Raw genomic sequence first — 57,671 nt, forward strand, 5'->3', positions numbered from 1 at the left:
GAGCCCGGACAGCGCGACGCCGCCAGTCGCCTGCTGCGCGGCCTCAACTTCCAGACGATGGCGTTCCGTGACCTGCTCCTCGTCGGGCCGGACGGCAGCATCGTCGCCGCCGCCAAGTCGAGCGGAGCGCGCCATGTGCTGCCGCTGGATGTCGCCATGGTCGGGCAGGCTCCGACGAACCTGATCGGCCCGCTGCGCAATGCCGTCACCGGAGACTGGTCGCTTTATATGGCGCGCCGCATTCCGGCCTGGCACGGGATCACACCCGTCGCCGAAGTGCCGCTGCACACGCTGATGAAGCTGCTGGCCGAGGCCGGCGTCAGCCCCGGCACGCAGATTTCGCTGGAACGCGCCAATGGCCAGGTCGTCGCGACGCTGCCGCATGACGAATTGCTGATCGGCAAGATTCGTGCGTCCGCGCTGCCGGAGAGGGTGGACGGCAAAGCTTTCCTGGTCGGGGACAGGGGCAGCGAGACCGGCACGCTGAATGTGGCCAGGAACACGCTCTATGGCGATATCCGCGTCATCCTGAGCGTGAGCAGCCGGGATGTCCTCGCAGATTGGCGCCAGGACCGCGACCGGACGGTGAGCGGCGCCATCATCGCGGTGCTGCTGCTATCGGCCTTCGCCGGGGCGATCTTGCTCGCCATCAACCAGCGCGAGCGGGCGGATGCCGAGCGGGCGCGGGCCTCCGCCGTCCTCGACAATGCGATCGAGGCCATGTCCGACGGCTTCGTGATGTGGGACGAGAACGACCGGCTGGTGACCTGCAACCAGCGCTACCGCGATCTCTATGCGCTGAGCGCTCCGTTCATGGTCGCCGGGGCGCATTTCGAGGACATCGTCCGCGGCGGCGCGCGGCTCGGCCAATATCCCCAGGCGACCGGGGATATCGAGGATTTCGTCCAGGAGATGTCTTCCTGGCACCGTCAGGCCCGCGGCTCGATCGAGCGCCTGCTGCCGGATGGCCGCTGGCTCCTGATCACGGAGCGGCGGATGCGGGATGGCGGAACCGTCGGCATCCGCACCGACATCACGGCGCTCAAAGCGGCGCTGACGGACCTCGCGGCTGCCAATATGCGGGCGAACGAGGCCGCCGAGGAGGCGCGCCAGCAGAACGTGGCCCTCATCGAGCAGGAGAGCCGCATCCGCTTCCTGGCGCATCACGATGATCTGACGAGCCTGCAAAATCGCTTCGCCTTCCGCAGCCAGATCGCGAAATCGCTGCGGCGGCCGGGGGACGAGACAGGAGCGGTCGCTCTGCTGTTCCTCGACCTCGACCGCTTCAAGGACGTCAACGACACGCTCGGGCACCCCGTCGGCGATCTGCTGCTGCTGTCGGTTGCCGAGCGCCTGGCGACCTGCGTGCGCGACACCGACTGCGTCGCGCGGCTCGGCGGCGACGAGTTCGCAGTGCTCAGCGTCGACCGGAACCAGCCGGAGCAGGCGGAAGCGCTCGGAGCGCGCATCATCGAGGTCCTCAGCCGGCCCTACCTGATCAAGGAACGCACCATCTCGATCTCCGCGAGCATCGGCATCGCGGTGGCCGAGGGGCCGGATTTCGACGCGGATCTCCTGCTCAAGCAGGCCGATCTCGCGCTCTACCAGGCCAAGGCGCGCGGGCGCGGCGTCTATTGCGTGTTCACGGCCGAAATGGACGATCAACTGCGCGCGCGCATCGCGCTGGAGGCCGATCTGCGCAAGGCGATCGACGAACGGCAGTTCGAATTGTCCTACCAGCCGATCTTCGACCTGAAATCCAGCAAGCTCCGCGGCTTCGAGGCCCTGCTGCGCTGGCACCATCCGGAGCGCGGCCTCGTGGCGCCGGCGGAGTTCGTGCCGCTGGCCGAGGAGACGCGATTGATCGTCGAGCTCGGCGAATGGGTCCTCCGTCAGGCCTGCACGGATGCGGTTCAATTGCCGAGCGACCTGCGGATCGCCGTCAATCTGTCGCCGGTGCAGTTGATCTTCGGCGATGCGGTCGCGACCGTGCGCGATATCCTCGCCGAGACCGGGCTCGACCCGGCGCGGCTGGAGCTCGAGATCACCGAAACCGCGCTGCTCGCCAACGACAACCGCAATCTCGGGACGCTGAAGAGCCTGAAGGCGCTGGGCGTCCGCATCGTGCTCGACGATTTCGGCACGGGTTATTCGAGCCTCAGCCATCTCAGGCTCTTCCCGCTGGACAAGGTCAAGATCGACCGCTCCTTCGTGCGGGACATGACCGCCCATTCCGACAGCGCGGCGATCGTCACCGCGATCGCCGCGCTTGCCGCTGAGCTCGGCATGACGACGACGGCGGAAGGCATCGAAACGGCCGACCAGCTCGACGCGGTCGACCGGGCGGGCTGCACGGAAGCGCAAGGCTATCTACTGGGAAAGCCGAAGCCGATCCTGCAGGCGATCCACACGACGCTGTTCCGCCGCTCGCCGCGCCGCAACGGACAGCGGGGAGGCCGCTCGCGCGACTCGTCCGATACGCTCTGATCCGTTCGAATTATCCCTCGCGGGGCACGCTTGCGAATACAGGGGCCTCCCGCCGGCTTAGCCGGGGCGACGCCGCGAGAGCGACTTCCGGAATGCGAGAAGACAGGGGAGATGGAGCGGGTACCGGGAATCGAACCCGGGTATTCAGCTTGGAAGGCTGCTGCTCTACCATTGAGCTACACCCGCATCGGGCGCCAAATTCCCTATCGGACCCGTCGGTGTCAAGGGGCGCGGCGCGGTTGCCGGCCTAACGCGTGCGGCAGCTCATCGCAGCGGGCCCGTTGGCGGTCTCAGAAGCCGACATTGAAGCCGGCCTTGACGATGTCCCCGGCCGTGCGGGCGCGCATGGTCGCGTATTGCGTGGGGGCGAGCCCGGTATAGTCCTGCAAGGTCAGCTTCTGGTTGCCGAGATCGTAATGCGTGTAGTCGAGCCGGAGCGTCATGCCCGGCAGGATCGCGTATTCGACGCCGCCGCCGAGCGCCCAGCCGCTGGCGATGCCGGAGCGCGAGGCCGTGGCGCCGGAGGTCGTCGCCGGGTTATCGGGCGTGATCGAGCCCTTCTGGTCGACGAGGCCGTAGGCGTAGCCGCCGCTGCCATAGATCAGAAAATCGCCGAGCACGAAGCCGGCGCGGGCGCGGACCGTTCCCAGCATCGAAACCTCGTTCTCGGCCTTGGTCGTAAAGCGGGTTCCGCCCGGATTGGCCGCAGTCGTCTGGTTGCCGCCGAGCCGCGTCGCCGAGATGTCGGTTTCGGCACCGATGACGACCGCACCGATCTGGTAGTTGAAGCCGAACTGCGCGCCGCCGACCGCGCCGCCGCCGTCAGGCGAGAGACTGCGGGGTACGGCCAGCGGATTGATCGCGCTGGCGGCGAGGATCGGAGACCCCGCAACGGTCGTCGTCGTCGTCGTCACGGTGGTGGTCGTCGCGAAGGTCAAACCGCCGGTCGTCGTGGTTGTGGTCGCGGTCGTCGTCGTCGGGGGCGGCGTGAAGGTCGGGCTGCCGAAAGGACCGGCAACGGTCGTGTTGCCGGTCTGCCGGCCGCCGCCGAGCGAGCCGCCGGCATAGAAGCCGGTCCAGCGCGGACGCTCAGGCAGAAAATTCGGCAGAGCGGGAGCCAGGGCTTGCGGCGACACGCCCTGGGGCGTCGTGGGCGGAGCCTGGCGCGGCGCGCCGGCATGCGCCGGGGAGACGCCGCGCGGCGTATAGTCGGCGCGGCGCGTGCGGGGCTGCTGGACGGCCGGGCAGACCGGGCAGGTCTGGGCGACCTGCACGCGGTTGCGGCTGGGCGCCGTCGCCGCCAGCCTCAAGGCTGCGGCGGTATGATCGGAGACCGGGTAGAGCCGCGCATAGAGCTTGAAGGATTCGGCATCGCCGGCGAGCACGGCCTCGGCCCAGGCGCGCTCGTCGGTGCGCTGCGCGAGGATGCGGTTCAGGCGCAGCGCGTTCTGGTCTTCCGGGTTGATGGCCAGCACATTGCCGTAGATGTCGCTGCGGTCCCAGGCGATCGCGGTGCGTGCGGCATCGGCCGCCGACAGCCCGCGCAGCGAGGCCAATGTCGGGCGCGCCGTCAGCGGGACGTTGCCGGCGGTTGCAGGCTGCGCTGCGGGCGCGCCGGCAGGGCGCTGGAAGAAGCTGAACTCGGTGATCAGCGAGGAGGTGTCCCAAGGAATCTGGGTGCCGTTGGTGGAATCGTAGACGGCAAGGCGGATGCGGCGGAAAATCTGCTCGACGGCCAGGCCCGGCTCGCGCGCCTCGCGCAGGAAGGCGGTGGTGAAGGGGCTGTTGGCGCCGCTGCCGTCCGCCGCGGTGGAGCCGGGCGAGGTGGCGAAGGCGACGAAGGTGCCGCTGTTGGAGTCGATGCGGGCGAGGCCGGCTTCGCTGCTGACACCTTCATTGGCGCCGTCGACGATCTGGAGCGCGAGGCCGCGGGCGGCCTGGCGTTCCGCAAAGGGGTTGTTGCGGCAGGCGTCGAGGATCGCGATCTTGGACTTGGCGCCGGCGCCGTCGAGGCGCCGCAGGATATCGCTGAGGGACAGCGACTGCTCCGCGATATTGGAGCCGGCCTGCGGCCGGATATCGGTGGGCAGAATGTAGTTGGCACCGTCGAGCTGCACGGCATGGCCGGCGTAATAGACGAGCGCCGTCGCGTCGGGGCCGCCCCGGCGCACCTTGTCGACGAAGACGTCGAGCGCGCTGCGCAGGCCGGAGAGCGAGAGATCGAGCGCAGGCGTGATGTCGAAGCCCGCCTCCTGCAGCATCGCGCGCGTGGCATTGGCGTCGTTCAGTGCGTTCGGCAGCTTGGTGACATTGGCATAGCCGCCATTACCGACGACGAAGGCGAAGCGCTTCTGCGCGAGGGCCGGCGTCGCGCCGAGGCTCAGCGCCGCGAAGGCCGCCATCCATGCGGCGACGATATACGCGTAGGCCCGGGCATGTAACCGCATGCTGCTTCCCCTGCGCGAGAAGGACGACTCACTGGAGTACCGGACTGAACATCGTATTCAGTCCGATCCTCCAGTCCTTGGTTTTGCACCGGCTTTTCCGAAAACCGCGCTCTACTTTTCGGGCCGATGCTCCAGACCCTGTCTGACGCCCGCGATTCGAAGAGGCGTCCGCCATATGATGGAGGTTCCCAGAAACGGGGCGGGCGTCGCAACACCAAACCGACACGGAAGAGCCCTGGTCGGGAGGGGCGGCCCAAAGCTTCATTCCTCAGCATCCGCCACGTGTTGGCAGCGTCAGCGGCAGCAATCCTTCAAGTATAATCCTCCGTGTGTGACTTAATTGTCGGCGTGTGGGCGGACGCGCATCATGCTTGCCGGAGGCCGGCGTGGGCGCGACGCTCCTTCAAATGAAGGAGGCGCCAGGGCGGTGCTTCGGCTCGAATGACGAAGACGGAGCCGGGTGTGAGCGGCCATGACGAACGATCCAGCCATCAACCCCTACGATGCGGTGGCCTATCCGGGCCACGCCTTCGCGCAGACCCACCCGTCGCGCCTGGCGACGATCGCCCATTTCCACGGGATGGACCCCGCGCCGCCGACGACCATGCGTGTGCTCGAATTGGGCTGCGGGCGCGGCGGCAACCTCATCCCGATGGCGGCGCAATATCCCGGCAGCCGCTTCCTCGGCATCGACCTGAGCGGGGATTCGATCCGGCAGGCGAACATCAATGCCGCGGAGCTGGGCCTGACCAATCTCGCCTTCGAACAGCGAGACATCCTCGCGGTCGGCGAGGAGATCGGCGCCTTCGACTACATCATCGTCCACGGCGTCTATTCCTGGGTGCCGGATGTGGTGCGCGAGCGGATCATCGCCCTGTTCGGGGCATTGCTGGCGCCGCAGGGCGTCGCCTATGTCAGCTACAACGCATTGCCCGGCTGCCGGCTGCGCGACCTTGCGCGCGACGTCATGCTGTTCGCGGTGCGCGATATCGACGATCCGCGCGAGCGCGTCAGGGTGGCGCGGGCCGCCCTGAAGGAGATCGCCGAGGCCAGCGATCCCGACAGTTTCCACGGCGCCGCCCTGCGGCAAAGGCTGAAGCAGATCGACGAGGTGCCGGACAACGTCCTCTATCACGACGATCTCAACCCCGGCGCGCGCGCCTTCGCGCTGCACGAGGTGCTGTCGGCCGCCGAACGGAATGGGCTGCAGTTCCTGGCCGAGGCCTCGTTCCCGAATCTTTACGGCGCCGCGAAGGGGCCGGCGCAGCAGATGCTCGACAAGGTGCCGCTGGAGCAGATGGCCGTGCGCGAGCAGACGCTCGACCTGCTGATCGGACGGGCCTTCCGCGAGACCCTGCTGTGCCGGGCCGATATTCCGCTGAAGCGCGGCGTGCGGCCGGGCTCGCTCAGGCCTTACCACCTCGCCGCCAATGCGCGGCTGGCGCCGGCCAAGGACGGCGACAAGCCCGGCGTCCAGCGCTTCAGCTTCGACGAAGGCGTGCAGCTCGCCGTCGACCTGCCGCTCTGCAAGGCCGCGCTCGGGATTCTCAGCGCGGTCTGGCCGGCGAGCATCGCCTGGGACGACCTCGTGGAACGCTCCTGCCGCGAGGTCGCGGGCGAGCTCGGGCCGGACCGGGCCCATGAGATTACAAGGCTCGACGAAGCCCTGATCGCGATCTTCAAGGCCGGCCTGCTCGATATCCGGCTGGAGCCGCCGCCGCTAACGACGGCCATCAGCGAGAAGCCGGCTGCCAGCGAGATCGTGCGCTGGCAGGTCTCGACCACGGCCGAGGTCACCGATCTGCGCCACCGGACCGTCCAGCTCGACGGCGTCGTGGTGCGGAAATTCGTCAGCCTGCTCGACGGCTCGCGCGACCAGCGCATGCTGCTCGAGGCGATGAACGCCTTCCTCGACGAGACGCGGCGCTCCGGCATCGCCGTGCCCGGCCTGCCGGAGCGGGCGACGGCAGACGAGGTGGCGATGCATCTGAAGGATGTCGCGCGCCTCGGGCTGCTGCGGGCGTGACGATTGTGAAGCGCCCCTCCGAGGGGTAACCTTGCGGCAGGGGGCGATGGAGCGCGGGCCAGCGGAATGAGCGAGCGCTTCCGGCAATTCCAGGCGCTGTTTCCGGAGGAGGATTGCCTCGCCGCGCTGATGCGCCTGCGACATGGCGGCACGAGCCTGACATGCTCCGCCTGTGGCCGGCCGGCACGGTTCGAGCCGCGCCCGAAGCTGCGCGGCTTCGCCTGCCAGCATTGCCACTACATGATTCATCCGGCGGCGGGGACGCCGCTGGAAAGCCGGCGTACGCCGCTGCAACTCTGGTTCTACGCGCTGAAGGTGGCATCCGAGAAGCCGGGAAAGGCTGCCGTCGGCGTGATCGCACGCGATACGAGCGTGCCGCAGATCACGGCGCAGCGGCTCGTCGACGACCTGACCACACTGGCCGGGCGCAGCGATGCCGGCTGGCTGGAGGCGCTGCGCAGCCTCGTGACGGGAAAGCCGGAGGCGGTGCCTGCGATGGCAGCTCCGCCGCCTCGGCCTCCAACGCCCGCTCCCAATCCGCCCGCTGCCGCGCCCATGCGACGGGAGGTGCCGGAAGCGCCACGAGCGATTCCGGCGCACCCGGCAGCCGCCATGCCGGTTCCGCCTCCCGCTTCACGGCCAGCGCCTGCGCCTCCGGCGACCGCGCCGCCTGGTCCGGCCAAGGCTGCGGATCTTGCCGCATCGAGCGATGTGCGACCAAAGAAGGCTTCATCTGGGCGCAAGGCGATCGCTGCGGTGGCGGCGGGCGTGGCCTGCGTCGTGGCGGCCGTGCTCGGCCTGGCCTATGCCCGGCTCCAGCAGCAGGAGAGGCCGGAACCCGAGCGCGGGATCGATATCGCGGCCGTCGAGGCTCCCGCCCTGAAGGATGCGCCGGCGCGACCCTCGCTGATCCTGTCCTCGGTCGAGCAGGATCTGGAGGGTGCGCGACAGGCGGCCCAGTTCGCGCTCGACAACGATCCGTCGCTGGCGGCGATCAAGCCGCAGGAGGAGGCGCCTACCCAGCAGGTGCCGGTGAACCAATTGCAATTGCCGTCGAACATCCTGCTCGTGCCGCCGAAGATGCAGGGCGGCCCGCCGCCGGGGCCGGTCTCGGCCACCGGTGCGCCGCAGCCGCCGCCCCAGATCTCCAGCGGCGATCCCGACCAGGTGCTGACGTTCGGGCCGATCAAGATCCGCCGGCATCTCGTCGACACCATCGTGCGGGCCAGCAAGGTCGTCGGCGCGGACCCGACCCTGCTGATGGCGGTGGCCGACAAGGAATCCTCGTTCTCGACGGCGGTGAAGGCGCAGACCTCCTCGGCGACCGGGCTCTACCAGTTCATCGAGCAGACCTGGCTCGGCGTGATCTATGAGTTCGGAGCCAAGCACGGGCTTGCTGCCGATGCGAAGCTGATCGGCAAGTCCGGCCGTCAATTCGTCGTGACCGATGGCTCGCAGCGCCAGCGCATCCTCGACATGCGGCGCGAGCCGTATATCTCGGCGCTGCTGGCGGCCGAGATGCTGAAGCGCGACACGCTCAGGCTGGAGCGGGCGCTCGGGCGCCATCTCACCGGCGGCGAGATCTACCTGATCCATTTCCTCGGCCCCGATGCGGCGCAGACCTTCATCGAGACGATGGAGGAGCAGCCCGGCGTCAAGGCGGCCGAGCTGTTGCCCAAGCCCGCCCAGGCCAACCGCCCGATCTTCTATGCCGATGCCGGCGGCGAGACGAAGACGCTCTCGGTCTCCGAGGTCCACAAGAAGTTCAACGACATGATCAAGATCCGGCTCGACCGCTACAGCGCGGTCAGGCCGGGCGGGGGCGGGGGGATCGCCCGGCCGCAACCGAAGAAATGACGTTCCGCCGCCGCCCGCGGCCATCCGCTCCCAGGGAGCACCGAAAGGAGAAAGCCCATGCCGGCCAACCGTTTCGAACAGGTCGACGAACCGCCGACCGATGCGATCACGCTCAAGCTGTCGCAGCGCGGCGGAGAGGCGTTCGGGCACGTGCTCTGCCCGGCCGACCTCGCCGGCGGGCATCTGGTCAATGATTTCGTCAGCGATGAACTGGCGGCCAAGGACGCCTTCCGCACGGCGATCCGCCTAGCCAACGAGATCCAGGCGCCGATCGTGGTCGAGGACAAGGCTGGCGTCTGGCAGGAGGAATGGGGCGTGCTGTACCGCGAGGATTGAGAGGCGGGGCCAGCCTCCGTCATGTGCCCTTTGTCATTCCGGGGCGTGCCGCAGGCGCGAACCCGGAACCCACGACGGGGCTGGACCTCCTGTAACGGTTTTTTATGGCTCACCCGGTCGTGGGGTCCGGGTTCTTCGCTGCGCGAAGCCCCGGAATGACAGCGGCGGAGCTCGAAGCCGCTTTGGCTCAGTGCCAGCGGTACCTATCGATCGCCTCACTCGATCCGGAAATACTTGATGCCCAGGCCGAGCTTGCCGCTCTGGCGGGCGAGGTCGAGCTTGAGATTGGCGAAGAACTCGCTCGCGGGTGACGGATTTGGCCCTGACAGTGCCGGCAGCGCCTCCTTCGTGACCAGTGCGAGCACGGTCTGCGGGCGCGCCGCGCCGCCGGTCGATTCGAGCTTGAGATTGAAGGTGACCTTGTTGCCCTCGCGCTTGGTGAAGCTCGCGAGATTGTAGACGAGCCCGTCGTCGCCGATCAGCACGACGTCGAGATTCTGGCCGCCGCCGGCCTCGACCGAGCCGTTGAGGATCTCACCGCTCTTCATGTTGAAGGCGCCGATCTGGATTCGCGGGCTGCGGTCGATGCCGACGCCGGGCCGGCGCAGGAAATCGACCATCGGACACTGTGCCTCGGTCATCGGCCGCAGATGGATCTGCGCCTCGAAGCCCTGCGCGGCCTTGAAGGCACCGTCGAAGGCGACGAAGGGGGCCGACGCGCTGCCGAAGCCTTCCAGCGTGGCCTTGCGGTCGCCGATCTCCAGTGGCCAGAGGAAGAAGCAGGAGCCGCCGTCATAGTCGCGGACATAGCGCTCGATCCGCTCGGCCGACGTGCGCGGCTCGGGCTCGGGCACCATGGCGGCGACCTGCGGCGGCGCGACGCTCTGGCCGGGCGGAGGCGTCGGAATGACGACAGCGACGGGCGGCGGCTCCGGCGGCTTCACCTCGACGGCCGGAGGAGGCTTGATCGGCTCGGCTGCGGGCGGACGCGTCGGACCCTGTTGCTGGGGCGGCTCGGCATTTACCGCGACTTGCGACGAGCCGGATGGGGGCCGTTGCGGTGGTCGTGAAGGCTGCTGCACGCCTTGGGATGGCGTGGCCGGAGGCGGCGAGGGCGGGTTCTGCGAAGCGGCAGGCCTCTCGGCGGCCGGAGGCGCAGCCGGCGCCGCGGGCAGGGATGGCTGTGCCGGCACTTGTGGCGGCGCAGCTGGCGCGCTCGTCGCCGGCGATTGCGTTGCAGGGGCCTCGGTCAGCGCGGGCGGCGCGCTGGTCGCGGGCTGTTCCGCAAGCGACGGCGGATCATTGGTCGCGATGCGCCCTGGTTCTTTGCCGCCGAGCGTCGTCCAGGCGTAGAAGCCGCCGCCGGCCAGCAAGGCAAGGACGGCGATGCCGGCGACCAGCGGCAGGGGCGAGCGCCCCGATTTTTCCGAAGGTGCCTTTCCGACTTGCGCCTTGGCGGCCGCCTTCTTGCCGCGAGCCGGCGCCTGCCAGTTGGCGACCTCGGCCATGTCAGCGGGGCGGTCCTTCGGATCGGGCGCGAGCATGCGCGCCAGCAGGGGGCGGATTCTGGCATCGACGCCGGAGAGATCGGGCAGGCGGCGGCGCTTGTCGATGATGTCGACCTGGGAGCCGCCCATGTCGATGGCGCGCCCGGTCAGGGCCTGCGCCAGCACCAGCGCGAAGGAATACATGTCCGAGCGGCCGGAAACCTCGCCGCCATAGAGGCCGAGCTGCTCGGGCGAGACATAGTTGTATTTCCCGGCGAAGCCGGAGCCGATCACCGTGCCCTCGCCGAGGATGCTGGAGCGGGCGATGCCGAAATCGATGATCTTGGCGCGGGAGGGATCGGCGTCCGGCAGGATGATGTTGTCGGGCGAGATGTCGCGATGGATGATGCCGAGCCGGTGCGCGGCATGCAGGCCGGGTCCCACGCGTTGTCGCAGGATATCGGCCTCCTCGACGCTGAGCGGCCCCTGCTGGATACGCTCCGAGAGCGGTTGTCCGTCGACGAATTCCATCGCGAGATAGGGCGTTTCGCTCACCGGATCGATGGCGAAGACGTAGTAGCGGACGATGGCCTCGTTATAGAGGTTATGCAGGGCCGCCGCCTCGCGCCGGAACAGGGCGAGAACGGACTCGTCGCGGGCCATGTCGGGGCGGATCATCTTGATCGCCACGGCGTCGCCGGTCTGGATGGCGCGGCCCTTGTAGACCTCGCCCATGCCGCCGACCGCGATCAGGCTCTCGATTTCGTAGATGCCGTTGAGCTTCGTGCCGATGCGGGCATTCGCACGCGGGGCGAAGACGGTGCGCTCGGAGTCGTCGCTCATGACGTGGGGCTCCCTGGCGTGGTGACACCGCGCATGGACCGGTTCGGCATCCACCGTGTCCTTTCGCTCGTGCCCTGTCGATAGCGCACGATGACGACGGTGACGTTGTCGCGCGCGCCGCGCTCCAGCGTCAGCGCCAGCAGGGCGTCGCAGGCTTCCTGCGCGCCGCCGGCCTCGACGGCGGCGAGGATCTCGGCGTCAGCGACATGCTCTGTCAGCCCGTCCGAGCAGAGCAGGAAGGTGTCGCCATCGGCGATCTCGCCGTTCTCGAGGTCGAGCTCGGGCGTCTCGTGCACGCCGATCGCATGGGTGATGATGTGCCGGCGCGGCGAGCGCTTCGCCTCCTCGGGCGTCAGCAGGCCGCGATCGACCATGTCCTGGACCTCGGTATGGTCGCGCGAGACCTGCGCGATCCGGCCGCCGCGGATCAGGTAGATGCGGCTGTCGCCGGACCAGAGGCAGGCGAAATGGCGCTGGTGGATCAGCAGGCAGACGAGCGTCGCGCCCATGGTCGCGCCGCGCCGGTCGATCTCCGAGCGCAGGTCTTCGTTGGCCTTGAGCACGCCGGCTTCCAGCATGGCGAGGAGGTCCGGGGCAGAGCCTGCGGCCCCGACCGCCTCCAGCGCCGCGACCACAGTTGCGCTGGCGAGCGCGCCGTTCTCGTGCCCGCCCATGCCGTCGGCGACGGCCCAGAGGCCGATTTCCGGCCGCAGGATGAAATTGTCCTCGTTGGCCGTGCGGACCTTGCCGGTATGGCTGATGCAGCCGGTCTCGAAATCCGGGTTCCGGCGCGGGGCGTCGTTCATGGCATCGCCCTCATGGCCCGGCGCGCTCGGGCGCGAGATGGCCGTCGAAGCGGCCGGTGAGCAGGCCGGCGAAGAGATAGGGATCGGGCAAGGCGTGGCCGGTCAGGGCCAGCGGCTCGAAATTCGGGCCGCCGACCGTCCAGAGATAGCATGAATGGGCATAGGCGCGGGCATGGTCCTCGACGCGCAGGGCCGCGAGACGCTCCGGGAAGCCGGAGGCGATCGCGGCGCTGACGATGGTGCCGTCGGCGAGCCGGACCATATCCTGCGGCGGCGCTGCAAGGTGATGGTCGTGCGGGACGGGGAGTGTGGCCAGCCGCTGCGCCACGGCCTCGTAGCTCGCCTGGGGCTCCAGCGCCTGCAGCAGGAAATCCTCGATGGCCTCGAACCATGTGTCCTGAGGGTCGAGCTCCGGCGGCGGGATCGCGACGCCTGGACCGGCGGCGGCGAAGACCGTCAGCGGGAAATAGCGGCCGACGCCGTCGACCGAGGGCATGAAGGCGCCCGCGACCGTCTGCCCGCCATGGGCGCCGCCCAGCCAGAAGCGCCAGATCGGGGCGTTGAGATAGGCCTCCTGCCAGCGATTGCCGAGTTCGAGCCGGCTCGCGGTAAGGCCGCCCTGCTGCCATTTCTCGTAAGGCCCGAGGAAGCCGGAGGGGGCGTTCAGCGCGATGAAGTCACGCTTGGCCGGAAGCTTGCCGAAAAGGCCGCAGCTCAAGGCTCAAATCCCGGATGGGCAGCGGATTTCCCGCAGCGCCGGCAGGATCAGGGGGTTCTTGAGCGAGCCGACGCCGAAGGAATAGCCGACCTGCCGGCCGCCGGCACTCAGGTTGAAGCCGACATTGTCGCCCTGTTTCAGCACTGAGCCGGCATCGAGCAGACGGAAGAAGGACCAGGTGCCGTCCTTCTCGAAGAGCTTGGCCTCGCCCTGCGCAGCGCTGCCGCTCTGTGAGCCCGAGGAGAAGAAGCCGCCGCTGAACATGCCGCCGGAATTGCTGCTGCCGCCGCCGAGCGTCAGCGTCACCGCCGTCTTGCCGACGCCGCCGCCCGGCCACATTACCGGGGCCGGCGTATTGACGCCCTGCTGGCTCGTCACGGTGAAGCCGTTGATCTCCAGCTTGGCGTTGGACGCATCGGCCGAGAGTGCGGTCGGCGTCACCACCATCTGGAAGGAGGGCAGGTTGCCGCCGGTCGGGAAGAAGGCCTCTTTGATCTCGCTGGCGCGCTGGAATTCGCGCAAGGTCGTCGGCGAGAGAGCGCGCGCGACGCGGCTGTCGACGCGCCAGCTCCATTGCGGCTTCGAGGTATCGACGAAGGGCTCCAAACGCTCCTTGTAGAACTTGTCCATGATCTGGCCGGGCGCGAAGAGCCTGGCGAAATCGGCGAGCGGCACGTCGCGGGCGCTCGCCTTGGTGAAGGGGTAGCGGTTGGTGACGATCTCGTTGCAGACGCCGGTGACCTGTTCCGCCAAGGCCTGTCGCAGCAGGGCGACGGTGGCGCCAGTGGCATCGCCCTCAAAATCGTTGACCGCTTGCACGATCATGCCGTCGAAGGGCGCGGGGTAGCGCGAGGAATTGGCTCGCAAGGTCGCGATCAGAGGCACGAGCGCTGCATTCGCGGCCGCCGACTGGGACGGATTGGTCGCGGCGATGGCGAGGTTCTGGCTGATCTCCGAGAAGGTCTGGAGGAGCTGGTCGACCGGCCGGCGGCCGAGATCGCCGTCGACGAGGACGTGGTAGGGCTTGAACTGCGCCTCGATATCGGCGCCGAGCGAGACGTCGTTGCTGCCGGCGAGCACGCGGTCGACGCCGGCCGAGGCCATCGGCAGGTTGGCGCCGAGACGGCCGAGCGCCTGGCTGGCGCGCTCGTCCAGCGTCTGCGCCGCGTTCTTCGCGGCGGTCTGCGCGACGGCCTTCTTCGCGTTGGGGCGCTCCTTGGTGAGCTGCGTCTCGTCGCGCAGGGATTCCAGCACCTGCTTGAAGGGCGATGTCGCGGCCGAGATGGCGCTGAGCGCGACATAGCGCGGTTTATCGGCATTGAGCGGCCGGAGCTTCAGCCGCCGCAGCGTCTTCTGCCAGGTCGCGACATAGTCGCGGCTGTAGAGTTTCATCAGGTCCTGGAACAACGTCGCGTATTGCGCGGTGATCGCCTGCTGGTCGACGTTTTCGCCCAGCACCCAGCGTTCTTTCTCGATGCGGTCGCCGATATCGCCGAGCCGGCCGATGAAGGCGCTCTGGAAGCCGTCATAGGTGTAGAAATACGGCACGCGGACCTGATCGAGATCCTCGCCGCCGGTGCCTTCGAAGACCAGGCGGACATCGGAGCCGCCGCGCTGCGAGACGACCCAGTCCTTGGCGCTGTCGCTGCGGGACTGGGTGCGTAGCAATTCATAGGCGCGCTCGGCGATGCTGAGGCGGCGGAGCGTACGCTGGCTCTGCTCGATCAGCGACTGGTTGAGCTTCACCATCGGCTCGCCCGTGCCCTCGTCGAGGTCGAGCATGGCGGTCAGGTGCTCCTCCAGCGCCTCGCGGCCCTTGGCGTTGGCCGGGCCTGGGAAGAGGTTCTCGGCCCAGTCCAGTCGCATCCAGGAGGTGACAAGATCGCGGTCGAGCTTCGCCTGGCCGCCGATCATCATGTAGACCTTGAGCGCCTCGTAGACGAAGCCGGGATTGTTGGCCTGCTGCTCGAGCTGCTCCTCCAGGCGGAAGATGATGCGGGGCCGCAGCATCCGCTCCAGACCCTGCTGGTAAGTGATCTCGCTCGCGTTCTGGAGGCGCTCGCGCTGGCTGAGCCCGAAGGTGGCCAGCGTCGGCGTTGGCTCGGCTTGCGTGGCGTAGCCCGCCGGCATGTTCCGGAGCTTGTGCAGTAGGGGCAGCACGCGGCTAAAATTGCGGTCGGAGATCGTGGTCTCCTGCAGCACGGGCGCGGCCGCGCTGCGATAGTCGGAAAGCCCGTAATTGGTCGCGGTGATCAGGTCGCTGTTGCGCGAAAAACTCGTCCACCACAGGCCGAGCGCGGCGAGCGACAGCAGCGTGACCGTCGCGAAGCCGGCGATGCGCAGCGCGGTGGTGCGGCGGGCGGCACCGAGATCGGTCGAGACCCAGCCGGATTCACCGATCACGACCTTCTGGATCAGCTCTGTCAGGAAATAGCTCTTGCCCTTGCCGGAGAAGGAGGCCGCGCCGGCATGGTCCGAGCCGAAATTGCGCGAGAGCGCGCCGATCAACTGGTCGATCGGGGTGCCTTCCTGCGTGCCCGAGGTGAAGTAGAAGCCGCGGAGCGTCGCGTTGGCGTGGTAGCGCGTCGGCTCGAAGACGCGGGTGAGGAAATCGACGATGGAACGCTTCAGCGTCGCCATCTGGCTGGGGAAGCCGAAGATCTGGGCGCGCGCGGTCGGGTTGTGCTCGTCCTGCAAACGATCGGGCAGGCGCTCGTTCAGGCGCTCGATCAGCGCGTCATATTCCGGCGGCACGTCGCCGATCATGTTGCGGGTCTTGTCGGCGGTCTGGAAGGTGTGGCCCCAGACCATGCGCCGCTGCGGCTCGGTCAACTGGCCGAAGAACTCGTTGAAGCCGGCGATCAGGTCCGCCTTGGTAAAGACGGCATAGACCGGGAAATCGACCTTCAGGCGCTCGTGCAGCTCAAGCAGGCGGGCGCGGATCGCGTCGGCATGGGCGGCGATCTCCTCCGGCGAGGAGGTCAGCAGGTCCTCGACGCTGATCGCGACGAGCACGCCGTTGATCGGCTGGCGCGGACGGTTGGTCTTGAGCAGGTCGAGGAAGGCAAACCAGCTCGATTTCTCGGCCTTGGTGTCGGTGTCCTGCGTGGTGTAGCGGCCGGCGGTATCGATCAGCACCGCATCCTCGGCGAACCACCAGTCGCAATAGCGCGTGCCGCCGGAGCCGGCGACGGCAGCTGGCGTCGCGCCGCGTGCCAGTGGGAATTTCAGGCCGGAATTGACCAGAGCGGTAGTCTTGCCGGCTCCCGGTGGGCCGATGATCACGTACCAGGGCAGATCGTAGAGATAGTCGCCGCCCTTGCCCCGCGCGCTCTTCAGGGTCGCCAGCGCATCCTTCATCGCGCTGGAGAGCGCTGCGCCGTCGCCGGTGGTCTCTTCCTTCTCCAACGCCTCGGTGAGGGCTGCCGTCGCCTTGCGGCGGCGGATGACGATGAGGGCGATCCAGGCGAATGCACCGAGCAGGAGCACGGCCGCAAGGGCTAAGCGGACCCAGAAAGACTCGAACGGTCGCACCTCGCCGAAAGCGACGAAGGGGCCGCCGAACCAGATCAGCGCGGCGAGCGCAAGCGCGCCGATCAGGATCGCGAGGATGCGCAGCCAGGTGGCGAGATTCATAGCTTCGCCCTCCTGTTTTTCACTGCCTCGACGCAACTCGCGCCGTCATTCCGGGCTTGACCCGGAATCCATCGTAGAGCGCGGAGCCTTCCGATGGATTCCGGATCGGCGCTGCTGCGCAGCTTGTCCGGAATGACGGTTGTGGTTCGAAAGCCCGACATCGTTCAGCCCTGACGCTGGATCAGGATTTCGACGCGCCTGTTCTGAGCGCGCCCATCTGCGGTGTTGTTCGGCGCGATCGGCGTATCCGCGCCCTTGCCCTCGAAGCTGATCCGGTCCGGCTTGCTGAGCTTGGCCTTCAGGCCGTCGCCGACCGCCTTGGCGCGCGCCTGCGACAGCTCGACATTGGAGGGGAAGCGGGCGGTGCGGATCGGGACGTTGTCGGTATGGCCGACGACCTTGATCGCGCCGCCCTCCTGCTCCAGCACGGCGGCGATGCGCTCGATCAATGGCTGGAACTCGGCGCGCACGGCGGCCTGGCCGGGCTCGAACAGGGTGATGCCGACGAGGCGGACGATGACGACATTGGGCGTCACCAGGCAGACGATCGGCGGCTGCACGGCCGCGCAGACCTTGGGCGGCTGCGGCGGAGGCGGGGGAGGCGGCGGCGGGGCCGAGAAGACCTTGCGCATGATGCCGATCTCGCCCTTGGGGTGGACCGAGAGCAGGGCGGTCGAGGCCGCCTCGGCATTGCCGGCAAGCAGCGCGCGGAAGACGAAATAGACGCCGAGCAGAGCAATGGCCGCGATCGCCGCCACCGACCAGACCGGGACCTTGAAGCCGGCGAGTGCCTGCGCGATCGCCTGTCCGCGCCAGCGTGGCGACAATTCGGGGTCGGGCTGTTTCACCCGGCGCAGCGTTTCGAACAGGTTGCGCTGGATCATCTGGAGATTGTTGGCGCCGCCCGCCGACGTCCGGTGGATGCCCTGGAAGCCGAGCGCGAGGCAGGCATGCATCAGTTCGAGCAGGTCATAATTGACCGACGGATCGGCCTTGGCCTTGTCGAGCATCTCAAAGAAGCGCACGCCGCCGATGCGCTCGCCGAAGAAGCGCGAGAGCATGCTGTACTGCGTCCAGACATGGCGGTCGTCGCCGGGGATATTCTGGACGATGTCGTCGGCGCTGGCCGCGATGACGTATTTCGCCGTCTGCGCGGTTTCGTGCGAGACGCCGGCAGCGCGGACCTCATGCTCGAAGGCCTCGATGGACTCGCCGACCTGGCCGAGAAGCTGGGCGAAGGGCGCGTTGGAGAGGTTGGCGCGCATCCGCCCGAGCAGGAGCAGGAGCGGACCCGCGGCGCGCAGCAGCGGGTTGGCGTTCGGCGTCAGGAGCTGGTCGCGGCGCGGCAGGGCCTGGCCGCCGCCGCCCGAAGGCGGCGGGGCCTGCTGCTGGCGTTGCGGGATCGGCGCCGGGTTCGACATCCACTCGTCGCCAGTGCCGGGCACGCCGGGCGAGGGCACTTGCGGTGGCTGATAAGGCTGTGGGGCCTGCGGCGCGGCCGGTGCCGGGGTAGCGGGAGCGGGCGGCAGGGGCGCGCGGCGCCCGCCAGGGTTCGGCCTGATGATCGTGCGCTCGGAGCGCCCGAACGGATCTGAGGGCGAACCCGGATCGCTCATCGCCTGCCCTCCAGAACGGCCCAGAGCTCGAGTTCGAGATCAGGCCAGTCACCGGAAAAATGCATGCCGATCGAACTCGCCGTGCTGAACTCGGGCCAGAGCGGCGAGGTGCGGTCGAGATAGAAATAGACATGATCCGTCAGCGCGCGGATCTGCGGCGGCGGCGTCGGCAGATGGACGAGATTGATGCCCGGCAGATGGGTATGGACGATCTCGTTCATCTTGGTGTTGGGGCCGACCTTGAAGAGCTGCGGGAACTGCGCCTGGATCTCGGTCAGCGGGCGGCGTGCGGCGACTTCCAGCACCAGTGTCGCGTTGCGCACGAGGCTGCGGTCGCGGATCGTCGACATGAAGGCGTTCTGCGCCCGCTCGACGATCTCCAGCCGGATCGCCCGGCGGCCGAGATTGGCCGAGAGGAAGTCCTGGATGTCGCGGACGACCGGGGCGAAGCAGTTCTCCAGGTCGTCGTGATCATAGGCCGGGTAGTCGCGGGTGCGGCGCTCGGCGGTGGTGAAGGTGGCAAGTTCGCCGGCGAGCGCCAGGAAGGCCGAGAACAGCCGCTCGGGATGGACGAAGCGCGAGCGGCGCATGTGCTTGAGCACGGGGATGCTGCGGTTGAGAAGCTGGAGCACGAAATAGTCGGCGCTCTGCAGGCCGCCGCCGGCCGTTGGATCGGCGGCGTAGCGGGCGAGCTCTTCCAGCTTGTTGTCGATCCAGCCGATGACGCGGTCGAGCCAGCCCTCGATCACCGGATAGGCCGAGCAGACCAGCACCGGCGGGGCGAATTTCTCGTCGAACAGGATGGCGCGATCGCGCACTTCGAGGATGCGGCCCAGCGCCAAGCCGACATAGCCGGCCTTGGAGGTCTTGCGCAGCTCCAGTGTCAGGCGCGGATGGGCGACGTCGATCTCTTCTTCCGTGCGCAGCGAGGCGGTGGAATCGATCAGCATCTCGTTGGCGGGGACATAGCGGCTGGCTGAGCCGTTCAGCGTGTCCTCGACCTCGCGCGTATTGGCGGCGGCGAGCGGCAGCGAAAGCCAGACGATCTGCCCGGCGGCGTTCTCCGGGACCTCGATCGCGGCCGGGAGCGGGCTGTTGTCGGGCAGCGCGAAGGGCGTGCCGTCCGGCATCACGCCGACGGCGCGGCGCAGGCCGATGCGGCTCTGTTGGGCGAGGTCGCGGTCGATCTCCAGCACCGAGAAGCCCCATGGATAGGGCGTGACGTTCCTGACGCGGCTTTCCAGCAGGTTTTCGAGATAGCGATCGCTCTGCTGGAAGTGATGCGGCCTGAGAAACAGTCCTTCCGACCAGACGACCTTGCTGTACCACGACATTCCGGTCTCGCTCACTCGAAGGCAGGCGGGCTGAGCTTATACGGGCCTTGCCCAAGCGTCACCAAACGAATGCTAGCGCGCCGTGCGACAGCCGCCATCATTGACTTGAAGGATGCGGGGGAGCGATTTTCGCGGCAGTCCTCGGAAGAGCGAATCCGTTCGAGCAGGGGAGGCCCGCATGCCCAAGGGACCGGCCGCACGCGTGATGGATCCGGTGCTGCACCCGCTCCCGGGCATGCTTCAGCCCGGGCCGGGCAGCCTGAACGTGATCATCGGCGGCATGCCGGCCTGGCGCGGTGTGCCAGCCGCAGCCGCCGCCGCGCTCCAGTCGGCCAAAGCCACGTCCGACACGACCCTTCAGGCGGCGCAGGCTGCGACATTGGCGGCTGCCGGAACGCCCGGCGCGCCCGCCGCCAAGGCGGCGGAAGAGGCGGCGAAGACGGCGGCGCTTTCCGCCATGAGCGCGGCGATCACCGGCGGAGCGGGGGGGGCGGACATCCATAACTGCCTGACGCTGATGCCGCCGCAGCCGCACGGGCCGGGCGTGGTAATCGACGGCTCGCAGACCGTGCTGATCAACAACCTGCCGGCCTGCCGGGTGGGCGACACGATCCTCGAGGCGCTGGGGCCACCCAACAAGATCATCATGGGGTTGCCGACCGTGATCATCGGCGGCTGATCGCAGATTGATTCAAGACAGCGGCGGAAGCCGTTGAGGCGGAATCGTTTTCTCGCTGGCGAGGTGCGATGGCGAAGAGCAGGCGGACGGTCCCGGACCGGGCCGAGGCGAAGCAGGAGCGCTTCCGCCACAAAATGGTGCAGCGCTTTTCGTCCGATCATCAGCGGGCGATCAACCATGGGCTCGCCCGCAACGGGCGCGTCGCCGAGACGCTCTGCTTCATGGCGCTGATCCGTGACCCAGCCCGGCGCCAGCGCCCGATGCTGCCGATGCCGCATGTGAGTTGCACGGCGGCAGTGCGCCAGTTCTTCAGCGCCGACGACGGCGAGCAGGCGGCGCATCTGCTGCCGGGGCAGCTCTCGATCGACGGCGCCTTTCCCTGGCTGTTCCTCGCGGGACCGGCGGCGCAGCAGCTCGAAAATCTCTTCGCCTATGTCGAACCGCTGCGCGCCGACTACAACAAGGCCGATTCCGCGGCCGAGGCTAACGGATTGACCGAGGCCTTCGCCGATGCCTGCCGGCGGGTTTTGACGGGCAAGGGCGAGGCTCCCGCCGATATCGCCGCAGCCTATCAGCAGGTCTGGATACCTGGCGCGCTCGCGGCCTTCGCGGCGGCCGAGGCCCAGAAGCGCAGCAAGCCGACCCCGCCGCCGATCGAGCGCGGCGTCGGCATGGAATACGGCATGATCCTGAATTTCGAGGAGCGGATGGCCGCCTTCGAGGACGACTCGATCTGGGCGACCTACGAGCAGCTCAGCATCCTCGGCTACTACAAGGTCGCGATGGACGACATGCCGCGCCAGCTCAAATTGCAGGCGATCCGCGAGATCCTGTCGCTGCCGCCGGCTTGACCAAGCCGGGTGGGCGGGCCAAGCGGGCGCTTTCCCTCCCGCGACAGGACTTGAAGCCCATGACCATCGAACGCATCGGACTGGCCGCCCGCTACTGCGACGCCGCCATCTTCAACGGCATCGTCTTCCTGGCCGGCCATGTCGCCGAGAAGACCGAGGGCGCCTCGCTGACCGAGCAGACGCAGGAGGTGCTGGCGTTGCTGGAGGATACGCTGGCCCAGGCCGGCAGCAGCAAGGAGCGCATCCTCTCCGTCCAGATCTTCCTGACCGATATCGGCAAGATCGGCGAGATGAACGCGGTCTGGGACAAGTGGGTCGCGAAGGGCCATTCCCCGGCCCGTGCGACGGTGGAAGCGAAGCTGGCCTCACCCGGCTACGCCATCGAGATCACGGCGGTGGCTGCGAAGGGCTGAAGGATATCCCTCGTCATTCCGGGACATTGCAAAGCAATAGGCCCGGAATCCAGAACCGATGAGCTTTGTCGTCAATATTACAGGACACCGCCCCTGCGATCAGCGGCATCGGTTCTAGGTTCCGGGCTCAGGCCTTTGGCCTGCCCCGGAATGACGGTGTTCCGGAGACACCCCGGTCAAACCCGAGCATGACGGCGGCGTCACTTCCCGCCGCGGTCGTAGCACTCGGCGAAATAGATCATGAAGGCGTCGACGAGGCCGTTCTCGTAAGGCGCGGTCTTGGCGTCCCAGCGGGCGACATAGGCCTCCCACATCTTCGCCTTGCGCGAGCCGATCAGCCCGCCGAGCCCACCGACATCCTGTGCGGTCGCCTCGCTGATGGCCTGCGGATCGAGATCCTCGACCAGCATCTTGAGCGCGTGCTGCATCGCCGAATAGGTCTTGATCTGGTGGGCCTTGAGATCGCGAAAACTCTCATCGAAGGCGCGCTTGGCGTCGAGATAGCCGCTGCGCGGTTGCCCGAAGATCAGTTGCAGGGCGTCGTCGACCGTCGGCGAGAATTTCAGCGGGTTGTTGTCCTGCGCCTGGATCATCGTCTGGCTGGTGCTGCGAGCGATTCGCTTGGTTTCGGCGCGGGCGGCGAGCAGGCCTTTCAATTCCTCCGCGATGAGCCGCATCAGGCCGCCGAGCTGCTCGGCGAAGGCGCCGGGGTCCTGCGTCGCCAATGCCTGCGGCGAGACGCCGGCACCCTTGGCGAAACGCTGCATGAATTCGCCCATCGAGATCGGCGCAGGTGAGCCGGCTTGCGGCGTGGCGGGCTCGGCCGTGAAGGGCGGCGGCGCGTAGGTCGGCATGGGCGCGGGAGCGGGTTCTGCGGCCGGCTCGGGCGGTATCGCATCCTCGGCGGGCTCGTCCCAGGGATTGGCCCCGGCCGGGCTGCTCGCCGGCGGACGACGCGGCGTCGGGATCGGCGCGACCGGTTCCTCGGGCGGAAGGGGTTGCGGCTGCAGCGGCGCCCAGGCGAACTCGTCGCTCCGCGCGGCGGAGGGCGACCAGCCCCGTGCCGGGGGCGGTTCGGCGCTTGGGGTGGGGATATCGGCCGCCCAGTCGATGAAGCCGGCATGGACGGGCTTGGCGTGGTTCGGCGGCATCAGGTCGCGGCGCGGGATCGGCGGCGCAGCTTCCTCGCTCGATGCCCAAAGCGCTTCCGGCTGGGCCGCATAGGGCGGCGGGGCAGGGGGCGCGCCGGGGGCCTGCCCGGCCTCGTCGTCGATGGCGACGGCGACGATGTAGTGGCCGATCTCCAGCCGGTCGCCGTTCTGGAGCCGGTAGGGCGACTGGACGCGATGCTCCCCGCCATTGACGAAGGTGCCGTTGGTCGAGATGTCGCGCAGCCACCAGGCGCCGTCGCGGAAGCGGATTTCGCAATGCCGGCCGGAGACGGCGCGCGAGGGATCGGGCAGCGCCCAGTCGAGATGCTGGTCGCGGCCGATATCGAGGCCGCGCCCGCCGCTGGTCGTCACGCTGAGCGGGCCGCCATCGGGCAGGGAGGTCTGGTTCTCGATCGTCAGTGTCAGCGCCATCGCGGACGTCCCGTTACGGCCTGGGCGGAAAAATCAGCGCTTGCCGGCATCATCTTCAGCCAAACGAATGCATGCTTCGATACAGCCACGCAACGCAGCCTCGCGCTCGCGGGCCGGCAGGCGGTTGATCGCGTTGAGCACCGCGATGCGGGCCATCTTGGCCGTCAGGTCCGGCGGCGTGGGAATGGGGTGGGCTTCCGACATGCTGCCGCCGGAATAGCCGGCCGCCCAGGCGACGAAGGTGCCCGGCCGCGCGCTGTCGCCGGCCTGCGCCTGCCGCAAGGCCTCGAAGCGGGTGCGGTCGCCGGGCTCGCGCACCCAGGCTTCCGCTGCGGCGAGGCCGGGGTCCTGTGTGCCGGGGGGCTGCATCGAGCGCACCGCCTGGAGCGCCCACCACACCGTCTCGCGCCGGGGCAGCAGGAAGGCGCAGAAGCTCGCCGCCTCCGTCGGCGCGGGCCCGCGGATGAGGCGGCCGAGGAAGGCCAGCGGCGGCTCGGTGGTCGGCGCCATCGTCACGGCCTGGCGGGCCGCGGGATAGGTCTCGAACACTTCGCGGGCGGTGCTGAAGCGCAGGCGTGACATGGAGGCTCCGGCCGTTCTGTCGCTGATGCTATCCGGCTCAGTTGATGTTCACCATCGGGGCGTTGATGACGAGCATGCCGTCGCTTCTCACCTCGGTCTTGGCCTGGCTGTGGATCGTGATGGTCGGCGATTTGATCTCGATGCTGCCGGGCGTCATCTTGATCGTGCTCTCGCCGACCTTGAGATTGATCTCGCGGAGCGCTTCGACATCGAGCTTGCCGTTCTGGATGTCGAGCTTGTCGTCGCCCTTCTTCAGCGTGGTCTCGCGTGAATAGCCGCCGTCCTGGTAGCGTTCGCCGATCTCGCGGGTCTCGATGTTGTTGACCGTGATCTTGTGGTCCTTCTCGGTCCTGATCTCCAGCACCTCGTGGTCCTTGCGGTCCTCGAACTTGATCTCGTTATAGGTGTCGGTGATGCCGGCGCCGTCGGTCGATTCCGACTTGAGGCCCGACTGGGTCTTGTTCGCCGGCAAGTCGTAGGGCGGCTTGTGCTGGTCGTTGACGACGGCGCCGACGACGAGCGGCAGGTCCGGATTGCCCTCGATATATTCGACGATCACCTCCTGGCCGATGCGGGGGATGACCTGCCCGCCCCAGCCCTTGCCGGCCCACATCTGCGCGACGCGGGTGCGGCAGGAGGTCGAGCCGTCCTCGCGGTCCCAGTGGAAGCGCAGCCAGATGCGGCCGTATTCGTCGACGTCGATATCGCCTTCCTCGCCCTTGTTCTTCTCGCCGACGACCTTGGCGGTGTGCGGCCCGTAGACGGTGGGGCGGGGCGTGACGATCGGCGCGCGGAAGCGCCTGTCGCTTTTCTGGAGCTCGTAGGAGCCGTGATAGAGCGCCTCGTCCCGGCGCCCCGAGGAGCGATAGCTCTGGATGCCGAAGGCATGGGTCGCGCGGACGACGATGTACTCCCCGTTCTCGGCGCCGGTCGGGTGCTCGGAGAGCTTCATCAGCGCGCCCGGATAGAGGCTCGCGGCATCGCCGCCGGCATAGCGGCGGTCGTCCTGCGCCTGCTCGGCCTGCGCCATCACGCGGGCGAAATGCTCGCCCTGGTCGCGCTTGGTATAGGCGGCCGGGTAGTCATAGGCCTCGTAGGATTTCGCCTTGGGGAAGCCTTCCTCGGCGCGGGCGGTGAGATCGGACTCGGACTTCTCGAAATCATAGTCCTTGAGCTCGAACTTGCCGGTGCGCAGGCGCCGGATCGTCGACCAGTGCGTCAGGTGCTCGACGGCGCTGCGCGCGAGACGGTTGCCCTGGCGGACGAAGGCGTAGGCGGATGAATCGCCCTGGAAGCTCGGCTCGGCCGCGGCCGTGACTTGGTCATGGGCGGAACGGGAATCGCAGAGCACCAGCTTGTGGTCGCCGTCGCTGTGCTTGAAATAGTAGTAGATGCCGTATTGCTCCATCAGCCGGAGCACGAAGTCGAGATCGGTCTCGCGATACTGGACGCAGTAGTCGATCGGCTGGAGCGTCTCGCTGGTGCGGTCGTCGACGCTCGCCGAGCCCTCCTTCTCGAAGATCTTCTTGATGATCTCGACCGCCGTCTTGTTCTTGAAGATCCGGCAGTCGGCCCGCTGCGAGAGCAGCCAGAGCCAGGGCTTCAGCGTGAAGCGGTAGATGAAGAGATCGTCCTGCTGGCCCAGCCACTGCGCGTCGACCAGCGTGCCGTTCAGGACGCGCTCGCTCTTGTTCTTGAGAGTGAACTTGATCGAGCATTTCTCGCTCATGATGCTCTGCAGATCAGCGTTCTCAGTTTTGCTGACTGCCTCGACGTTATAAGTAAATAATTCGCTCAAAGCTTCGTTGGCTTCGAACTTGATAAGTGTAAATTCGTCTTTCCCCGTTGGCGTCGAGAAAGATGCAATTCTTTGAGTTTGCCCAAGAGCGGATGGCATCAACTGAACCTTTCGATTCGGGCCTCTATTTTTATCTTGACGTAGGTGATTTCTGGAGTCATCCTTCCATCCCTAAGTCATCAACTGCCAGACGGCGAATTCCAGCGGGAGTGTTCCCATGCGCAAGCAGCCCGGCTTCACTGCCTTTGTCGCTCTGAGCGGCGCCTTGGTTCTCTCCATGGCGAACGCGGCGCGCGCGCAGACCTACAAGGCCGACGACATCGTCAAGCATTTCGAGCCGGCGGTCGTGCCCAAGGCCGGCGTCACGCGGGGCCTGTGCGTCGGCACGGAAGCCGAATGCGCCAGGGCCGGGCAGGTGGTCGAGCCGGCCAAGCCGGTCAGCGCCTTCGATCTCGTCGTGAAGTTCAAGTACAATTCCGACGAGCTGGAGCCCGAGGCCAAGCTCAATCTCGACGAGTTCGCCAAGGCGCTGAAGACCCCGCAGCTCTCGAAGCAGACCTTCATGGTCGAGGGGCATACCGACGCCGCCGGCAGCGCCTCCTACAACCTCAACCTGTCGCAGCGCCGCGCGCAGGCCGTGGTCCGCTATCTCGGCGGGCACGGCGTCAAGGCTTCCAACCTGGTCGCCAAGGGCTACGGCCAGAGCAAGCCGATCGCGGCCGATCCGCTCTCCGGCGACAACCGCCGGGTGGAGACCCGCCTGCGCACCGAGTGATGCCTGACAAGAAACGGCCGCGGCGACCCCGGCCGTGGCCGGACCGCCGCTTCTGCAAGCGGGGGAAGCGATGGCGGGCCTGAATTTCGCCGAACTGACGAAGCCGGTCTCGGCTGACGAGCCCTGCGGGCCGGATCTCGAAGACGATCTCGATTTCATGAACGCCACGGCGCGGCTCGAGGTCGCGTTGCCGGCGTCGTATTTCCGCCGCGACGACGACGGGCGGCAGGTCGCCTTCGACCGGACCAGCATCGAGTTCCCCCCCGCCTTTGCCGAGCTCGGCAAGCTGCTGGAGCGCTCGCGCGACTTCAGGCTGTTCGTGCTCGCCGCCAAGCTCACGATCCTCAACCGCGACGTGGCGGGTTTCACGGCTTGCCTCTCAACCATGGCCGATCTCCTCGGCGCCTATTGGGAGGAGGTGCATCCGCGGGCGCTGGACGGCGATTTCGTGATGCGCGAGGTCGCCCTGCAGGGGCTCGACGAACTGGCCACCGTGGTCCTGCCGCTGCAGCACGCGCCGCTCTTCGTCAGCCGGCGGATCGGGCCGTTCATGTTCCGCAGCCAGCTCGTCGCGACCGGCGAGACCAAGCTGGTCGAAGGCGAGCAGCATCCCGATGCGAGCGCCATCCAGGCGGCGCTGGGGGAGGTCGAAGTCGACGATCTCGTCGCGGTTCTCGGACAGATCAATGCGGCGCGCGACGCGCTCGCGCGCCTGCGGACGATCTGGCTGGAGAAGGTCGGTGTCGATCATCCCCTTGGCTTTCCGCGATTGGCGACGCTGCTGGACCAGATCGCCGCCTTCCTGGACGCGGCGGTCGCACGGCGAGTCCCGGGCCATCAGGCGGCGGGACCGGAGCTCGTGGCGACCGGTCCGCAGGGGTCGGCAGCAAACACCGCCAGCTTCGTTCCCGGCAGCCTGTCGAGCATCCTCCATGTGAAGGATACGCTCTCTGCCTGCCTCGGCTACTTTCGCAAAACCGAGCCTTCGAGCCCGGCCGTCCTGCTGATCGGGCAGGCGCAGCAGCTGATCGGAAAGTCGTTGATCGAGGTCATCCAGATCATGTTCCCCGAGCATGTCGACAAAGCGGTGATCGAGATCGGCGACCAGCGCCGGTTCCGTTTGCCGCTCGAGCGGCTGCCGGCGCCGGACGGCTACGAGGCGGAGAGCGAATACCAGGCCGAGAGCGAGGCCGACGAGGGCTATGGCGACAGCTCGGGCGAAGCCGAGGGCGGCTACAACAGCGATGCCGAGACGGGCGAAGAAACGTCCGATGAGAGCGATGGCGAGACGGCTGCCGAGGAGGTGGTCGCGGCTGCTGCTGCGCCGGTCGTGGCCGTGCCCTCCGCGATCGTGATCGGCAGCCGCGCGGATGCGGTCAGCGCCATGAGAGCGGTCGCCGCCTTCTACCGCCAGGTCGAGCCGTCGCACCCGACTCCGCTTCTGATGGACAAGGCCTGTGCTCTGGCGCAGCATGATTTCATGTCGCTTCTCGGCAACATCCTGCCAGATGTCGCACCGTTGCCGGAGGCCGACAGCTAGGGAAGTTTTTCGTCATTGCCTTGAACCTTCCGTCGCGGTCGCGAGACTATATCGATGACGGGTGAAACCGAATAGGATGTCACGTTACGTCGGCGTGGCACGAATGCAGAGGGGCACGTCACATGGCCGGAGATTCTGGACAGAAGTTCATCCGCCGCAACAGGCCGCCTCGGGTCCACATCACCTATGAGGATCCGTACAACGCGGAGCAGAAGATCGAGCTGCCCTTCGTCATGGGCGTGATGGCCGATCTCTCCGGCAATGCCTCGGCTGTCGACAAGCCCGATATCTCGCAGCGCAAGTTCCTCGATTTCGACATGGACAATTTCGATCAGCGCATGGCCGCGATCGAGCCGGCCGTGTCCTTCAACGTGCCCAACAAGCTGGGCGAGGACAGCAGCGAGAAGCTCTCGGTGGCGCTGAAATTCTCGAAATTCGAGGACTTCAACCCGGCCGCGATCGCCCGCCAGATTCCGGCGACGGCGAAGCTGCTGGAGGCGCGCGAGCAACTCGCCAATCTCCTGCGCTACATGGACGGCAAGATGGCTGCCAGCGACCAGATCAAGGCGCTGCTGGCCGATCCCCAGCTGATGTCGGCGCTGAAGGACAGGCTCGGCAAGGCAGAGCCTTCGGAAGACAAGACGGCGAACTGAGGGCAGGGCGCAGGCCCGCCCCGGAGCGCGCTGCGAGCGGTCGGGAGCCGACTTTCGCGGAAGCGGTGCTCCGGATCATCTGAAACGATCCCGTCCGCATGGACGGGGCAGGGCCTGCAATCGGTTAAGCGAGCGAGGCGGCAATGGCAGCGGAAGCACAAACCCAACAGCCCGGCGGGGCAGCAGTCGAGACGCGTGAGATCGACGATTTCTCGGCGATCCTGAAGCAGAGTTTCAAGCCCAAGACGGAACGCGCGGCGACCGAGGTCGAGAACGCGGTCGCGACCCTGGTCAACCAGGCGCTGGCGGACCAGACCCTGATCAAGGGCGACGTCATCGACACGATCGAAGAGATGATCGCAAGGCTCGACGCCAAGCTGACCGAGCAGATGAACGAGGTGCTGCACGCACCCGAATACCAGAAGATCGAAAGCGCCTGGCGCGGTCTCAACTACCTAGTCTTCAATTCGGAGACGGATGCGCAGTTGAAGATCAAGGTGATGAACGTCTCGAAGAACGAGCTCTATCGCAACCTCAAGACCTATCCCGGCGCGCGCTGGGACCAGAGCCCGCTGTTCAAGCAGGTCTACGAGCAGGAATTCGGGCAGCTCGGCGGCCAGCCCTTCGGCTGCCTGGTCGGCGACTACCATTTCAGCCATGTCCCGACCGACGTGCAGCTGCTGCGCGACCTGTCGAAGGTGGCGGCGGCGGCGCATGCGCCCTTCTTCGCCGGCGCCGATCCGACCCTGATGGGCATGGATGCCTGGACTGAGCTGTCGAACCCGCGCGATCTCGGCAAGGTCTTCGATACGCCGGATTATGCGGCCTGGAAGGGCCTGCGCGACGCGGCCGACTCCCGCTATGTCGGCCTGTGCCTGCCGCGCGTGCTTGCCCGGGTCCCCTATGGCGCCAAGTCCGAACCGGTCGAGGAGTTCGCCTTCGAGGAGGATACCGACGGCCACAAGGGCGACAAATACGCCTGGATGAACGCCGCCTATGCGATGGCGGTCAACATCAACCGCGCCTTCAAGGAATATGGCTGGTGCACGCGCATCCGCGGCGTCCAGTCGGGCGGCGAGGTGCTCAACCTGCCGACCCATACCTTCCCGACGGATGACGGCGGCGTCGACCTGAAATGCCCGACCGAGATCGCGATCAGCGACCGGCGCGAGGCGGAGCTGGCCAAGTCCGGCCTGATCCCGCTGATCCATCGCAAGAACACCGACAAGGCCGCCTTCATCGGTGCCCAGTCGCTCTACAAGCCCAAGGCCTTCTCGGGGCCGGACGGTGTGGCGGCCACCGCATCCGACAACCTGTCGTCGCGGCTGCCCTACATGTTCGCGGTCTCGCGTTTCGCGCACTACCTGAAGTGCATGGTCCGCGACAAGATCGGCTCCTACAAGGAAAAGGAGCCTCTGCGCCGCTGGTTGCAGGAGTGGATCACCGATTATGTCGACGGCGATCCGGTCAATTCCAGCGAAGAGACGAAGGCGCGGCGCCCGCTCTCCGATGCGCGCATCGACGTTTTCGAGGACGAGGAGAACCCTGGCTACTACTCGGCCAAGTTCTATCTGCGGCCGCACTTCCAGCTCGAAGGCATGGATATCGGCCTGAGCCTGGTCTCGCGACTGCCAGCTCCCAAGCAGTGACCGTCACCTGATCACCAGGTGACGGCAAGAACGAGGATCTTCAGCGCGCCGGCCGCTCAAGGGCGGCGCGACAGGAGAAGTGCGTCCACAGCGGGTCCGCATCCGCGCGCCCACATCAATCCCACCATTGGAGGTAGACATGGCTAGCGACTTCCTGCTCGAGATCGACGGCATCAAGGGCGAAAGCAAGGACAAGAAGCATCAGGATACGATCGAGGTCGCGTCCTTCTCCTGGGGCATCAGCAACCAGGGCTCGCATGCATCCAATGCCGGCGGCGGCGCCGGCAAGGCGAGCTTCCAGGACATCCACTTCACGAGCTCGGTCGGCAAGGCCTCGGCCAACCTGGCGCTCTCCTGCGCCAGCGGCAAGCACATCAAGAAGGCGGTGCTCTACGTCCGCAAGCAGGGCGAGACGCAGCAGGACTATTATGTCGTGACGCTGGAGGACCTGCTGGTGTCGAGCTACCAGTCCGGCGATCACGCCGGCGGCTCGAGCATCCCGACCGACCAGTTCTCGCTGAACTACGCCAAGATCAAATACGAGTACAAGCCGCAGAAGCAGGACGGTTCGCTCGACGCGCCCATCACCATGACCTGGGACGTCAAGGCCAACCACAAGTAAAACGAAGGAGATCGGCTCCGGCGCCCGCCGGAGCCGATGTCTAGAGGCTGCAAGTGGCCATGGTCGACCCGATCTCGAAGAAGCGGCTGCGGCCGCCCTTGATGTTCGCCTTCCGGGAGGCGCATCTGGAAAAGGATGCGAGGACCGCGCTCGACCTGAGGGACGAGGGCGGCGAACGCGTGATCGCGCCGCGCCGGGCCGCGCCCCGGGCCGCGATCACCGAGCAGAAGCTGCGCCGCGAGATCGCGATCGATCTCGACGCGCTGGTCAACACCATCAATCTCGGCTCCTGCCTCGACCTGTCCGGGCTGGAATATGTGCGCCGCTCAGTGCTCAACCACGGCTTTCCTGATATGACCCGGCTGTCGATCGACGAGCACCGCGTCGATGCGATCCGCGAGGACCTGGCCAATGTGCTGGTCGGCTACGAGCCGCGGCTCATCCGCAAGTCGGTCGCCGTCGAGCGCGACGGCAGCCTCGATCCCGCCGAGCTGAAGATCCGCTTCCTCGTCCGTGCCGACCTGAATTGCGAACCGCTGAATATTCCCGTCCAGTTCATTGCCGATCTCGAGCTCGATACCGGCAAGATCGCCATCAAGGGCCGATGACGATGAACCAGGAGTTTCTAGACCTCTACAACCAGGAACTCCGGCTCTTCATGGAGCACAGCAAGGAGTTCGCGGAGGAGTATCCGGGCATTGCCGAGCGGCTCGGCGGGCTTGCCGGCGAGCGCATGGACCCGATGGTCGGCGGCCTGCTGGAAGGCGCGGCCTTCCTCGCCGCCCGCGTCCAGCTCAAGCTGCGTCACGAGTTCCCCGAATTCACCAACAACCTGATCGAGCAACTCCTGCCGAATTATCTCGCGCCGACGCCCTCGGCGCTGCTGGCGGGGATCGTTCCGACTTATTCGGACCCGGCGCTCCGCGAAGGCATGCGGATCGCGCGCGGCTCCTATATCGACGCGACCTATCTCGAGCGCGAGCGCCGGGTCGCCTGCCGCTACCGGCTGGGCGGCGACGTGACGCTCTGGCCGTTCGAGATCACCGCCGCCGAATACATCCCGGCGCCGGGGCCGTTGCAGGCGCTCGGCTTGCGCACCGGGCCGCGGGCGCTGGCGGGCCTGCGCATCTCGCTGACCCACCGGATGATGGCCGACCGGGAGCAGGAGCCCTCCGCGGCGCAGGCGCTGAAGAATCCGGCGAGCTGGTTCGCCGGTTGCCGGACCCGCGAATTGCCGTTCCATCTGCTCGGCAGCGAGGGTGACGCGGTCGCGCTCTACGAGCAGCTCTTCGCGAACTGCATCGGCATCCATTTCCGCCATCTCGACGAATTCGGCGATCCCGTGGTGACGCCGGGCGATGGCTGCCGGCTCGAACAGGTCGGCTTCGAAGAGGACGAGGCGCTGCTGCCGGCCGATACCCGCGTCTTCCGCGGCTTCGACCTGCTGCGGGAGCTGTTCTGGTTCCCGCGCAAGTTCCTCGGCTTCCGGCTGGAAGGGCTCGGCGGCATCATGCCGAAGCTCAAGGCCAAGACGGTCGACATCATCTTCGTCTTCGACGAGGTCAATACGCGTTTGCCCGGTGCCGTGCGCAAGGAGATGTTCGCGCTCTACGCGGCGCCGGCGATCAACCTGTTCGAGAAGACGACGGACCGCATTCCGGTCAAGACGAACCAGCACGAATTCCATGTCGTGCCCGACCGCAGCCGCGTGCTCGATTACGAGCCGCACAGCATCCTTTCCGTCCACGCGCATTACGTCGGCGGACGGGAGAAGCAGCCGGTCCATCCGCTCTATTCCTCGCCGGAAGGCGCCTCTCCGACGCAGGGGCTGCATTACACGCAGCGCCGCCTGCCGCGGCGTCGCTCCTCGGCCGAGCGTCGGCAGGGCAAAGCTTCCGATTATACGGGAACGGAGATGTTCATCTCGCTGGTCGAGCCGGCGGGCGTTTCCGACACCGCTTCGGTGGCCGAGCTCAGCGTGCGGGCGCTCTGTTCCAACCGGCACCTGACCGAGCATCTGCCGACCGGGCAGGGCGGCGCCGATTTCCGCCTGATCGACAATGTCTCGCTCGATATCGCCTGCCTGGCAGGGCCGACGCCGCCGCGCGAGCCGGTCGTCTCTCAGCTCAAGCTGCGCTCGGAGACTGCGAGTACCGGCGTCGTGACCTGGCGATTGGTCAACCTGATCAGCCTGAACCATCTCGGCCTCGTCCAGCGCGGGGCCGGCGAGAACGGCGAGGCGCTGCGCGAACTGCTCTCGCTTTTCGCCGATCTCGCCGATAGCGCGACCGAACGGCGCATCCGCGGCATCAAGGGCGTGGATAGCCGCGCGGTCGTGCGCCGCTTTCCGCAGCGGGCGGGGACCGGGGCTGCGCGCGGGCTCGAAATCACCGTTCTGCTCGACGAGAAGGCCTTCGAGGGCTCCGGCGTCTTCCTGCTCGGGGCGGTGCTCGACCGCTTCTTCGCCGAATATGCGGCGATGAACCATTTCACCCAGACGGTGATCCGCACCGTCGAGCGCGGCGAGGTCATGCGCTTTCCGCCGCGGGCCGGCGCGAGGCGCATCCTGTGAGCGAGGACGCCGACACCCCGCTGGAGAAGGCCCCGAACTACCAGGTGCAGCTCGAGGCCGAGCCCTGGCGCTTCGACTTCTACGCCGTGATGCGCCGGCTGGAGCGCAGCTTTCCGGACCGGCCGCGCGTCGGCGACGTCGCTTCGCGCCGCGACGAATATGTCGCGCTGGGCGAACAGCCCTATCTTGATTTTCCGGCGTCGAGCCTCGCCGAAGCCGATCGCGACGGGCAGGGGCGGATGCGGCTCTTCGTCAAGTTCCTGGGCCTGCTCGGGCCGCAGGGGCCATTGCCGCTGGCGACGACCGAGGAAAGCTATCACTGGAAGATCGCGCGCGACGACGCGTTCCCGCGCTTCCTCGACATCTTCAACCACCGCTTCCTGCAATTGTTCTACCGGGCTTGGGCGGATTCCCGGCCGATCGCGCAGCATGACCGGCCCGACCTCGACCGTTTCGCCGCCTATATCGGCAGCATGATCGGGGTGGGCTCGAAGCCTTATCTCAAGCGCGACAGCGTTCCGGATGCCGAGAAGCTCGCACATGCCGGGCTGATCGGTGCGCAGGCGAAATCGGCCTCGCGCCTGCGGCGCTTCCTCGCCGGGTTGTTCAAGGCCGATATCGAGATCGAGCAGTTCGCCGGGATGTGGCTGGCCTTCGATCCGGGGGACCGCACGCGGATTGGGCAGGCGCATTGCGCGCTCGGCAGCGACGCCTTGCTGGGCGGCAGCGTCTACAGCGTCGAGGACAAGTTCCGCATCAAGATCGTCGCCCGCGACCTCGAACAGTTCGAGCGCTTCCTGCCGAACGGGGATCGCTGCGAGCCGCTGGCGGATGCGGTGTTCTTCCACCTCGGCGAGCAGTTCGAATGGGATGTCGAACTCGCCTTGCCGGTCGGCGCGGTGAAGCCGGTCCGGCTCGGCCAGTCCGGCCATCTCGGCTGGACGAGCTGGATGGCGCCGAACTGGGATGTCGAGGAAGGCGCGCTACGCCGCGACGCCCGCTTCCATCCCGCCGAAAGCCTGCGCCTGAAACGAAGCCGCACCGCCGCCACCGGACATTGAAGGGGACGACCATGGCCGATATCAGCCTCGAAGCCGTCACAGGCAAGCTCAACCGGGTCGGCTACGACACCTTCCTGCAGGCGCTGCGGCAGGCGAAGGGGGCGGGGAACCGCAATGTCGAGCTGGCGCATTGGCTGCTGCAGATCCTGCAGGGCACCAGCAACGACCTGACCCTGACGGCCGACCATTACAAGCTCGACCGCGCCAAGATGCTGATGGAGCTCGGCGGCGTGGTTGAGGGCTTCCGCCGCAACGAGACGGAGATGCCGGGCATCGCCAACCACATCGTCGATATCCTCGACCGTGGCTGGCACTACGCGACGCTGTTCTTCGGAGAGACGCAGATCAGGACCGGCCATCTCCTGGTCGCGGCGCTGAAATCGACCGAACTGCGCCGGGTGCTGAGCGGGCTCTCCAAGGAATTCTCCAAGATCCCGGTCGAGGAACTCGCCGCAGGTTACGGCAAGATCTGGGAAAGTTCGGAAGAAGAGAACCTCCGGCCGATGGACGGCTCGGGCTTGCGCGCGGCGGGCACGCCCGGCGCCGAGCAGGCGGAGGGGGCGAAGGGCACGACCGCGCTCGACCGTTTCTCGCAGGATCTCACCGTCAAGGCTCGCTCCGGCACGATGGACCCGATCCTCGGCCGCGACGACGAGATCCGGCAGGTCATCGACGTGCTGATGCGGCGGCGCCAGAACAACCCGATCCTCACCGGCGAGGCCGGCGTCGGCAAGACCGCGATTGCGGAAGGCTTCGCCCAGCGCGTCGCGTCCGGCGATGTGCCGCCACCGCTCCGGGGCGTGCGGGTCTGCGCGCTCGATATCGGCCTGATGCAGGCCGGCGCCTCGATGAAGGGCGAGTTCGAGCAGCGGCTGCGCTCGGTGATCGACGAGGTGCAATCCTCGCCGACACCGGTGATCCTGTTCATCGACGAGGCGCATACGCTGATCGGCGCCGGCGGGCAGGCCGGCACAGGCGACGCCGCCAACCTCCTGAAGCCGGCGCTGGCGCGCGGCACGCTCAGGACGATCGCCGCGACGACATGGTCGGAATACCGCCAGTATTTCGAGAAGGACCCGGCCCTGACCCGGCGCTTCCAGCCGGTGCAGGTCGACGAGCCGGACGTGGCGCGCTGCTGCACCATGCTGCGCGGGCTGATCGGGCCGATGGAGAAGCACCACAAGGTCCGCATATCGGATGCGGCGATCGTGGCGGCGGTCTCGCTCTCGCATCGCTACATCCCGGCGCGGCAGCTTCCCGACAAGGCGGTGAGCCTGCTCGACACGGCCTGCGCCCGCGTCGCCATCAGCCAGAGCGCGACCCCGGCCGCGATCGAGGATGCGCGTGTCGCGATTTCCTCGCTGGTGCAGGAGAAGGCGGCGCTGACGGCGGATGCCGATCTCGGCACCGATGCGACCAAGCGCCTCGGCGAGATCGAAGCCGAGATCTCTGAGCGGCAGGAGAAGCTCGCGGCGCTCGAAGGCGCCTGGGCGGGCGAGCTCGCCATCGTCGAGGAGATCAAGACGCTGCGCGCGAAGCTTGGGGAGAAGGCGCCTGGCGGGGAGGCGAAGACGGAAAACGGTAAGCCGGAGGCGAACGAGAACGTAGCCCCTGCGCCTGCTGAAGCGGAGGCCCCGGCCGCCGAACTCGCGGCTGATCCCGAGGATGCGCGCGCCGTGCTCAACGCCAAATTCGCGGCGCTGGGCGAGATCGATCCGGCCAACCGGATGATCTACGCCCATGTCGACGAGCAGTCGGTCGCCTCGGTCGTCTCGGACTGGACCGGCATCCCGGTCGGGCGGATGGTCAAGGACGAGATCGAGACCGTGCTCAACCTTGCCGAGACGCTGAACAAGCGCGTCGTCGGGCAGGGCCATGGCATCGGCATGATCGCCAAGCGCATCGAGACCAACCGCGCCCGGCTCGACAATCCCAACAAGCCGATCGGCGTGTTCATGCTCTGCGGCCCCTCCGGCGTCGGCAAGACGGAGACCGCGCTGGCGCTGGCGGAATCGCTCTATGGCGGCGAGCAGAACGTCATCACCATCAACATGAGCGAATTCCAGGAGGCGCATACCGTCTCGACGCTGAAGGGCGCGCCTCCCGGCTATGTCGGCTATGGCGAGGGTGGCCGGCTGACGGAAGCGGTGCGGCGCAAGCCCTATTCGGTGGTGCTGCTGGACGAGGTCGAGAAGGCGCATCCCGACGTGCACGAGCTGTTCTTCCAGGTCTTCGACAAGGGCCAGATGGAGGACGGGACCGGCCGGCGCATCGACTTCAAGAACACGCTGATCATCCTGACCTCGAATGTCGGCACCGACGAGATCATGAGCCTGTCCGCCAACGGCGCGGCCAAGCCCGATCCCGAGGTGATGGCGGTGAGCCTGCGGCCCGCGCTGCTCAAGGTCTTCCCGCCGGCGCTGATCGGGCGGCTCGTGACCATCCCCTATTATCCGCTGTCCTCTGACATGCTGGCGGGGATCGTCAGGCTCCAGCTCGGGCGCATCGGCAAGCGTCTGGCCGAAAATCACAAGGCGAGCTTCGTCTACGACGATGCCGTGGTCGAACACATCGTCGGGCAGTGCAACGACCCGGATTCGGGCGGGCGCATGATCGACAACATCATCACCAACTCGATGCTGCCGGCGCTATCCCGCGCGATCCTCAACCTGCAACTGGAGAAGAAGCCGCTGACCGAGGCGAAGGTCTCGGTCGAGGACGGCAGCTTCGCCTATCACGTGGCGTGAGCCGCCTTTCCGCAACATCCCAGCGAGGCGAGGGCCCATGGTACCGGATCCGAGCAACCCGACCGATATCGCCAATGGCTCGCCGTCGCCGGCGGACTGGGTCGACCGCTACTGGAACGTGCCGGCGGGCGACACCCTGGTCTCGATCAACAAATACATGATCGGCACCCATAATTCCGATGCGGGGGCGACCAAGCGCAGCCTCGTCCTGCAGGAGGCGGCGAAGCGAAAGCTCAGCGTCGACAAGAAAGCCTTCACCCGCGCTAGCATGGGCAAGGTCAGCCCGGGCGATTGCGAGCATATCCTCAATCTCGCCCTCGACACCGGCAAGGCGACCGAAGACACGATCCAGGCCTGGGCCGACCAGAGCCTCGGCGTCGACTGCACCGGCTTCGTCGTCGCCTATTACAACGAGATGAAGCGGATCAGCATCGACAAGTATTCGGGCGGCGCGGGCTGCCCGTTCCTCGTCGGGGCCGCCAAGGCGGGCAAGCCGCCGGGCCTTCCCAGCGCCCTGATCTGGGATTTCGACGAGATCCGGACCGGCGACATGGTGGTCTGGATGACCGACAAGATGCTGGAAACCCGCAAGCCCGGCCATATCGCGCTGGTGTCCTACACCAATGTCGTGCCGGACGCGCTGCTGATCGCGCATTCCAACGGCGCCAATGACGGCTCCGGCCATTTCGGCCCGAAGCACGGCAGGCTTGGCTGGGACGGGGTCAAGACTAGCAGCAACGGCAAGTACATCCAGGTCGACGGAACCGGCAAGGTGATCGTCGTCAGGCCGCCGGCCTGGATCCCTTGAACGCGCCTAGACCGACGCAGCGTCCTGCATGAAGTCGTCGAGCGCTTCGCTCTCCGCCTTCGACAACCGCAAGCCGAGCTTGCCGCGGCGCCAGAGCACGTCCTGCGCCCGGCGCGCCCATTCCGCCTTCATCAGGTAGCGCACCTCGCGCTCGTAGAGATCGGCGCCGAAATGGCGGCCGAGATCGGCCACGCTCTTCGCGTCGCCGAGGATGTCGCGGGCGCGGGTCCCGTAGGCGCGGACAAGCCGCGTCGCCGTGCGTCGTTCGAGCCAGGGATAGGCAGCAGCAATCTCACCGACCAGCTTGTCGAAGCCGCCGACGGGGAAATCGCCGCCGGGCAGCGCGCCTGCAACCGTCCATTCGGCGCGGGCGGCCCAGGGTGCGAGCGGCGCGAGCTTCGCGATCGCGGCCTCGGCGAGGCGGCGATAGGTGGTGATCTTGCCGCCGAAGACGGAGAGCAACGGCGCTTCGCCTTCGGGCGCATCGAGCGTCAGCACATAGTCGCGCGTCGCTTCCTGCGCCTTGGATGCGCCGTCGTCATAGAGCGGGCGCACGCCCGAATAGGTCCAGACCACCGATTCCGGCGTGACGGGCTGGCGAAAATATTCGCTCGCGGCAGCGCAGAGATAGGCGATCTCGTCCGGCGTCGCGACGACCTCGGCGGGGTCGCCGTGATAGTCGCGGTCGGTCGTGCCGATCAGCGTGAAATCCTGCTCGTAGGGGATCGCGAAAATGATGCGGCCGTCCGCGTTCTGGAAGATGTAGCAGCGGTCGTGCTCGTAGAGTCGGGGCACGACGATATGGCTGCCCTGGACCATGCGGACGCCAGCCTTGGCGTTGGTGTGGATCACGCCGTTCAGGACATCGCCGACCCAGGGGCCGGCGGCGTTGACGAGCGTGCGCGCCCAGATGATCTGCCGGCCTTCCGGGCCGTCGGTGTCGAGCTGCCAGAGCCCGTTCTCGCGCCGTGCCGCGGTGACGCGGGTGCGGGTATGGATCGCGGCGCCGCGGACGGCGGCATCCATCGCGTTCAGCACGACGAGGCGGGCGTCCTCGACCCAGCAATCGGAATATTCGAAGGCCTTGGCCCGGTCGTCCTTCAGCGGCCTGCCGGCGGCGTCATGGGCGAGGTCGAGCGTGCGCGTCGCCGGCAGCAATTTGCGGCCGCCGATATGGTCGTAGAGGAACAGGCCGAGGCGGAGCAGCCAGGCCGGGCGCAGGCCCTTGTGATGTGGCAGCACGAAGCGCAGCGGCCGGATGATATGCGGCGCGATGGCCCAGAGCCGCTCGCGCTCCATCAGCGCCTCGCGCACCAGCCTGAACTTGTAATGCTCGAGATAGCGCAGGCCGCCATGGATCAGCTTGGTCGAGCGCGAGGAGGTGGCGCTGGCGAGATCGTCCTTCTCGAACAGCACGACCGAGGCGCCGCGCCCGGCCGCGTCGCGGGCGATGCCGCAGCCATTGATGCCGCCGCCGATGACGGCGAGGTCGTAGGGCGTGGTGGGGTCGGTGCCAAAGCCGGCTAAGGGCGATGTCGTTTCGGAAGCCATGCGCGTCTTCTGGAAAGGCTGGAAAAGGCTTGAGCGATGGCGCCATCCAATCCCGGCCGAGACCGCGCCACAAGTCTGCTCCTGCGGCCAATTCGAGGATGATGTCAATTCCGGCGGCTTGACGGGGCGTGCCCGAGACCGGCAGACAACCGGACGGGGATGGCGGCGGGATGAGCCAGTCGGACGATCGAGAGCGCGGGAGCCGTTTCCCGGAGCGGGCGGAGGCTGCCCTTCGCATGGTGCTGGAATATTCCGGCGCTGCGATCCTCGCCGCCCTGTTTCTCGTGGTCATGGCGGCGGTTCTCCAGCGCTATCTGTTCGGCGGCGGCTTCGTCTGGTCCGACGAACTCGCGATCTGGCTGAATCTGGCGCTGATCGCGGTCGGCGCGCCCCTCGCCGTTACCGGGACGCTGGCGATGCGGCTCGATGTGCTGGTGCGCCTGTTGCCGGCGCTGCCGCGCCGGATCGCGGCCGTGTTCGCGGATGCGATCGCTTTCCAGGGAGCCATGGTGTTGGCGGCTGGCGGGGCAAGCGTCGCCGGGCATGTCGGAGGGCATTCCACCGTGCTCGGACTGCCGGAAGCCTTGCGCTTCGCCGTCTTCGCCTGCGGCGGCGGGCTGACCATTCTGGCGCTGTTCCTGCGGGCCGGGCAGGAGCGGGGCTGGGCGGGCGCCGTCGCGGCACTCGTTCTCGGCGCATGCCTCTACGCGCTGGCGCAGCTCGCCTTCGATCTGTTTCCGACGCCGAGCTTGGTTGCCGCGCTCGTCGCGGGGGCGGGGCTGCTGCTCGGCGCGCCGTTGCCCTTCGCCCTCTTGGCCGGAGTTTCGCTGACGGGCCCGTTCGGCGGGCTGATGCCGGAGCCGGCGATCGTGCAGACCATGGTCGGTGGCGTCGGCAAGTTCCTGCTGCTGGCGATTCCGTTCTTCCTGCTGGCCGGCGAATTGCTGACCGAAGGCGGGCTCGCCGAGCGCCTGATCCGCTTTGCCACGACGCTCGTCGGCCATTGGCGGGCGGGGCTGGCACAGACGGCGCTGGTCGCGAGCGTGCTGTTCTCCGGGGCCTCCGGCTCGTCTGTGGCCAACGCCGCCTTCGGGGCCAAGGTGATGGCGCCGACTTTGGTGGCGCGCGGCTATCCGCCAGCGAACGCGGCGGCGATCGTCGCCGGCGTCTCGATGCTCGACAACATCATCCCGCCGTCGATCGCCTTCCTGATCCTGGCGAGCGCGACCAATCTCTCGGTCGGCTCTCTGCTGGTCGGCGGTTTCGTCGCGGGCGGCGTGCTGGCGCTGGCGCTGGCCGTCGGCATCCATCTCAGTGCTCGCGGCGTCGTCGATGCGGCGCCGAAGGCGAGCATGGCCGAGCGGGGCAGGGCGCTGATCGGCGCCATTCCCGCGATCGGGCTCGGCATCGTCGTGGTGGTCGGCATCCGTTTCGGCGTGGTGACGGTGACGGAGGCCTCGGCGCTCGCCGTCGCTTATGCCGCGGTCACCTGTCTCGCGCTGCGCAGCCTGGACGGGCACGGCGTCCTGGCGGCCCTGCGGAAATCGGCTGCCGAGGCGGCAGCGATCGGCCTGCTGATCGGAGCCTCGGCGCCCTTCGCCTTCCTGCTCGCGGTCGATCGCGTCTCCGAGCAGATGGCCGGGCTCGTCACGGCGTTCGGCGCCGGGCCCTATGCAGTGATGCTGCTCGCCAATCTCGTGCTGCTGGTCGCCGGGGTCTTTCTCGATATCGGCGCGGCGATCCTGCTGCTGGCGCCGCTGCTGCTGCCGGTCGCGGTGGCTGCGGGGCTCGATCCGATCCAGTTCGGCGTGGTGCTGGTCGTCAACCTGATGATCCATGGGCTGACGCCGCCGCTCGGCATCCTCGTCTATGTCGTCAGCGGCATCACGCGCGTGCCGGCGGGCGCGGTTTTCCGGGCCGTCCTGCCGCTGCTCGGCGTATTGCTGGTCGCCCTCATGGTGCTGTCGCTGGGCATGGCTGCGTGGCCCGCGCTTGCGCCGGGGCTCAAGGCGCTGTTCTGATGCGCCTTCCTTCGCCCGGCGCCCGCGCCGTTCCACCGCCTACGCCGTGAGCCGGCCCGGACTTCGATATGATCTTCACCGACATCGCGACGCGGACCTACAACCACGGTTGGCGGCTCGACCCGATCATCCGCAGCCTGCTCGACACGGATTTCTACAAGCTCCTGATGCTGCAGATGATCCGGGCCTTCCATCCGGACGTGCAGGTCACCTTCTCGCTGATCAACCGCTCGAAGCATATCCGGCTGGCGGACATCGTCGACGAGGGCGAGCTCAGGGCGCAGCTCGACCATGCCCGCTCGCTGCGCTTCACCAAGAACGAACTGATCTGGCTCGCCGGCAACAGCTTTTACGGCAAGACGCAGATGTTCTCGCCGGATTTCATGGCCTGGCTCGCCGATTTCCAGTTGCCCGACTACGACCTGCGCAAGGTCGACGGCCAGTACGAGCTGCATTTCGAGGGACCCTGGACCCACAGCACGATGTGGGAGGTGCCGGCGCTGGCGATCGTCAACGAGCTGCGGGCAAGGCGCGTCATGCTCGGCCAGAAGCGCTTCTCGCTCGACGTGCTCTATGCTCGCGCCAAGGCCAAGATGTGGGACAAGGTCGAGCGGCTGCAGAAGCTGCCCAACCTCAAGCTCTCCGATTTCGGCACGCGGCGGCGCCATGGCCATCTCTGGCAGCGCTGGTGCGTCGAGGCGCTGAAGGAAGGGCTGGGCTCGGCCTTCACCGGCACTTCGAACGTGCTGCTCGCGATGGATGCCGATCTGGAAGCGATCGGCACCAATGCGCATGAACTGCCGATGGTGCTGGCGGCGCTTGCCGATTCGGACGAGGAATTGCTGCGCGCGCCCTATCGGGTGCTCGACGAGTGGCGCCAGGTCTATGGCGGCAACCTCTTGATCGCGCTGCCGGACGCCTTCGGTTCGCAGAGCTTCCTGCGCCATGCGCCGGACTGGGTCGCCGACTGGACGGGCTTCCGCCCCGACAGCGCGCCGCCGATCCCGGCCGGCGAGACGATCATGGCCTGGTGGCGCGAGCATGGGCGCGACCCGCGCGACAAGATGCTGGTCTTCTCCGACGGGCTCGATGTCGACGCGATCGAGCGCGTCTACCACCATTTCGACGGCAAGGTCCGCATGGCCTTCGGCTGGGGCACGGACCTGACAAACGACCTCGTCGGCTGCTCTCCGGACGGTTCGCGCGCGCTCGATCCGATCTCGCTGGTCTGCAAGGTCACCAAGGCGAATGGACGCCCGGCGGTGAAGCTCTCCGACAACCCAGAGAAGGTCTCGGGCGATCCGGAAGCGGTGAAGCGCTATCGGCGGGTGTTCGGGATCTGATCGGCATCCGACCGGACGGGCCGGTACTCCGGCTCGTCAGCGCTGAAGGCCCAGGAACGGAAACGGCTTCGCGGGCATGAAACGCTCGGTGGCATCGCCGGCATAGACATGGTCCTGGTCAGGGCCGAGATCGAGCTTGCGGGTGCCGGCCGCCGCAAACTCGATCTTCTTAAGGTCGACCCAGAAAGTGTTCGGCGTCAGCGCCGATTCGAAGAAATAGAGCTTGCGGGCGTGGTCGACGACGGTGCGCCAGCGCGTCGACGAGATATTGGGCTCTTCCGGCGTGTTCAGTCCGAACGGCACCGAGACGTTGCGGATCACGCTGAAGACGCTAGCGACGGCCCGGTTCGGGTCGTCGAATTTCGGGATAGCGTTCGCATAAAAGGAGGCGCGGGCGAAACGGTCTGCCGCCCGGTTCGTGCCGGGTAACATCACCGTGCCACCGATCTGTTTCCAGTAGGCGTCGAGGGCGAGCTGCTGGTCGAAGATCGGCGAGTTGGTCATCACCTGATATTGCCGGCCGTGGTGGATGACCTGCTTGCCGCCGATATATTCGACGATCGCGCTGTCGCCGGTCGCGTCCGATAGCGAGAGATGGAGCGTTGCCAGACGGGTCTCGCCGGGGACCGCGTCGGTGACGATTGTGAACGGCTCCTGGCGCAGCGCTTCCACGGCCTCGGCCACCGTGCCGAAATTGTCCAGCGCATATTGCGCCCAGGCGGCGATGGTCAGGCCCGGCTTCGCGCCGGCCTCGAATTTCGGATACTCCGATTCCACGAGCCAGAGCACATTGGCCGAAAGCCCGGCTTCGTTGACGCCGTCCGTGGTCGAGATGTCATAGCCCGAGGCGATGACGCTGCCGTATTTCGCGGTCCAGCGGATCGAGTTCGGGCCGGCTTCGCCGGTGCGCTCAACGCCGCGCGGCATGATCCAGAGATTGGTCGCGACATCGCTTTTCCAATCCATCGAGCGCGCCGTGATGACGCGGCCCTCGGCCCCGAAATAGACGAAGCGCGTGCAGGCCTGTGCCGCCTCGCCGGCCAGGACGGTGCCCGCTATGGCAAGTGCTGCCAGGTGATGCCGTGCGGGGCGGGTGTTTCGGGGCATCGCTCGACCTCCGATCTGCGGCGTTCTCGAAGCGCGGGAGACCGCGCCTTGACGGCCTTCCATGACCAATCTTGCATCCCCGCGCAAAAACCCCTAATGCGACCCGCGTTTCTAGGCCCGAAGGGCCGCCTTCGAGGACAAGGGTGTCATGGCCAAAGAGAAATTCGCTCGCAACAAGCCGCACTGCAACATTGGAACGATTGGTCACGTCGACCATGGCAAGACGTCTTTGACGGCTGCGATCACGAAGGTTCTGGCTGAGTCTGGCGGCGCGTCGTTCACGGCGTATGACCAGATCGACAAGGCGCCGGAAGAGAAGGCCCGCGGCATCACGATCTCGACCGCGCATGTCGAGTACGAGACCCCGGCCCGCCACTACGCTCACGTCGACTGCCCCGGCCACGCCGACTACGTGAAGAACATGATCACGGGTGCTGCGCAGATGGACGGCGCGATCCTGGTGGTGTCGGCTGCCGACGGCCCGATGCCGCAGACCCGCGAGCACATCCTGCTGGCGCGCCAGGTCGGCGTTCCCGCGTTGGTGGTGTTCATGAACAAGGTCGACCTGGTCGACGACGCCGAGCTGCTCGAGCTCGTCGAGATGGAGATCCGCGAGCTCCTCTCGAAGTACGACTTCCCGGGCGACGACATCCCGATCACCAAGGGCTCGGCCAAGGCCGCCCTCGACAACGTCACGCCGGAAATCGGCCATGACGCGGTGATCGCGCTGATGAAGACGGTCGACGACTACATCCCGCAGCCGGAGCGTCCGATCGACCAGCCGTTCCTGATGCCGGTCGAGGACGTGTTCTCGATCTCGGGCCGCGGCACGGTGGTGACCGGCCGCGTCGAGCGCGGCATCGTCAAGGTCGGCGAGGAAATCGAGATCGTCGGCCTGAAGGACACCGTGAAGACGACCGTCACGGGCGTCGAGATGTTCCGCAAGCTGCTCGACCAGGGCCAGGCCGGCGACAACATCGGCGCGCTGCTGCGCGGCACGAAGCGTGAGGACGTCGAGCGCGGCCAGGTGCTGTGCAAGCCGGGTTCGGTGAAGCCGCACACGAAGTTCAAGGCCGAGGCCTACATCCTGACGAAGGAAGAGGGTGGCCGTCACACGCCGTTCTTCACCAACTACCGCCCGCAGTTCTACTTCCGCACGACGGACGTGACCGGCGTGGTCTCGCTGCCGGAAGGCACGGAGATGGTGATGCCGGGCGACAACATCTCGATGGAGGTGACGCTGATCGCCCCGATCGCGATGGAAGAGAAGCTGCGCTTCGCCATCCGCGAAGGCGGCCGCACCGTCGGCGCCGGCGTCGTCGCCAGCATCATCGCCTGATCGTCCTGCACGATTTGGTTTGGAAAGGGCGGTGGCGACACCGCCCTTTTTCTTTTTGCGACGGCTTTTCGGAGCCATGCCGTGAACGCAGAGGCGGCCAAGGCCAACTGAGCTGCTCGGGCTGTGCATTCCATGCTCTCAATCGCTGCGAGAGAGCGGACCAGCCGCTCCCGTTGCGGAGGAGCCAGTCCATGCCGTTCAAGCCGCCGTTTCCAGGCATCCATTCGATCGTCTTTGCGCTGTTCGACGACCATGAACGGCTCGACCGGGCGGCGATGCGCAAGCAGACTGAGATCAGCCTCGCTCTCGACGTGCACGGCATGGCTGCGCTCGGGCTCGCCACCGAAGTCTCGAAGCTGAGCTTCATCGAGCGCTGCACCGTGATGGAATGGATGGCGGAGGATGTGGCGGGCAGGAAGCCGCTCGCCTTCACGATCTTCGGCTCCTCGGTGGCGGAGCAGGCCGCGCTGGTGAAGGTCGCGGAAAAGAACGGCGCCGACTGGGTGATTCTACAGCCGCCGATGGTAGGCAGTTTCGGGGTGGCCGAGTATATCAATTTCTTCGGCCGCATCGCCGAGACGACGTCGCTGCCGGTCGCGATCCAGAACGCGCCGGCCTATATGGGCCGCGGCCTGTCGGCGGAGGATATCCGCGAGCTGACGCGGCGCCATCCGAACATCAGCCTGATCAAGGGCGAGGGCTCGGCCATCGAGATCGAGCGCCTGATCGCGGTGACCGAAGGCCGCCTGCCGATTCTCAACGGGCGCGGCGGGCTCGAGCTCATCGATAATTTCCGTGCCGGCTGCGCCGGCATGATCCTGGCGCCGGACACGATCGATTATGCGCTGCGCGCCTATGCCCGCTACAAGGCTGGCGACGAAGCCGGGGCGGATGCCGCCTATCGCGACGTGCTGCCGGCGATCACCTTCATCATGCAATCGATCGAGACGCTGATTTGCTACGGCAAACGCATCTTCGGGGCGCGGGCGGGCATCCCGATCCATGACCGCGGCCCGGCGTTGAGGCCCACCGAATTCGGGCTGAATCTGGTCGCGCGCTATGCGCGGGAGCTCGGCCCCTACAGCAAATGAGGATGATCAGCGATTTCGACTTGAAATGCGCCGCGCCTTGGGGCACATGACGCCCACCTGCAGGGGTATAGCTCAGTTGGTAGAGCGGCGGTCTCCAAAACCGCAGGTCGCGGGTTCGAGCCCTGCTGCCCCTGCCAGTCGTCCCACTGGCGACGTCAAGCCCGGATGCCCAAGCAGGTTGGCGAGGCATCCATGACCCAGAACATCTACGACGACGAGACCTTCTTCGCGGGCTACAGCCAGCTGCCGCGTTCCGTGCACGGCCTGGACGGTGCGCCGGAATGGCCTGTGCTGCGCGGGATGCTGCCGGAACTCGCAAGCAAGCGCGTGCTCGATCTCGGCTGCGGCTTCGGCTGGTTTAGCCGTTTCGCGGCGGGCGAGGGGGCTGCGGGCGTGCTCGGCGTCGATGTCTCCGAGAAGATGCTGGAGCGGGCGCAGCGCGAGACGCCCGATTCCCGCGCCGCTTACGAGCGCGCCGATCTCGAAACCTATGCGCCGCCGGCCGGTGCCTTCGATCTCGCCTATAGCTCGCTCGCTTTCCACTATGTCGAGGACCTCGCCGGGCTGTTCGGGCGGGTTCATGCGGCGCTGAAGCCGGGCGGCTGCCTCGTCTGTTCGGTCGAGCATCCGATCATGACGGCGCCCGCGCGGCAGGAATGGCTCGTCGATGCCGACGGCCGCGCGGCCTGGCCGGTCAACGGCTATCACGACGAGGGCAGGCGGGTCAGCAACTGGCTGGCGGAGGGCGTGGTCAAGCGCCACCGTACCATCGGCACCTATCTCGACCTCTTGCTGGGCGCTGGCTTCCGGCTGGACAGGCTGGTGGAATGGGCGCCGAGCCCTGAGCAGGTCGCCGACGAGCCGGGCTGGGCGAAGGAGCGCGAACGGCCGTTTTTCCTGCTGATCGCGGCGAGCCGGCACGAGGAGAGAGCTGCCCGAAAGGGGCTTGGCTAAAGGCTGCAAGCGATGTAAGAGGCTAGCCATGACGGCGCGCGACCCTCCCCGGGTCCCGCGCCGCGAATGTTTCAGGACGGCCGAATCGGCATCGCGCAGGGGCGCGGGCCGGATCGGAACCCGAGGTGGTTCATGGCGAAATCCAATCCCTTCCAGTTCCTGCAGGATGTGCGCTCCGAGGCGTCCAAGGTCACCTGGCCTTCGCGCCGCGAGACGCTGATCACCACGGGCCTCGTGCTCGCGATGGTCGTCCTTTCCAGCCTGTTCTTCCTCTTCACCGACACCGTCATTCGCTGGGTGCTCGGTCTCATCCTCGGCGCCCGTTGAACGGAATTACGAACGTGAGCACCCGCTGGTATATCGTCCACGCCTATTCGAACTTCGAGAACAAGGTCGCCCAGTCGATCCGCGATCAGGCGGGGCAGCGCAACCTCGCCGACAAGTTCGAAGAGGTGCTGGTTCCGACCGAGAAGGTCGTCGAGGTCCGCCGCGGCCGCAAGGTCGAGGCCGAGCGCAAGTTCTTCCCGGGCTATGTTCTGGTGAAGTGCGAGATGACCGACGAGGTCTACCACCTCATCAAGAACACGCCGAAGGTCACCGGCTTCCTGGGCGCCGACAAGGCCAAGCCCATGCCGATCCCCGAGAGCGAAGCGATGCGGATCAAGGGCCAGGTCGCCGAGGGCGTCGAGCGGCCGAAGCCGACGATCGTTTTCGAGGTCGGCGAGCAGGTCAAGGTCGCGGACGGACCCTTCGCCTCGTTCAACGGCGTCGTCGAGGATGTCGACCACGCCCGTGCCCGGCTCAAGGTCGCGGTCTCAATCTTCGGCCGCGCTACGCCGGTCGAGCTCGAATACAGCCAGGTCGAGAAGCTCTGAAGCCAGATCAGCCCGAAGCGCGCTTCGGGCTGTTTTCGTTAGGTTAATCGGCTTTTAAGATCACTTGGGCCATGTTCTGCGCGGTCATCCGGCGCAGGGCACCATGTTCCCCAGTTTCTTCAAGGCTACGGTGCGCCAGCGCCTCACGCTCTGGGCATTGATCCTGGGCGTGCTCGCCTGCGTCTTCGGCGCCGCGCAGTTCATCAGCTCGGTCAAGCTCGCCGGTTTCGCCCGCTCGATCACAGCGCAGGCGGGTGCCGCGGCGGCTCTCTCGGATACCGATGCCGCCTATAGCCGCGTGGTCGTGGCGATCGTTTCCGGTCAGGAGCGCGACCATCTCGCCGGCGATATCGAAACCCTGATCGCGGCGATGTCGATCGTTGCCGTCCAGAGCGGGGGCGAGGCTGCGGAGCAGGCGCGTCAGGCGGTGCTCGGCTTGCAGGAACTGGCCAGCAAAAGCGACGCCGAGAAGGCTGTCATGCGGGATGCGTTGCGCAAGGTTGCGACGCATCGCAACGAGTTGCGGGTGAGCCTCAACGGCGCGATTGCCGGCGTCAGCGACGCGCTCGGCACCCATGTCGAAAACTCCCGGCACAACACGCTGCTGCTGGTGACGCTCGGGCTGGTGCTGGTGACCCTCATCATCTCCTTCGAGCATCGCTGGCTGGTACGGCCGATCGCGACCATGGCGACGGCCCTGGGTGCGCCGGGGCAGGATTCCGGCTGGGTCCGCCGGCTCGCGCGCCGCGGCGACGAGATCGGCATGCTCGGCCGGGCGTTGCATGCGCATCTCTCGGACGAGAAGGCGAGGCAGGACGCGGCCGGCAAGCGATTGGCCTCGCTGGCCGGAGAGGTCGAGCGGCAGCAGGCCCTGCGGGTTCGCGGTCAGGCGTTCCAGGACGGGATCGCCCATATCGCCGGCGCGCTGGAAACCCATGCCGCGAGCATGACGGACGCGTCCAACGAATTGTCGCAGCTCTCCGGTTTCGTCGACCAGCATGCCGGTGCGGCCGCGCAGTCGAGCCAACGCGCAGCCGTTCATGTCGACGAGATGTCCTCATCCCTGAATGAAATCGCCGAACTGCTCGCGATCACGGCCGAGGAAGCGCGGCGGGCGTCGGGCATCGCCGGCGGGGCGAAGACACTTGTCGAGGAAGCCGCCGACGACAGCGTCATGCTGCGCGAGGCGGTGGGGTCGATCTCGGCCGTCGTCACGCTGATCAGCAATGTCGCCAACCAGACCAATCTGCTGGCGCTCAATGCGACGATCGAGGCGGCGCGCGCCGGCGAGAGCGGGCGCGGCTTTGCCGTGGTCGCGGCCGAGGTCAAGCAGCTCGCCAACCGGACGGCGGAGGCGACCGGCCATGTCCGGCGCGGACTCGATTCGATCGGCACGGCGGCCGAGCGGATCACGGGGCGCATCGGGGCGCTGGTGACCTCGGTGAACGATGTCGAGACCGCAGCCGATGCCATCGCGGAGCTGGCCCGCCGGCAGGACGAGGCATCGCGCTCGATCAATGCCGGCACCGCCCGGACCGCCGGCGATGTGCGTGGCACGGCCGAGCAGGTCGAGCAGGTCGCCGGCATGTTCGAGGACTGGCGCAGGATGACGGAACGCATGGCCCGCACCTCCGCCGATATCGACGGCCAGGCCGCGGCCCTGCGGCAGGCGGTCGACAGCTTCATGGCCGATACGCAGGGAGCCAGGCAGGCATGACGATGACGGCCGATTCTCCGGCGATCGCGATCGCCCCTGCGCGGCGCATCGACGCGCATGCCTTTCCGCTGGTCGCGAAGGTGCTGCACTGGAGCACGGCGGTCCTCATCTTGGTGATGTTCTGCGTGGGCATCCTGATGAAGGAAATCGGCAGCGGGCCCTGGGCCGACGCGCTGATGACCTTCCACAAGACGGCAGGCTTCGCCTTGCTCCTGCTGGTCATGGGCCGGCTGGCCTATCGCATCGTCCAGCGCCTTGCTGGCCGCTGGTCCCGGAGCGCGGGCGGGCGGGCGGTCCACCGCGTCCTGTATGGGATGCTGGTCGCGATTCCGCTGCTCGGGCTGGCCGGCATCTCGGATTTCGGGGCGCGCGAAATCTATGGCGGGCTGTCGCTCCCGGCGATCTGGCCGAAAGGCGCAGGCTATGCCGATGCGCTGTTCCAGGGGCATGCCATCCTGGCCTTCGGGCTGATCGGGCTCGTCGCGCTGCATATCTGCCTCGCGCTCGACGACTATATCCGGCAAGCTCCGGCGGCCCATCCGAAAGAGCCGGCGAGCACCGAAACCTCTTCCCTTCCGCGTCCGGATATGCCATAGGCCCGGCCTCAACCGCGTGGGAGGCGTGCCGGTCGCCAGCCGGATCACAGGCGCCGCACCACGCACTGCAACCACCCCGGCCCCGATGAAGAGCATCGGCAGGCGGGGTCGTCGTCGTTCCGGATAGGCATCGGAGCGGACGGCAGGAGCAGCCATCATGGCGAAGAAGATCACGGGTTACGTGAAGCTTCAGGTTCCGGCGGGCGCGGCCAATCCGTCGCCGCCGATCGGTCCGGCGCTGGGTCAGCGCGGCCTCAACATCATGGAATTCTGCAAGGCCTTCAACGCGAAGACCCAGCAGATGGAAAAGGGCATGCCGATCCCGGTGATCATCACCGCGTATGCCGATCGCTCCTTCACTTTCGAGATGAAGCAGCCGCCGGTCTCGTACTGGCTGAAGAAGGCCGCCGGCCTGACCTCGGGCTCGAAGACTCCGGGCAAGGGCGGCAATGTCGGCAAGGTCACCACTGCGCAGATCGCCGAGATCGCCGAAAAGAAGATGGCCGATCTCAACTGCGACACCGTCGAATCGGCTTCGGCCATGATCCGTGGCTCGGCCCGCTCGATGGGCCTGGAAGTCGTGGGCTGAGGGGGCGATCATGGCACATATCGGAAAGCGCGTCGTCAAGGGCCGTGAAGGCATTGACCGCACCAAGCTGTACTCGCTCGACCAGGCTGTCACGTTCATCAAGGAACGCGCCAACGCCAAGTTCGACGAGACCGTCGAGATCGCGATGAATCTCGGCGTCGATCCGCGTCACGCCGACCAGATGGTCCGTGGCGTCTGCAACCTCCCGAACGGCTCGGGCCGCACGCTGCGCGTCGCCGTCTTCGCCCGCGGCGCCAAGGCCGAAGAGGCCAAGGCCGCTGGTGCCGATATCGTCGGCGCCGAGGAGTTGGTCGAGTCCGTCCAGAAGGGCGAGATCAATTTCGATCGCTGCATCGCGACCCCGGACATGATGGGTCTCGTCGGCCGTCTCGGTAAGGTGCTCGGCCCGCGCGGCCTGATGCCGAACCCGCGCGTCGGCACCGTCACCATGGACGTGACCGCCGCCGTCGCCGCCTCGAAGGGCGGTTCGGTCGAGTTCCGCGTCGAGAAGGCCGGTATCGTCCACGCTGCGGTCGGCAAGGCCTCGTTCTCGGCCGAGAAGCTCTCGGAGAACATCAAGGCTTTCGTCGACTCCGTCGCCAAGGCCAAGCCCGCCGGCGCCAAGGGCACGTACATTCAGCGTGTCGCCCTGTCGTCGACCATGGGCCCGGGCGTCAAGATCGAGCCGAACACCGTCATCGGCGGCTGACAAGCTACGAGGGAAGGGCGGCCGGCTGACCGGTCGCCCACCCGCTCTTGATTTCGTGAAGTCAAGAGCCTACTTGGCAGGAACAGGCGAAGGCGCTATACGCACGCCTGTTTCCATGAGTGAAGGGGCTCCGGCGTGCCTGGCACGAAGGGGTCTGTTTCGCGTTTTTCGGCGGTTTTCCGCTGAAGAATGGGTGATTGGGGCCGCGGAAAGTGATTTCCAAGGCCAGAATCATCCAGTCCTGTCTGAGACTGCAGGTGCTTTCCCGGTTCGTCCGGGAGCATAATTTCGCCAAGAGGCCTGCATAGACGGTGCAAGAGCTTAGTCCCGGATCGCGAGATCCGGACAAGACGGTTCGAACCATCTCGCCCGATCGTGACCCTCAGGGGTCGGGAGCGGGGACAGGGCACCAAGCGTCGCTTTGCGGGACGCCGGTGTCAACCGGGGTTTCGGGAAGCGGCATTTGCAACCGGCGGCGAGCCCTCAAAGCTTGTCGCCTACCGGAGAGAGCCCAGTGGATAAAGCGGCAAAAAAAGATGCCGTCGCGTCGCTGAACGATGTGTTTGCGAACACGTCGGTCGTCGTCGTGGCCCACTATGCGGGTTTGACCGTGGCCCAGTTCCAGAAGCTTCGTCGCGAGATGAAGGCGAATGGCGCCACTGTTAAGGTCGCAAAGAACCGCTTGGCCAAGATCGCTCTTGAAGGCACCGACGTCGCGTCCATCAGCAAGCTGCTGACGGGTCCCACCCTGATCGCTTATTCAAACGATCCGGTCGCGGCGCCGAAGGTCGCCACCGCTTTCGCCAAGGAAAACGACAAGCTCGTCATCCTGGGCGGCGCGATGGGCACGACCGCCCTGAACCCCGATGGTGTCAAGGCCCTGGCCACGATGCCCTCGCTCGACGATATGCGCGCCAAGCTCATCGGCCTTATCCAGGCCCCGGCTACGAAGCTCGCGCAGCTCACGAACGCGCCCGCCGGCAAGCTGGCTCGCGTGGTTCAGGCTTATGCCGACAAGAATGCGGCTTGATAGCCAGCAAACCCTTATCGTTCGAACCTCTTAAGACAGGAAGTTAAACATGGCCGATCTCGCCAAGCTCGTCGACGATCTCTCGTCGCTCACCGTTCTCGAGGCCGCTGACCTCGCCAAGATGCTCGAAGAGAAGTGGGGCGTTTCCGCCGCCGCCGCCGTCGCCGTTGCGGCTGGTCCGGCTGCTGGCGGTGGCGCTGCCGCCGCTGCTGAAGAGCAGACCGAGTTCACCGTTGTCCTGGCTTCGGCCGGCGACAAGAAGATCGAGGTGATCAAGGAAGTCCGCGCCATCACCGGCCTGGGCCTCAAGGAAGCCAAGGACCTGGTCGAAGGCGCTCCGAAGCCGGTCAAGGAGTCGGTTGGCAAGGACGAGGCCGAGAAGCTCAAGAAGCAGCTCGAGGCCGTCGGCGCCAAGGTCGAGCTCAAGTGAGCTTGGGCCGGCTGATGCCGGTCCGACCGTAGTCACTATCGACAGTCCCGGGGCGGTTCACGCCTCCGGGGCTGTTGCGTCGTTTCCGCAAGGTGCGGCGAATCAGTGAGGCAGATCACAGGATTTGCCTCGAACGGCTGACCCGGCGGCCTTGCAGTCGCTTCCGTCGGACCTCCGGGTCAGCCGTCTGCAACAGCGGTTCGTCGTCAGATGAATCTGCGCGGATGTGTCAAGGTTGGGCATGGCGTCCTCCGCCGGGCCCGAAGAACGCGAGGAACAACATGGTCAATTCGCTCCAGGGTCGCAGGCGCGTCCGCAAGTTCTTCGGCAAGCTCAAGGAAGTGGCTGAGATGCCGAACCTCATCGAGGTTCAGAAGGCGTCCTACGACCAGTTCCTGATGGTCGACGAGCCCAAGGGTGGCCGCGCCGACGAGGGCCTGCAGTCCGTCTTCAAGTCCGTCTTCCCGATCGGCGATTTCTCCGGCGCCTCGCTGCTGGAATTCGTGAAGTACACCTTCGAGCCGCCGAAATACGATGTCGACGAGTGCCGCCAGCGCGGCATGACCTTCTCGGCGCCGCTCAAGGTGACGCTGCGCCTGATCGTGTTCGATATCGACCCGGACACCCAGGCGAAGTCGGTCAAGGACATCAAGGAGCAGGATGTCTACATGGGCGACATGCCGCTCATGACCGATAACGGCACCTTCATCGTCAACGGCACCGAGCGCGTCATCGTCTCGCAGATGCACCGTTCGCCGGGCGTGTTCTTCGATCACGACAAGGGCAAGACCCATTCCTCGGGCAAGCTGCTCTTCGCTGCGCGCATCATCCCCTATCGCGGGTCCTGGCTCGACATCGAGTTCGACGCCAAGGACATCGTCTATGCCCGTATCGACCGGAAGCGTAAGATTCCCGTCACGTCGCTGCTGTTCGCGCTCGGCATGGACGGCGAGGAAATCCTCAGCCGCTTCTATAACCACATCACCTATACCAAGGACGCCAAGGGCTGGCGCGTTCCCTACGACGCGGAGCGCATGAAGGGCTTCAAGGCCTCCGAGGACCTGATCGACGCCGATACCGGCGAGGTCGTGGTCGAGGCCGGCAAGAAGCTCGTCGCCCGCACCGCCCGCCAGCTCGCCGAGAAGGGCCTCAAGTTCCTGCGTGCGCAGGACGAGGACCTGTACACCCAGTACATCGCCGAGGATCTGGTCAATCCGGCAACGGGCGAGGTCTATGCCGAGGCCGGCGAGGAGATCGACGAGAAGCTGCTGAAGCAGCTGACCGACGACGGCTTCGACGAGATCCCGGTGCTCGACATCGACCACATCACGGTCGGCCCCTATATCCGCAACACGCTGAAGGTCGACAAGAACTCGCGTCGTGAAGAGGCGCTGTTCGACATCTACCGCGTGATGCGTCCGGGCGAGCCGCCGACGCTCGAGACCGCCGAGAACATGTTCCAGTCGCTGTTCTTCGACTCGGAGCGCTACGACCTGTCGGCCGTCGGCCGCGTCAAGATGAACATGCGCCTCGACCTCGACGCCGAGGACACCGTGCGCATCCTGCGCAAGGAAGACATCTTCGCGGTCGTCAAGGCGCTGGTCGACCTGCGCGACGGCAAGGGCGAGATCGACGACATCGACCATCTCGGCAACCGCCGCGTGCGCTCGGTCGGCGAGCTCATGGAGAACCAGTATCGCCTGGGGCTGCTCCGCATGGAGCGCGCCATCAAGGAGCGCATGTCCTCGGTCGATATCGACACGGTCATGCCGCAGGACCTGATCAACGCGAAGCCGGCGGCTGCCGCCGTGCGCGAGTTCTTCGGCTCGTCGCAGCTCTCGCAGTTCATGGACCAGACCAACCCGCTCTCGGAAGTCACCCACAAGCGCCGCCTTTCGGCGCTTGGCCCGGGCGGCCTGACCCGCGAGCGCGCCGGCTTCGAGGTGCGCGACGTGCACCCGACGCACTATGGCCGCATCTGCCCGATCGAGACGCCGGAAGGCCCGAATATCGGCCTGATCAACTCGCTCGCCACTTTCGCGCGGGTGAACAAGTACGGCTTCATCGAGAGCCCCTACCGCCGCATCCGCGACGGCAAGGTCACGGACGAGGTGATCTATCTCTCGGCGATGGAAGAGGCGAAGTACAACGTCGCCCAGGCGAATGCTGCCGTTGACGCCGAAGGCCGCCTGACGGACGACCTGATCGTCTGCCGCCGCGCCGGTGAAGTCATCGTCACGCCGGTCGACAAGGTCGACTTCCAGGACGTGTCGCCGAAGCAGCTCGTCTCGGTCGCCGCGGCGCTGATCCCGTTCCTCGAGAACGACGACGCGAACCGCGCGCTGATGGGCTCGAACATGCAGCGCCAGGCGGTGCCGCTGGTTCGCGCCGACGCGCCCTTCGTCGGCACCGGCATGGAAGCGGTCGTCGCCCGTGACTCGGGCGCCGCGATCGCGGCCCGCCGCGGCGGTATCGTCGACCAGGTCGACGCGACCCGTATCGTCATCCGCGCGTCGGACGAGATGGATCCGACCAAGCCGGGCGTCGACATCTACCGCCTGCAGAAGTTCCAGCGCTCCAACCAGTCGACCTGCATTACGCAGCGCCCGCTGGTCCGCGTCGGCGACATCATCAAGAAGGGCGACATCGTCGCCGACGGCCCGTCGACGGAGTTCGGCGAGCTCGCGCTCGGCCGCAACGTGCTCGTCGCGTTCATGCCGTGGAACGGCTACAACTTCGAGGACTCGATCCTTCTCTCCGAGAACATCGTGGCCCAGGACGTCTTCACCTCGATCCATATCGAGGAGTTCGAGGTCATGGCCCGCGACACCAAGCTCGGTCCGGAGGAGATCACGCGCGACATTCCGAACGTTTCGGAAGAGGCGCTGAAGAACCTCGACGAAGCCGGCATCGTCTATATCGGCGCCGAAGTGGCGGCCGGCGACATCCTCTGCGGCAAGATCACGCCGAAGGGCGAAAGCCCGATGACGCCGGAAGAGAAGCTTCTGCGCGCCATCTTCGGCGAGAAGGCTTCCGACGTCCGCGACACCTCGCTGAGGGTTCCGCCCGGCGTGCAGGGCACGATCGTCGAGGTCCGCGTGTTCAACCGCCACGGCGTCGACAAGGACGAGCGCGCCCAGGCGATCGAGCGCGAGGAGATCGAGCGTCTCGCCAAGGACCGTGACGACGAGCAGGCGATCCTGGACCGCAACACCTTCGCGCGTCTGGCCGAGATCCTGACCGGCAAGACCGGCCTCGCCGGCCCGAAGGGCTTCAAGAAGGACACGGTCATCACCCGCGAGGTGATGAGCGAGTTCCCGCGTTCGCAGTGGTGGCTGTTCGCGACCGCCGAAGACTCGCTGATGACCGAGATCGAGGCGATGCGGAAGCAGTACGACGAGTCGAAGAAGCGCCTCGAGCAGCGCTTCCTCGACAAGGTCGAGAAGCTGCAGCGCGGCGACGAGCTGCCCCCGGGCGTGATGAAGATGGTCAAGGTCTTCGTCGCGGTGAAGCGCAAGATCCAGCCGGGCGACAAGATGGCCGGCCGTCACGGCAACAAGGGCGTCGTTTCGCGCATCGTGCCGGTGGAGGACATGCCGTTCCTCGAGGACGGCACCCACGCCGACATCGTGCTGAACCCGCTCGGCGTGCCCTCGCGTATGAATGTCGGGCAGATCCTGGAGACGCATCTGGGCTGGGCGGCTGCGGGCCTCGGCAAGCAGATCGGCAAGGCGCTCGATGCCTACAAGAAGTCGAGCGACTTCAAGGCGCTGAAGGCGGAGTTCGATGCCGTCTACGAGGATAACGAGATCATCGCCTCGATGGACGAGGCGGAACTCGTGGAGATGGGCCAGAACCTGCGCCGCGGCGTCCCTGTCGCGACCCCGGTGTTCAACGGCGCCAAGGAGGCCGATATCGAGCGGCTCCTGGAGCAGGCCGGCCTGCATTCCTCGGGCCAGTCGACGCTCTATGACGGCCGCACGGGTGAGCCTTTCGACCGCAAGGTGACGATGGGCTACATCTACATGCTCAAGCTGCACCACCTGGTCGACGACAAGATCCACGCGCGTTCGATCGGTCCGTACTCGCTCGTCACCCAGCAGCCGCTGGGCGGCAAGGCGCAGTTCGGCGGCCAGCGCTTCGGCGAAATGGAGGTCTGGGCGCTCGAAGCCTACGGCGCCGCCTACACCCTGCAGGAAATGCTGACGGTGAAGTCGGACGACGTCGCGGGCCGCACCAAGGTCTACGAGTCGATCGTGCGCGGCGAGGACAACTTCGAGGCGGGCATCCCGGAGAGCTTCAACGTTCTCGTCAAGGAAATGCGCTCGCTCGGCCTCAACGTCGAGCTGATCAACAACAAGGTGAAGCCGGGCGAGTTGCCGCCGGCCGAAGC

43 protein-coding genes and 2 tRNA genes (1 of these 45 running past the window's edge) are annotated in these 57,671 nt (G+C 66.9%); 32 read left to right on the forward strand and 13 right to left on the reverse strand.

The window, feature by feature from the left end; all coding sequences use genetic code 11:
* Nucleotides 1–2,487, forward strand: a 2,487-nt coding sequence (locus JHD80_RS06185; RefSeq protein ID WP_199085509.1) for a bifunctional diguanylate cyclase/phosphodiesterase, incomplete at its 5' end; no start/stop codon positions are given.
* A gap of 112 nt (nucleotides 2,488–2,599) precedes the next feature.
* Here JHD80_RS06185 and JHD80_RS06190 read toward each other — a convergent pair.
* Both JHD80_RS06190 and JHD80_RS06195 read right to left on the reverse strand, forming a co-directional pair.
* A tRNA-Gly gene (locus JHD80_RS06190) sits at nucleotides 2,600–2,673 on the reverse strand.
* A gap of 104 nt (nucleotides 2,674–2,777) precedes the next feature.
* Nucleotides 2,778–4,934, reverse strand: coding sequence for a caspase family protein (locus JHD80_RS06195; RefSeq protein ID WP_199085510.1), 2,157 nt, complete (start codon nucleotides 4,932–4,934; stop codon nucleotides 2,778–2,780).
* Nucleotides 4,935–5,406: 472 nt separating this feature from the next.
* On the opposite strand from JHD80_RS06195, the gene JHD80_RS06200 reads away from it, so the two are divergent.
* The 3 genes from JHD80_RS06200 (at nucleotide 5,407) to JHD80_RS06210 (ending at nucleotide 9,153) form a co-directional block, all read left to right on the forward strand.
* Nucleotides 5,407–6,960: a class I SAM-dependent methyltransferase gene (locus JHD80_RS06200; protein ID WP_199085511.1), complete on the forward strand. Its 1,554-nt coding sequence runs from the start codon at nucleotides 5,407–5,409 to the stop codon at nucleotides 6,958–6,960.
* 66 nt (nucleotides 6,961–7,026) lie between these two features.
* Nucleotides 7,027–8,817 (forward strand): transglycosylase SLT domain-containing protein, encoded by a 1,791-nt coding sequence (locus tag JHD80_RS06205; protein ID WP_199085512.1) that lies wholly within the window; start codon nucleotides 7,027–7,029, stop codon nucleotides 8,815–8,817.
* Between the two features lie 57 nt (nucleotides 8,818–8,874).
* Nucleotides 8,875–9,153 (forward strand): hypothetical protein, encoded by a 279-nt coding sequence (locus tag JHD80_RS06210; RefSeq protein ID WP_199085513.1) that lies wholly within the window; start codon nucleotides 8,875–8,877, stop codon nucleotides 9,151–9,153.
* Between the two features lie 215 nt (nucleotides 9,154–9,368).
* Here JHD80_RS06210 and JHD80_RS06215 read toward each other — a convergent pair whose 3' ends face one another.
* From JHD80_RS06215 to tssK, 6 genes are all read right to left on the reverse strand, one after another.
* The gene (locus JHD80_RS06215; protein ID WP_199085514.1) at nucleotides 9,369–11,483 is read right to left on the reverse strand and encodes a serine/threonine-protein kinase; all 2,115 of its coding nucleotides are present in this window, start codon (nucleotides 11,481–11,483) and stop codon (nucleotides 9,369–9,371) included.
* Nucleotides 11,480–12,289 (reverse strand): PP2C family protein-serine/threonine phosphatase, encoded by an 810-nt coding sequence (locus JHD80_RS06220; RefSeq protein ID WP_199085515.1) that lies wholly within the window; start codon nucleotides 12,287–12,289, stop codon nucleotides 11,480–11,482. Before JHD80_RS06220 ends, JHD80_RS06215 begins: the two co-directional genes overlap by 4 nt.
* A gap of 10 nt (nucleotides 12,290–12,299) precedes the next feature.
* Entirely contained in the window at nucleotides 12,300–13,007 is a 708-nt protein-coding gene (gene tagF / locus JHD80_RS06225; protein WP_199085516.1) for a type VI secretion system-associated protein TagF, read from the reverse strand.
* Nucleotides 13,008–13,010: 3 nt separating this feature from the next.
* A complete protein-coding gene (gene tssM / locus JHD80_RS06230) occupies nucleotides 13,011–16,643 on the reverse strand; it encodes a type VI secretion system membrane subunit TssM (protein WP_199085517.1) in 3,633 nt (1,210 codons plus the stop codon).
* A 164-nt stretch (nucleotides 16,644–16,807) separates the two neighbouring features.
* A complete protein-coding gene (gene tssL, locus JHD80_RS06235; RefSeq protein WP_199085518.1) occupies nucleotides 16,808–18,259 on the reverse strand; it encodes a type VI secretion system protein TssL, long form in 1,452 nt (483 codons plus the stop codon).
* Nucleotides 18,256–19,593: a type VI secretion system baseplate subunit TssK gene (gene tssK, locus JHD80_RS06240; protein ID WP_199085519.1), complete on the reverse strand. Its 1,338-nt coding sequence runs from the start codon at nucleotides 19,591–19,593 to the stop codon at nucleotides 18,256–18,258. Before tssK ends, tssL begins: the two co-directional genes overlap by 4 nt.
* A gap of 178 nt (nucleotides 19,594–19,771) precedes the next feature.
* Between tssK and JHD80_RS06245 the strand changes: the two genes are divergently transcribed.
* The 3 genes from JHD80_RS06245 to JHD80_RS06255 all read left to right on the forward strand — a co-directional run bounded on the left by JHD80_RS06245 (nucleotide 19,772) and on the right by JHD80_RS06255 (nucleotide 21,536).
* Nucleotides 19,772–20,272 carry a PAAR domain-containing protein gene (locus JHD80_RS06245; RefSeq protein ID WP_199085520.1) on the forward strand — a complete coding sequence of 167 codons (501 nt, stop codon included), beginning with the start codon at nucleotides 19,772–19,774 and terminating at the stop codon, nucleotides 20,270–20,272.
* A 68-nt stretch (nucleotides 20,273–20,340) separates the two neighbouring features.
* Nucleotides 20,341–21,123: a hypothetical protein gene (locus JHD80_RS06250; RefSeq protein WP_199085521.1), complete on the forward strand. Its 783-nt coding sequence runs from the start codon at nucleotides 20,341–20,343 to the stop codon at nucleotides 21,121–21,123.
* Nucleotides 21,124–21,182: 59 nt separating this feature from the next.
* The gene (locus tag JHD80_RS06255) at nucleotides 21,183–21,536 is read left to right on the forward strand and encodes a RidA family protein (protein WP_199085522.1); all 354 of its coding nucleotides are present in this window, start codon (nucleotides 21,183–21,185) and stop codon (nucleotides 21,534–21,536) included.
* A gap of 200 nt (nucleotides 21,537–21,736) precedes the next feature.
* On the opposite strand, the gene tagH is transcribed toward JHD80_RS06255, so the two are convergent.
* The 3 genes from tagH to JHD80_RS06270 are packed head-to-tail and all read right to left on the reverse strand — an operon-like array spanning nucleotide 21,737 to nucleotide 25,598.
* Complete coding sequence (gene tagH, locus JHD80_RS06260) at nucleotides 21,737–23,119, reverse strand: type VI secretion system-associated FHA domain protein TagH (RefSeq protein WP_199085523.1); 1,383 nt, start codon at nucleotides 23,117–23,119, stop codon at nucleotides 21,737–21,739.
* Nucleotides 23,120–23,152: 33 nt separating this feature from the next.
* Nucleotides 23,153–23,701: a DUF6931 family protein gene (locus tag JHD80_RS06265; protein WP_199085524.1), complete on the reverse strand. Its 549-nt coding sequence runs from the start codon at nucleotides 23,699–23,701 to the stop codon at nucleotides 23,153–23,155.
* 37 nt (nucleotides 23,702–23,738) lie between these two features.
* Nucleotides 23,739–25,598, reverse strand: coding sequence for a type VI secretion system Vgr family protein (locus JHD80_RS06270; RefSeq protein WP_199085525.1), 1,860 nt, complete (start codon nucleotides 25,596–25,598; stop codon nucleotides 23,739–23,741).
* Between the two features lie 118 nt (nucleotides 25,599–25,716).
* Here JHD80_RS06270 and JHD80_RS06275 point away from each other — a divergent pair, with 118 nt between their 5' ends.
* The 10 genes from JHD80_RS06275 to JHD80_RS06320 all read left to right on the forward strand — a co-directional run bounded on the left by JHD80_RS06275 (nucleotide 25,717) and on the right by JHD80_RS06320 (nucleotide 37,926).
* A complete protein-coding gene (locus JHD80_RS06275) occupies nucleotides 25,717–26,274 on the forward strand; it encodes an OmpA family protein (protein ID WP_199085526.1) in 558 nt (185 codons plus the stop codon).
* Between the two features lie 70 nt (nucleotides 26,275–26,344).
* Nucleotides 26,345–27,814, forward strand: a complete 1,470-nt coding sequence (locus JHD80_RS06280) for a type VI secretion system protein TssA (RefSeq protein WP_199085527.1) — start codon at nucleotides 26,345–26,347, stop codon at nucleotides 27,812–27,814.
* 122 nt (nucleotides 27,815–27,936) lie between these two features.
* Nucleotides 27,937–28,467, forward strand: a complete 531-nt coding sequence (gene tssB / locus JHD80_RS06285) for a type VI secretion system contractile sheath small subunit (protein WP_199085528.1) — start codon at nucleotides 27,937–27,939, stop codon at nucleotides 28,465–28,467.
* A gap of 143 nt (nucleotides 28,468–28,610) precedes the next feature.
* Nucleotides 28,611–30,116, forward strand: coding sequence for a type VI secretion system contractile sheath large subunit (gene tssC / locus JHD80_RS06290; protein ID WP_199085529.1), 1,506 nt, complete (start codon nucleotides 28,611–28,613; stop codon nucleotides 30,114–30,116).
* Nucleotides 30,117–30,255: 139 nt separating this feature from the next.
* Entirely contained in the window at nucleotides 30,256–30,738 is a 483-nt protein-coding gene (locus tag JHD80_RS06295; protein WP_199085530.1) for an Hcp family type VI secretion system effector, read from the forward strand.
* 59 nt (nucleotides 30,739–30,797) lie between these two features.
* Entirely contained in the window at nucleotides 30,798–31,346 is a 549-nt protein-coding gene (locus JHD80_RS06300; RefSeq protein WP_248311420.1) for a type VI secretion system baseplate subunit TssE, read from the forward strand.
* 2 nt (nucleotides 31,347–31,348) lie between these two features.
* The gene (tssF, locus tag JHD80_RS06305; protein ID WP_199085562.1) at nucleotides 31,349–33,310 is read left to right on the forward strand and encodes a type VI secretion system baseplate subunit TssF; all 1,962 of its coding nucleotides are present in this window, start codon (nucleotides 31,349–31,351) and stop codon (nucleotides 33,308–33,310) included.
* Entirely contained in the window at nucleotides 33,307–34,371 is a 1,065-nt protein-coding gene (tssG, locus tag JHD80_RS06310) for a type VI secretion system baseplate subunit TssG (RefSeq protein ID WP_349237220.1), read from the forward strand. The genes tssF and tssG overlap by 4 nt, the downstream gene beginning before the upstream one ends.
* Nucleotides 34,372–34,382: 11 nt before the next feature.
* On the forward strand, nucleotides 34,383–37,118 hold the full coding sequence (gene tssH / locus JHD80_RS06315) for a type VI secretion system ATPase TssH (RefSeq protein ID WP_199085531.1): 2,736 nt from the start codon (nucleotides 34,383–34,385) through the stop codon (nucleotides 37,116–37,118).
* A 37-nt stretch (nucleotides 37,119–37,155) separates the two neighbouring features.
* Nucleotides 37,156–37,926: a hypothetical protein gene (locus JHD80_RS06320; protein ID WP_199085532.1), complete on the forward strand. Its 771-nt coding sequence runs from the start codon at nucleotides 37,156–37,158 to the stop codon at nucleotides 37,924–37,926.
* Nucleotides 37,927–37,932: 6 nt separating this feature from the next.
* Here the strand turns inward: JHD80_RS06320 and glpD are convergent, their stop codons facing one another.
* Nucleotides 37,933–39,477: a glycerol-3-phosphate dehydrogenase gene (glpD, locus tag JHD80_RS06325; RefSeq protein WP_199085533.1), complete on the reverse strand. Its 1,545-nt coding sequence runs from the start codon at nucleotides 39,475–39,477 to the stop codon at nucleotides 37,933–37,935.
* A 170-nt stretch (nucleotides 39,478–39,647) separates the two neighbouring features.
* Here glpD and JHD80_RS06330 point away from each other — a divergent pair, with 170 nt between their 5' ends.
* Together JHD80_RS06330 and pncB are read left to right on the forward strand one after the other, a co-directional pair.
* Nucleotides 39,648–41,498, forward strand: a complete 1,851-nt coding sequence (locus tag JHD80_RS06330; RefSeq protein ID WP_199085534.1) for a TRAP transporter large permease — start codon at nucleotides 39,648–39,650, stop codon at nucleotides 41,496–41,498.
* 68 nt (nucleotides 41,499–41,566) lie between these two features.
* Nucleotides 41,567–42,841: a nicotinate phosphoribosyltransferase gene (gene pncB, locus JHD80_RS06335; RefSeq protein WP_199085535.1), complete on the forward strand. Its 1,275-nt coding sequence runs from the start codon at nucleotides 41,567–41,569 to the stop codon at nucleotides 42,839–42,841.
* A 36-nt stretch (nucleotides 42,842–42,877) separates the two neighbouring features.
* Here pncB and JHD80_RS06340 read toward each other — a convergent pair whose 3' ends face one another.
* Nucleotides 42,878–43,948: a linear amide C-N hydrolase gene (locus JHD80_RS06340; protein ID WP_199085536.1), complete on the reverse strand. Its 1,071-nt coding sequence runs from the start codon at nucleotides 43,946–43,948 to the stop codon at nucleotides 42,878–42,880.
* 148 nt (nucleotides 43,949–44,096) lie between these two features.
* Between JHD80_RS06340 and tuf the strand changes: the two genes are divergently transcribed.
* The 13 genes from tuf to rpoB form a co-directional block, all read left to right on the forward strand.
* Nucleotides 44,097–45,287 (forward strand): elongation factor Tu, encoded by a 1,191-nt coding sequence (gene tuf / locus JHD80_RS06345; protein ID WP_173045788.1) that lies wholly within the window; start codon nucleotides 44,097–44,099, stop codon nucleotides 45,285–45,287.
* A gap of 191 nt (nucleotides 45,288–45,478) precedes the next feature.
* Nucleotides 45,479–46,378, forward strand: a complete 900-nt coding sequence (locus JHD80_RS06350) for a dihydrodipicolinate synthase family protein (RefSeq protein WP_199085537.1) — start codon at nucleotides 45,479–45,481, stop codon at nucleotides 46,376–46,378.
* A 61-nt stretch (nucleotides 46,379–46,439) separates the two neighbouring features.
* Nucleotides 46,440–46,515: transfer RNA gene (locus JHD80_RS06355), tRNA-Trp, on the forward strand.
* A 55-nt stretch (nucleotides 46,516–46,570) separates the two neighbouring features.
* Nucleotides 46,571–47,332, forward strand: a complete 762-nt coding sequence (locus JHD80_RS06360; RefSeq protein WP_199085538.1) for a class I SAM-dependent methyltransferase — start codon at nucleotides 46,571–46,573, stop codon at nucleotides 47,330–47,332.
* 132 nt (nucleotides 47,333–47,464) lie between these two features.
* Entirely contained in the window at nucleotides 47,465–47,659 is a 195-nt protein-coding gene (gene secE, locus JHD80_RS06365; protein WP_199085539.1) for a preprotein translocase subunit SecE, read from the forward strand.
* Between the two features lie 14 nt (nucleotides 47,660–47,673).
* The gene (gene nusG, locus JHD80_RS06370; RefSeq protein ID WP_199085540.1) at nucleotides 47,674–48,207 is read left to right on the forward strand and encodes a transcription termination/antitermination protein NusG; all 534 of its coding nucleotides are present in this window, start codon (nucleotides 47,674–47,676) and stop codon (nucleotides 48,205–48,207) included.
* Between the two features lie 103 nt (nucleotides 48,208–48,310).
* Complete coding sequence (locus JHD80_RS06375) at nucleotides 48,311–49,924, forward strand: methyl-accepting chemotaxis protein (protein WP_199085541.1); 1,614 nt, start codon at nucleotides 48,311–48,313, stop codon at nucleotides 49,922–49,924.
* Entirely contained in the window at nucleotides 49,921–50,520 is a 600-nt protein-coding gene (locus JHD80_RS06380; RefSeq protein ID WP_199085542.1) for a cytochrome b, read from the forward strand. Before JHD80_RS06375 ends, JHD80_RS06380 begins: the two co-directional genes overlap by 4 nt.
* 157 nt (nucleotides 50,521–50,677) lie before the next feature.
* Entirely contained in the window at nucleotides 50,678–51,109 is a 432-nt protein-coding gene (gene rplK / locus JHD80_RS06385; protein WP_038358273.1) for a 50S ribosomal protein L11, read from the forward strand.
* Nucleotides 51,110–51,119: 10 nt separating this feature from the next.
* Nucleotides 51,120–51,818 (forward strand): 50S ribosomal protein L1, encoded by a 699-nt coding sequence (gene rplA / locus JHD80_RS06390; protein WP_199085543.1) that lies wholly within the window; start codon nucleotides 51,120–51,122, stop codon nucleotides 51,816–51,818.
* A gap of 514 nt (nucleotides 51,819–52,332) precedes the next feature.
* On the forward strand, nucleotides 52,333–52,848 hold the full coding sequence (gene rplJ, locus JHD80_RS06395) for a 50S ribosomal protein L10 (RefSeq protein WP_113586819.1): 516 nt from the start codon (nucleotides 52,333–52,335) through the stop codon (nucleotides 52,846–52,848).
* Between the two features lie 49 nt (nucleotides 52,849–52,897).
* A complete protein-coding gene (rplL, locus tag JHD80_RS06400) occupies nucleotides 52,898–53,278 on the forward strand; it encodes a 50S ribosomal protein L7/L12 (RefSeq protein WP_199085544.1) in 381 nt (126 codons plus the stop codon).
* A gap of 281 nt (nucleotides 53,279–53,559) precedes the next feature.
* A protein-coding gene (gene rpoB, locus JHD80_RS06405) for a DNA-directed RNA polymerase subunit beta (protein WP_199085545.1) crosses the window boundary here: on the forward strand, nucleotides 53,560–57,671 show its 5' portion. Its footprint extends 10 nt past the window's final position; the window shows 4,112 of its 4,122 coding nt (coding positions 1–4,112); its start codon is at nucleotides 53,560–53,562; the stop codon falls past the right edge of the window.

Source organism: Allobosea sp. ASV33 (assembly GCF_016428755.1).
Classification (GTDB): Bacteria; Pseudomonadota; Alphaproteobacteria; order Rhizobiales; family Beijerinckiaceae; genus Allobosea.

Excerpts from the sequence above, each read along its gene's own strand:
- JHD80_RS06195 (WP_199085510.1), bottom strand. The coding sequence starts at position 4,934 with ATGCGGTTACATGCCCGGGCCTACGCGTATATCGTCGCCGCATGGATG.
- JHD80_RS06200 (WP_199085511.1), top strand. The coding sequence starts at position 5,407 with ATGACGAACGATCCAGCCATCAACCCCTACGATGCGGTGGCCTATCCG.
- JHD80_RS06205 (WP_199085512.1), top strand. The coding sequence starts at position 7,027 with ATGAGCGAGCGCTTCCGGCAATTCCAGGCGCTGTTTCCGGAGGAGGAT.
- JHD80_RS06210 (WP_199085513.1), top strand. The coding sequence starts at position 8,875 with ATGCCGGCCAACCGTTTCGAACAGGTCGACGAACCGCCGACCGATGCG.
- JHD80_RS06215 (WP_199085514.1), bottom strand. The coding sequence starts at position 11,483 with ATGAGCGACGACTCCGAGCGCACCGTCTTCGCCCCGCGTGCGAATGCC.
- JHD80_RS06220 (WP_199085515.1), bottom strand. The coding sequence starts at position 12,289 with ATGAACGACGCCCCGCGCCGGAACCCGGATTTCGAGACCGGCTGCATC.
- tssM (WP_199085517.1), bottom strand. The coding sequence starts at position 16,643 with ATGAATCTCGCCACCTGGCTGCGCATCCTCGCGATCCTGATCGGCGCG.
- tssL (WP_199085518.1), bottom strand. The coding sequence starts at position 18,259 with ATGAGCGATCCGGGTTCGCCCTCAGATCCGTTCGGGCGCTCCGAGCGC.
- tssK (WP_199085519.1), bottom strand. The coding sequence starts at position 19,593 with ATGTCGTGGTACAGCAAGGTCGTCTGGTCGGAAGGACTGTTTCTCAGG.
- JHD80_RS06245 (WP_199085520.1), top strand. The coding sequence starts at position 19,772 with ATGCCCAAGGGACCGGCCGCACGCGTGATGGATCCGGTGCTGCACCCG.
- JHD80_RS06250 (WP_199085521.1), top strand. The coding sequence starts at position 20,341 with ATGGCGAAGAGCAGGCGGACGGTCCCGGACCGGGCCGAGGCGAAGCAG.
- JHD80_RS06255 (WP_199085522.1), top strand. The coding sequence starts at position 21,183 with ATGACCATCGAACGCATCGGACTGGCCGCCCGCTACTGCGACGCCGCC.
- tagH (WP_199085523.1), bottom strand. The coding sequence starts at position 23,119 with ATGGCGCTGACACTGACGATCGAGAACCAGACCTCCCTGCCCGATGGC.
- JHD80_RS06265 (WP_199085524.1), bottom strand. The coding sequence starts at position 23,701 with ATGTCACGCCTGCGCTTCAGCACCGCCCGCGAAGTGTTCGAGACCTAT.
- JHD80_RS06270 (WP_199085525.1), bottom strand. The coding sequence starts at position 25,598 with ATGCCATCCGCTCTTGGGCAAACTCAAAGAATTGCATCTTTCTCGACG.
- JHD80_RS06275 (WP_199085526.1), top strand. The coding sequence starts at position 25,717 with ATGCGCAAGCAGCCCGGCTTCACTGCCTTTGTCGCTCTGAGCGGCGCC.
- JHD80_RS06280 (WP_199085527.1), top strand. The coding sequence starts at position 26,345 with ATGGCGGGCCTGAATTTCGCCGAACTGACGAAGCCGGTCTCGGCTGAC.
- tssB (WP_199085528.1), top strand. The coding sequence starts at position 27,937 with ATGGCCGGAGATTCTGGACAGAAGTTCATCCGCCGCAACAGGCCGCCT.
- tssC (WP_199085529.1), top strand. The coding sequence starts at position 28,611 with ATGGCAGCGGAAGCACAAACCCAACAGCCCGGCGGGGCAGCAGTCGAG.
- JHD80_RS06295 (WP_199085530.1), top strand. The coding sequence starts at position 30,256 with ATGGCTAGCGACTTCCTGCTCGAGATCGACGGCATCAAGGGCGAAAGC.
- JHD80_RS06300 (WP_248311420.1), top strand. The coding sequence starts at position 30,798 with ATGGTCGACCCGATCTCGAAGAAGCGGCTGCGGCCGCCCTTGATGTTC.
- tssF (WP_199085562.1), top strand. The coding sequence starts at position 31,349 with ATGAACCAGGAGTTTCTAGACCTCTACAACCAGGAACTCCGGCTCTTC.
- tssH (WP_199085531.1), top strand. The coding sequence starts at position 34,383 with ATGGCCGATATCAGCCTCGAAGCCGTCACAGGCAAGCTCAACCGGGTC.
- JHD80_RS06320 (WP_199085532.1), top strand. The coding sequence starts at position 37,156 with ATGGTACCGGATCCGAGCAACCCGACCGATATCGCCAATGGCTCGCCG.
- glpD (WP_199085533.1), bottom strand. The coding sequence starts at position 39,477 with ATGGCTTCCGAAACGACATCGCCCTTAGCCGGCTTTGGCACCGACCCC.
- JHD80_RS06330 (WP_199085534.1), top strand. The coding sequence starts at position 39,648 with ATGAGCCAGTCGGACGATCGAGAGCGCGGGAGCCGTTTCCCGGAGCGG.
- pncB (WP_199085535.1), top strand. The coding sequence starts at position 41,567 with ATGATCTTCACCGACATCGCGACGCGGACCTACAACCACGGTTGGCGG.
- JHD80_RS06340 (WP_199085536.1), bottom strand. The coding sequence starts at position 43,948 with ATGCCCCGAAACACCCGCCCCGCACGGCATCACCTGGCAGCACTTGCC.
- tuf (WP_173045788.1), top strand. The coding sequence starts at position 44,097 with ATGGCCAAAGAGAAATTCGCTCGCAACAAGCCGCACTGCAACATTGGA.
- JHD80_RS06350 (WP_199085537.1), top strand. The coding sequence starts at position 45,479 with ATGCCGTTCAAGCCGCCGTTTCCAGGCATCCATTCGATCGTCTTTGCG.
- JHD80_RS06360 (WP_199085538.1), top strand. The coding sequence starts at position 46,571 with ATGACCCAGAACATCTACGACGACGAGACCTTCTTCGCGGGCTACAGC.
- secE (WP_199085539.1), top strand. The coding sequence starts at position 47,465 with ATGGCGAAATCCAATCCCTTCCAGTTCCTGCAGGATGTGCGCTCCGAG.
- JHD80_RS06375 (WP_199085541.1), top strand. The coding sequence starts at position 48,311 with ATGTTCCCCAGTTTCTTCAAGGCTACGGTGCGCCAGCGCCTCACGCTC.
- JHD80_RS06380 (WP_199085542.1), top strand. The coding sequence starts at position 49,921 with ATGACGATGACGGCCGATTCTCCGGCGATCGCGATCGCCCCTGCGCGG.
- rplK (WP_038358273.1), top strand. The coding sequence starts at position 50,678 with ATGGCGAAGAAGATCACGGGTTACGTGAAGCTTCAGGTTCCGGCGGGC.
- rplA (WP_199085543.1), top strand. The coding sequence starts at position 51,120 with ATGGCACATATCGGAAAGCGCGTCGTCAAGGGCCGTGAAGGCATTGAC.
- rplL (WP_199085544.1), top strand. The coding sequence starts at position 52,898 with ATGGCCGATCTCGCCAAGCTCGTCGACGATCTCTCGTCGCTCACCGTT.